Below are 55900 nucleotides of genomic sequence, written 5' to 3'. Positions count from 1 at the left end.
GAAGCTTGGCCCCCGTCAGGGATTGCAACTCGTCCAGCGACAGCGCGGGCAGCTTTTCGCGCAGGACGAAGCGGCCGCCCTCGATGTCGATGACGGCAAGGCTGGAGTAGACGCGGGTCACGCAGGCGACGCCGGTCAGGGGCAGGGTGCAGCGTTGCAGCAGCTTGGGCTTGCCGTCGCGGGTCACATGGTCGGTGATGACCGCGACGCGCTTGGCGCCGTGGACCAGGTCCATCGCCCCGCCGACGGCCGGCACGCCCCTGGGTCCCGTGGACCAGTTGGCCAGATCGCCGGTCTCGGCCACCTCGTAGGCGCCCAGGATCGCCACGTCCAGATGCCCGCCCCGGACCATGGCAAAGCTGTCGGCATGGTGGAAGAAGGCGGTGCCCGGCTTCAGCGTCACCGCCTTCTTGCCGGCGTTGATGAGGTCCCAGTCCTCGGTCCCGGGGGCAGGGGCCTCGCCAAAGCCGAGGATGCCGTTTTCGGTGTGGAAGATCGCCTGCCGCCCGGGGGGCTGGAACCTGGCGACCATCTCGGGGAAGCCGATGCCAAGGTTGACATAGGCGCCGTCGGCGATGTCCTGCGCCGCGCGCCAGGCCATCTGGGTGGGGGTCAGCTTCGGGGTCATGCCGTCACCTCTGGGTAGACCGCGCTGGCGCGGTTCAGGTCCTCTTCCTGGGCGGGGTCGGGCACTTCGACCAGGCCCTGCACGAAGATGCCGGGGGTAATCACCGCCTCGGGGTCGATGCCGCCTGGGGCGACGATGCGGCTGACCTGCACGATGGTGGTGGCCGCGGCCATGCACATCAGCGGGCCGAAGTTGCGCGCGGCCATGCGGTAGGTCAGGTTGCCCAGGATGTCGCCGACATGCGCCTTGACCAGCGCAAAATCCGCCTTCAACCAGCGTTCCCGCACATAGGACCGGCCCTCGAACACCTCGACCGGCTTGCCCTTGGCCAGGTCGGTGCCAAAGCTGGTGGGCGTGTAGAAGGCGGGGATACCCGCGCCCCCCGCCCGGATCCGTTCGGCAAGCGTGCCCTGGGGGACCAGCTCCAGCTCGATCTGGCCGGCGAGATAGCGTTCGGTGAACACCACCGGATCGGCCGATCGCGGGAACGAGCAGATCAGTTTCCGCACCATCCCCGTCTCTATCAGCGCGGCAAGGCCCACATGGCCGTTGCCCGCGTTGTTGTTCACCACCGTGAGATCGCGCGGGTGGCCCGTCGCAAGGAAGCGGTCGATCAGCGCGTGGATCAGCTCGATCGGCGCGCCCGAGCCGCCGAAGCCGCCGATCATCACCGTCATGCCGTCCTGGATCCCTGCCACCGCCGTGGCAAGGTCGGGAAGCGTCTTGTCCATTGCTTCAACCTCCGTCGTCCGGGCGACGTGCCTGCCGCCCGGGTCGGCCTGGGGATAGCGCCGGGCGGGGGCTTTCGTCCATGGCGTTTGTGCGGTATCGTGACGTTGTTCACATAGCGCACAAAGCGGGCCGGGCATGACCATCACCGAACGCGACATCATGGGCGGGCTGGCCAAGGGGCTGGCGGTGATCGAGACCTTCGGCACCGACCGGCCCCGGCAGTCGATCAGCGATGTGGCGGCGGCCTCGGGGCTGGACCGGGCGACGGCGCGGCGCTGTCTGCTGACGCTGGTGCATGAAGGTTATGCCGATTGGGACGGCAAGTTCTTCACCCTGACGCCGCGTGTCCTGCTGCTGGGGACGGCGTGCCTGGCCTCGATGCCGATGCCGGCCATCGTGCAGCCGGCGCTGGACGCTCTGTCGGACCGGATCGGCGAGAGCACCTCGGTGTCGATCCTGGACGGGGCCGAGATCGTCTATGTCGCCCGGGCGGCGCAGCGCAAGGTGATGTCGATCAGCCTGATGCCGGGGTCGCGCCTGCCGGCCTATTGCACCAGCATGGGCCGCGTCCTGCTGGCCGCCCTTCCGGAAAGCGATGCAAGGGCAAGGCTGGCAAAGGCGCCGCTTCCGGCGCGCACGGCTCTGACGCTGACCGATCCGGCTGCAATTCTGGCGGAACTGTCCCGTATCCGTGCGCAGGGCTTTGCCGCCATCGACCAAGAGGTCGAAATTGGGCTGCGGTCGCTGGCCGTGCCGCTTGCGACAGCGCGAGGGCAGGTGATCGCGGCGCTGAACGTCGGACTTCCGGCAGGGCCCGAACCAATAGCGGAGGTCACGGCCCGCCTGTTGCCCGAGCTCCGCCTCGTGGCTGGTCAGCTTCGCGAACTGTTGCGCTGATCAGAGCTGCGTGACAGTCGAGCGACTGTGCGAAATGGATACATACGTGCGAAACGGCGCCACCTGCAGCAACCCTAAGGCAAAAGGTGCTGGGCTGACGTACTTAAGAAAACCCCAGAAAACCTAACAAATTTGCTGCGGCTGATCCCAGTCGACGGGCGTGACCCGCATGTGCCGCTGCCTCTGCGCGAAAATTCTTGTTTACAGGCGAGCGATTCTCTCGCAGTCTTTAGGAAACTTTTGTGCGCAGAACGCACAAAATCGCGGTGACAAGCACCGAAGACGTGCGGCTTCGCGCCATCAACACACACCGGGAGGTTCAGAATTGAAACGTTTAGGCCTTGCCTTGGCCGTCGGGATGTCGCTTGCGGCATCGCTGCCCGCCATCGCCCAGAATGTGCTAACGATCGGTGTCCGATCCGAGGCCGCCACGCTGGACCCGCATTGGACCCAGCTCTCGGCTGACCTGCAGGTGCAGGAACACATTTTCGAGCACCTTGTCGACTTGGACAGCGCCTCGCAGCCGGTCCCGGGACTGGCCTTGTCCTGGGCGCCGATCGACGAGACGACCTGGGAGTTCAAGCTCCGGGACGGCGTGACTTGGCATGACGGCGAGGCCTTCACGGCGGATGACGTGATCTATTCCTTCGACCGGCTGAAAGCCGGGATCGAAGGCGCGACGGCCAGCCCGGCCTTCCAACTGGCCAAGGGCGGAAAGGCCTGGACCAAAGTGGACGACCTGACCGTGCGGATCACGACGGAAGGTCCCTACCCGACCATGGCCGAGGATCTGGCCATGATCCCGATCGTCGCGGAGCATGTGGTTCCGGGCAAGACGCCCTCGGTCGATTTCAACTCGGGCGCTGCGGCCATCGGAACCGGCCCGTTCATCTACAAGGAATTCAGCCCGGGCAACCGGATCGTGGTTGCCAAGAACCCCAACTGGTGGGGCGGCGATCCCGGCTGGGACGAGGTGATCTTCCGCCCGGTCACCGACAACAGCGCGCGTCTGGCGGCGTTGATGAACGGCGATGTCGACATGATCGACTATCCGCCGACCGTCGACCTGCCGCAGCTCGAACAGGACGAACGGTTCAATGTTTCGTCCATCGCGTCCGACCGGCTGATCTACATGATGCCCTCCTATCGGCATATCGAACCCTACATCACCGCGAACGACGGCAGCCCGATGATGAATCCGCTGCGCGACTGGCGCGTGCGCAAGGCCCTGTCCCTTGCAATTGACCGCGATGCCATTCGCGACCGCATCATGGGCGGCGCAAGCGAACCCACGCGCAACATCGTTCCGCCGGGCTTCTTCGGTTATGTCGATGACCTTTCCCCCGAGGCCTACGACCCTGATACGGCCAAGGCGCTGCTGGTTGAGGCCGGTTATCCGGACGGCTTCCGTATCACGATCCACGGGCCGAATGACCGCTACATCAACGACGCCCGCATCGTCGAGGCCGTGGCCCAGTTCTGGACCCGCATCGGCGTGACGACCGAGGTCGACACCATGCCGCGTGCCGTGTTCTTTTCGGATCTGATCCGCGGCGCAGCCGACAGCTTCCCCGGGTTCGACAGCCCCAAATTCTCCATGTCGCTGACCGGCTGGGGCACGGTTGCAGGCGAGGCGACCTACACGGTCTCGGGCATTCTTGAGACCTACAACTCGGCAACCGGCGGCGGGAACGGCAACTTCGGGCGCTATTCCAACACCAGCATCGACGCCAAGTCGGTCCTCGCCAAGCAGACCATCGACCGCGAGGCCCGCCTCGCGCTGCTTCAGGATGCCACGCGTATGGCAATGGAGGATTACGCGATCATCCCGCTGCATTTCCAGGTGAACAAGTGGGCGATGCGAGCCGGGCTGGAGCACTTCCCCCGGACTAACGAACGCACTCTCGCCACCGAAGTGAAGCGCACAGAGTGATGGTGCGCTGACCTGGCGGGTTCGCGCCCGCCAGGCGGCCAGGGAAAGCACGTATGACCGAATTCATCCTCAGACGTCTGCTTCAGACGATCCTTGTCCTGATCGTCATGACAGTCCTCGTCTTTTTCGGGGTGCATGTCATCGGCAACCCGGCCGATCTGTTCGCATCGTCGGAATGTACGCGCGCCTGTCTGGCCGAGATCGAGGCGAACCTCGGTCTCGATCGGCCGGTGTGGCAGCAATACCTGATCTTCCTTGGCAACATCGCCCAGGGCGATCTGGGCCGGTCGTTCCAGTTCGGTGTCCCGGCCATGAGCCTGATCTGGGAACGCTTTCCCGCAACGCTGGAGCTGGCCCTGGCATCGGTGATTCTGGCACTGGCGATCGGCCTGCCGCTTGGCATCTATGCCGGGCTGCGCCCGAAAAGCCTGGCTTCGCGCGCGATCATGGGGTTTTCGATGATCGGCTTTTCGGTGCCGGTCTTCTGGATCGGGCTGATCCTGATCCTGACATTCTCGGTCCGTCTGGGATGGTTCCCTGCCATCGGCCGGGGGGATACGGTCGAACTCTTCGGGGTTCCCTTCAGCTTTCTGACGCTGGACGGGCTGCGCCATCTGGCGATGCCCGCCGTCACGCTGTCGCTTCTGATGATGTCGATGGTGATACGCCTGACACGGGCGGGCCTCCGCGAGGTGATGACGTCCGATTACATCAGATTTGCCCGCGCCAATGGCGTGCCAGAACGCCGGATCATCGGCTGGCATGCGATGAAGAACATCCTCATCCCCATCGTGACCGTCCTGGGAATGGAGCTTGGCGGGGTCATCGCCTTTGCCGTGGTGACCGAATCCATCTTCTCATGGCCGGGAGTGGGCAAGATGCTAATCGATGCGATCACCGTTCTCGACCGGCCGCTGATCGTCGCCTACCTGATCTTTGTCGTCACGATGTTCGTGATCCTGAACCTTGTGATCGACATCCTGTATTCCCTGCTTGATCCCCGGATGCGCCCCGGCGCAGGCAGCGCGTGAGATCCCGATGACCCTGATGACCGAACGCGCCGCGCGACCATCGCGCCTTGGCAGCTTCTTCCGCCATTTCCTCGCCGATCGTGTCGCCGCACTGGCCGCCGTGGTCTTTGCGGCGATGGTGGGGCTGGCGCTGGCGGCCCCATGGATTGCCCCGCAGGACCCCTATGATCTGTCGACCGTCTCGATCCTTGACAGCCTGCTTGCCCCCGGTGAGCAGAGTTTTGACGGAATGACCTACTGGCTTGGCAGCGACGGGCAGGGTCGCGACATGCTCTCGGCCATGCTGTACGGGCTGCGGATCTCGCTTCTGGTGGGGCTGGCCTCGGGGGTGATCGCGCTGGCTGTCGGAACGCTGGTGGGGCTGGTGGCAGCCTTTCGGCGGGGCTGGGTTGACGCCCTGCTGATGCGGGTGGTCGATCTGCAGCTGAGCCTGCCCACCATCCTCGTGGCGCTGATCCTGCTGGTGATCCTGGGGCGCGGCATCGACAAGATCATCATCGCGCTGGTCGTGGTGCAATGGGCCTATTTTGCCCGGACAGTGCGCGGCGTGGCCCTGGTCGAGAACGCCCGCGATTACGTCGAGGCAGCGCGGGGCCTGCGGCTGCCGTCCCTGCGCATCCTGTTCCGTCACATCCTGCCGAATTGCCTGCCCACCCTTCTGGTGGTTGCGACGATCCAGATGGCACAAGCGATTTCGTTGGAAGCGACGCTCAGCTTCCTTGGTATCGGGCTTCCGCCCACGCGTCCGTCGCTTGGCCTGCTGATCGCCAACGGGTTCAACTACCTGCAGTCAGGGCGCTGGTGGATTTCGGTCCTGCCCGGTGTGGTCCTGCTGATGCTGATCGTTTCGGTCAACGTCATCGGTGACCGGCTGCGCGACGTTCTCAACCCGCATCTAAGGGGATGACCATGCGTCCCGTTCTGACCGTCCACGGCCTGACCACGGTGTTCCAGGCGACGCCAGCCCCTCTGAAGGCGCTGGATGGGGTCGACCTGGTTGTCCACGAAGGTGAATTCGTGGCGCTTGTCGGGGAAAGCGGCTCGGGCAAGTCGCTGACGGGGCTGTCGATCACCGGGCTGCTGCCCGCGACCGCGCGCGTCACCGAGGGCGAGATCCGGCTGGGCGATATCGACCTGCGCGCACAGGGCGCGGCCCAGATGCGGGCGCTGCGCGGGCGGAAGGTTGCCATGATCTTCCAGGACCCGATGATGACGCTGAACCCCGTCCTGCGGATCGAAACCCAGATGTACGACGCGTTGCGCGCGCATGAACGGATTTCCCGCCGCGCGGCACGGCCGCGTCTGGTGCAGGCCTTGGCGGAAGTGGGTATTGCCGCCCCGGAAGAGCGTCTGCGCGCCTGGCCACATGAGCTTTCGGGCGGCATGCGGCAGCGGGTGGCCATTGCAACCGCCCTGTTGCACCGTCCCGACCTTGTGATCGCGGACGAGCCGACGACCGCGCTGGATGTGACGATCCAGGGGCAGATCCTGGCCCTTGTGCAAAGACTGTGCCGCGAGCGGGGCACCGCGCTGGTCTGGATCACGCATGACCTTGCCGTCGTCGCAGGCATCGCCGACCGCGTGGCGGTGATGTATGCCGGTCGCGTCGTCGAGGAAGGCCCCGTTGATGCCGTCCTTGACCGGCCCGCGCATCCTTACAGCCGCGGCCTGATCGACAGCGTCGCGGCAAGTCACCCCCGAGGAGCCCGCCTTCCCGTTATCCCCGGGCGGATGCCCGCGCTGACCGAACTGCCGCCGGGCTGCGCCTTTGCGCCGCGCTGCTCCCGGCGCACGGACCTCTGCGAAACCCGTGCCCCGGGCCCCGCGTCGGCTGGGGATGCGCAGACTGTGCGCTGTCACCACCCCCTGACCGATGCGCCCGGAAAGGACCTGGCATGACTTCTCCGCAGGAAACCCCGCCTCTCGAAGCCCGGGCCCTTCGCAAGACGTTTCGCAGCGGTGACGGTATGTTGTCGCGGACGCTGGCACGCCTTGGACTGGCGTCCGGCCCGCGTGAGGTGAAGGCCGTCGACGGCGTCGATTTTCGGCTTGGCCGCGGCGAGGTGCTGGGTGTCGTCGGCGAATCCGGCTGCGGCAAGTCGACGCTGGGCCGCATGGTGGCGGGGTTGTCGACCCCGACCTCGGGCGAGGTCTTGCAAAACGGGACACCGCGCGCCGTGACCCAGGGCCTTGACCGGCAGATGATCTTTCAGGATCCGTTCTCCTCGCTGAACCCGCGCAAGCGGGTGACGGACCTTATCGGCGAGGCCCCGATGGTCCACCGCATCGTCGATCCCGCCGGGCTGGAGAGCTATGTCACGGCGCTGATGGAGCGGTGCGGGATCGACCCGGCCTTCCGCGACCGTTTCGCGCATCAGTTTTCGGGTGGGCAGCGCCAGCGGATCGGCATCGCCCGGGCGCTGGCGGTCAAGCCCGAGGTGCTGGTCTGCGACGAGGCGATCTCGGCGCTGGATGTTTCGATCCAGGCGCAGATCGTGAACCTGTTCATGGACCTGCGCGACGAGCTGAACCTGGCGTACCTGTTCATCAGCCACGACCTTGGCGTCATGCGTCACCTCGCGGATCGGGTACTGGTCATGTATCTTGGCCGCGTGGTCGAGGAAGGGTCGGCCGCCGCCCTGTTCGACACGCCGATCCACCCCTACACCCGCGCCCTGGTCGAGGCCGTGCCCAGGCTCGATCGCCGCCGGACCACGTTCCAGCCGGTTCCGGGAGAGATCCCGTCACCGCTGAACCCTCCCTCTGGCTGTCATTTTCACCCGCGCTGCCCCTTGGCCACTGCCCGGTGCCGCAGCGAGGCCCCCGTGCTGCGCGATGTCGCCCCGGGCCGCCGGGCCGCCTGCCACCTTGTCTGACACCACAATCCAACTCAGGGAGATTTCGCCGATGGCCACCTACAGGGACCGCATGAACCGATTCCGGGCATTGTTGCCCGGAAAAGTTGACCTTGTTTTCATTCCGATGGGCACGGATCTGGATTATCTGACCGGAATTCACCGCGACATTCCGAACTACGGGCGCAATCTGCACCCCGGAATGTGGCTGGAAGGCGCTTGGATCGCCCCCGACCGCGAACCGATCCTCACGATTCCGCGCATGACCGCCGAATTCGGCGCCAAGGGCGGGACCGACGGTCTGGATGTGCGGGTGCTGGGCGACTGGGACGACCCCGTCACGATGGTGCGCGGTATCCTGAAAGAGCTGGGCGTCGGCGCAGGAGCGGTGATCGCGACTTCTGACGATGCCGAAGCGGAAAGCCTGATCGAACTGCAGGCCCTGGTTTCCGGCGCGCGCTTTGCCTCGGCCACGCAAATCCTGCGCAAGCTGCGCGTCATCAAGGACGCCGACGAGATCGCCACGATGCGCGAGGCGGGCCGGATCACCGAAGCGGCCTTTGCCGATGTAGTGGGGATGCTCAAGATCGGGATGACCGAGCTCGACATCGTGGCCGAGGTCGATTTCCAGATGAAGCGGCACGGATCGCTTGGGCCGTCCTTCACGACCTCGCTGTACAACACCGGGCCCAACCATCCGATGCGCTTTGGTCGCCGGCTGGAAACCTGGCCGCGTGTGTTGACCGCGCCGGTGTCGGTACTGTTCGACTTTGGCGCCGTGCATGACGGCATGTGCTACGACTTTGGCCGGACCGTCAGCTTTGGCGCGCCGAGCGAAGAGCAGGTCCGCGTTCATCGTCTGATCATGGAGAGCCAGCGGGCGGGGATTGCCGCGCTCAAGGCAGGTGCCGTGACCTGTGAAGAGGTGGACCGCGTGGCGCGGGCGGTGATCGAGGATGCGGGCTACGGCAACGCCTTCCGCCATCGTCTTGGCCATGCCATCGGCTGGGATGTGCATGAGCCCCCGTTCCTGACCAAGGGCGATACCACGTTGGTCGAAGAGGGCATGATCTTCACCATCGAGCCGTCGATCTTCCAGGATGGCACCTTCTCGGCCCGGGTCGAGGACTGCATTGTCGCGCGCCCCAATGGCGGCGAGGCGCTTACTACAGGCTGGCAAGACCTGGTGGTCGTCGAATGACAGACGGGGGGCCAGTGGCCCCCCGTTTCCACCTTGCGGTGGTTGCCCGGACCCAGCCTGCGGGGGAGCGCCGCTGGCAAAGGTCCGATCACAGCCCGCCGATGCAGGTGTACTTCAGATCCAGATAATCCTCGATTCCCTGGCGGCCGCCCTCACGGCCCATGCCGGACTCCTTCACCCCGCCGAACGGCGCCTCGGGCGTGACGATGGCCACTTCGTTGATCCCCAGAAGGCCATAGTCCATGCGCTCTTGAAGGCGGAACATCCGGCCCATGTCCCGGGTATAGGCATAGGCGGCCAACCCGTACTCGGTTGCGTTGGCCATGGCGATCACCTCGTCCTCGGTCTCGAAGCGGTAGACCGGGGCGACCGGGCCGAAGATTTCCTCGCGGGTCACGCGCATCTCGGCCGTGGCGCCGGAAACCACGGTGGGCTGAAAGAACAGGCCGCCCCGCGCATGCCTCGCGCCGCCGGTTTCCAGGATGCCGCCTTTCGCCAGGGCATCGGCCAAAAGGTCCTCCATCTTGGCAATCGCGGCTTCGTCGATCATCGGTCCCTGTTCCGCGCCCGCCTCATCGCCCGGGGCAACCTTCATCCGGCTGACCTTGTCGGCAAAGGCCGCAATAAAGCGATCATGGATACCGGCCTGAACATACAGCCGGTTGGTGCAGACGCAGGTCTGTCCGGCATTGCGGAACTTGGCGAACAGTGCGCCTTCGACCGCCTTGTCCAGATCGGCGTCGTCAAAGATGATGAAGGGTGCGTTGCCCCCCAATTCCATCGAAAGGCGCTTGACCGTCCCGGCCGCTTGCCGGATCAGGTCTTTCCCGATCTCGGTCGAGCCGGTGAACGTGATCTTGCGAACCTTCGGGTTCGTGGTGATCTCGCCGCCGATCGCGCGGGCGCTTCCGGTGAGCACATTCACAACGCCGGCCGGGAAGCCAGCCTGCTCGGCCAGAAGGCCCCAGACCAGACCAGAGAGCGGCGTGGCCGTCGCGGGCTTCACGACCGTCGTGCAGCCTGCCGCCAGGGCCGGGCCGATCTTGCGCGCCAGCATCGACGAGGGGAAGTTCCACGGCGTGATCGCCGCCACCACCCCGACGGGGTGCTTTGTCGTCATCAACCGACGGCCCGACACAGGTGCAGGAATGATCTCGCCGTAAATGCGCCGCGCCTCTTCGGCGAACCACAGCACATACCCGGCGCTCGATGCGACCTCGGCCCGAGCTTCGACCAGCGGCTTCCCCTGTTCGGCGGTCAGCATGGCGGCAAGTGCCGCATGCTGGTCCATGATCGCCTGATGCAGGCGGCGCAGAAGGGTGACACGGTCGTTCAGGGACAGCGCTGCATAGTCCGGAAAGGCGGCAGCGGCGGCATCGATGGCGCGCCGCGTCTCGACCGCGCCCGAGGCCGGAACCAGAGCGATGCGCGCGCCGGTGGCGGGATTGGTAACGGCGATGGTCTCACCGCTGTCGGCGCCGACCCAGGCCCCGCCGATCAGGTTCGCCTCGCGGATCAAATGGGTGAAATCGGTCATGTCATGTCCTTGTCAGTTCAAGATCCTGCGCGATCCTGCGCGCGATGTCGGCGTGGGTCGCGATCCACACATCGCCCTTTGCCCGCGCGTGGGACAAAAGCGCATCCAGAATCCAGATGCGTGAGCGGTAGCCGATCACGAAGGGATGGAAGGTCAGCTGGCAGACGCCACCCGCCGCATGGGCCGCATCGAATTCGCGGCGGAAGATGTCGAAGACCGCCTCCGGCGGCGTGAACGGTCGCGTGGCGGGCTCTCGGTTGAAGAGCAGATAAACGGCATCGTCGCGCACCCAGTCCACCGGGATTTCGACCAGCCGCGAGGGCCGCCCGGCGACCAGTGGCTCATAGGGGTCGTCATCGGCCATCATCGAAGAATCGTAAAGAAACCCGGCTTCGGCGACTAGTTCGATGGTGTGGGGCGACAGATCCCACTGAGCGGCGCGATGGCCAACGGGCATCTGGCCCGACAGGTGTGCAAGCGTGTCGCGCGCCCGCAGTAGAAGATCGCGCTCCGTCTGGCGGTCGAGACGGGAGGTATTTTCGTGAATCCAGCCATGCACGCCAATCTCGTGCCCGGCGTCGACAATCGGCTGGATGGCGCTGGCGTCGATCAGGGCCGCAACCGCCGGGTGGAAGAAGGTGGCCCGGGCGTCATGCTGGGCCAGCACCTCCAGAATGCGCGGGACGCCGGTCCTTCGCCCGAACTCTCCCCAGGCCAGCCTTCCTATGGCAGACCGTCCGGCGCCGAGTTCGAAGGTCTCGTGATCGCAATCGAACGACAGCGCCAGGGCACTGCGCGCACCCCCTGGCCAGGCAGACGGGACAAGCCGCCGCCCGGCCCGAACGCGCCCGACATCGGCGCGCCATTCCGCCTCGGGCGTTTCCCAGGGGCGGTCTAGGTTCACCCAAGCACCTCGGCCACGGCATCGGCCAGCACCGCGACGCACCGGAACGCCTCGGCCTCGGTCATGCATAGGGGCGGCGCGAAGCCGATGATGTTGCCCTCGGGCAAGGGACGGGCAATCACGCCGCGCGCCTGCATCGCCGCTGCGATCTTCGGGGCAACCGTCATGGGAGCAAACCATTCGCGACGGACAGGGTCGGCCATGAACTCGACCGCCAGCATCAAGCCCTCGCCGCGGATCTCGGCCACATTCTTGTGTTTTCCCAAGGCCTCTTGCAGCGCAGCCTTGAACTTGCCGCCCACAGTTCCGGCATTTGCAACCAGCTCCATCCGGTCGATCAGGTCCAGCGTCGCCACGCCCGCCGCCGCCGAAACCGGGTGGGCGGAATAGGTGAAGCCGTGGGCCAGAACCCCATGTTCCTCCGATCCGGCCAGTAGCACATCCATCACCCTTTTCGAGATGATCGAACCGGACAGTGGCACATAGGCCGAGGTCAGGCCCTTTGCGATGGTGATGAAGTCGGGACGCAGGCCGAAATGGTCGGACCCGAACATCGAGCCGGTCCGCCCGAACCCAGTCACCACCTCATCCGCAATCAGCAGGATCCCATGGCGATCTAGCACCTCTTGCACACGCGCCCAATATCCGGGCGGGGGCGGGATGATTCCTCCGGTCCCCATCACCGGTTCGCCGGCAAAGGCCGCGATCGTCTCCGGGCCCTCGGTCTCGATCAGGCGTTCCAGGTCGGTGATCAGCCGGTCCAGATAGGCCGCCTCGTCCATCGCGTCGTCCGGACGGCGCAGGTAATGTGGTGTTGCCGCGTGAAGGAAACCCGGAAGCGGCAGGCCCATCCGGGTGTGATAGCCGGGCAGGCCGGTCATCGAACCCGAGACGATGCCGGACCCGTGATAGGCACGCCAGCGGCTGATGATCTTGCGCCGCGCCGGTTCACCCCGAAGAATATGATAATGCCAGGCCAGCTTGACGTTCGTCTCGTTGGCATCCGATCCAGACAGGCCGAAGAACACCCGGCTCATATGGGCAGGGGCGCGGTCCATCACCATCATGGCCAGACGGATAGCCGGTTCGTTGGAGTTGCCCGCGAAGCTGTGGAAGAAGGCCAGCTCATGGGCCTGCTTGGCAATGGCGTCAGCCACTTGGGTGCGGCCATAGCCCACGTTCACGCAATAAAGCGCTGCGAACCCGTCAAGGAAGCGGTTGCCGTCGCGGTCCACGACAGTGCAACCTTCGCCCCCGGCCATGATCCGGCCCGAGATGATGCCCTTGGCATGATTGGCGATATGGGTCGTCGGATGCAGCAGGTGCGCGGCGTCCCAGGCGGCCAGATCGTCGTTGATCCGATCTTCAAGGCTCATATCAGGCTCTCCTGTCTGGTATTGGCGATCAGTTCGGGCACGCTCGCTTGGTTGGGCAGGTTCAGAAGGAACGACACCATCTCGGCCACCGTCTCCGGGGTCAGGCGGTCAGCCTTGGGCGTGACGCCTGGCAGGTTAGCGATCAGGTCCGTGTCGATCGCGCCGGGGCAGAGGGCGGTTGCGCGCACTCCGTCGTCCCAGGCGGTGGCACGCACGGCCTGGGTCATGGCCAGAAGCGCGTGCTTCGTCATCGCATAGCCCACGCTGGTGCCCTGGCGAAACCGCTTGGCATCGGTCGAGGCGACGTTGACCACCCGGCCCCGGCCGCTGGCGCGCAGGTGGGGTAGCGCTGCGCGGATCAGGCGGAACGGCGCTTTGACATTCACTGCCCAGAGGTCATCCAGATCTTCCTCGCTGCCTTGCGCGAAATCTACCATCCGCAGGATGCCTGCGTTGTTCACCAGGGCGTCGATCCGGCCAAAGCGGTCCAGCGTCGCCTGCACCCAGGCCGGGGCGAGTGTGGCGTCCGTCGCATCGAAGGGTGCCGCAAGCACTCGGTCCGCCGGGGTGAAGCGGTCGGCCTGAGCCAGGTCGCGCAGACCCAGGGCGACAGACCAGCCATCGGCCAGAAGGCGGTGGGTGATCGCAGCGCCAAGACCGCGCCCCCCGCCCGAGATCATCACCACGCGCTGCATCAGAACAGCCCCTGATAGACGCCGCCGTCATTGACGATGTTCTGCCCGGACATGAAGCCCGCCTGTGCCGAGCAGAGGAAGGCGATCAGGTCGCCACATTCCGACGGATCCGCAAAGCGCCCTGCAGGGCAGCCCTGCAGACGGTTCTGGACGATGGCCTCGTAGGTCGTGTTCCCGCGCTTGGCGTGGCCGTGCAAATTGGTGTGCAGCGCATCGGTATCGAAAAGACCGGGGCAGACGGTGTTGATCGTCACGTTGTGCGGCATCAGCTCGCGCACCATCGCCGCCACCGCCCCCGACAGCGCGACCCGCGCCGCGTGGGAATGGGCAAAGCCCACCTGCGGAAACTTGATGAAGCTGACGCTCATGTTGACGACGCGGCCAAATCGGCGGGCAACCATGCCGGGGGTGACGGCCTGGATCATCTCGATGGACGACAGAAAGTGCACATCCAGCCAATAGCGCCAGTCTTCGGCCGTGATCTGGGCAGAGGGTGTGGGCACCTGCCGGACGCCTGGGTTGTTCACCAGGATGTCGACCTCGCCCGCAGCCGCCAGGATCGCTGCGCGCCCTTCGGTCGTATTGAAGTCGGCGGCCACCGGCACGGCCTGCACCCCAAAATCAGCTCGGATCGCCGCGGCCGCCTCTTCAAGCGGGCCCAGGGTGCGGGCATTCATCACCACGTCCACACCTTCGCGGGCAAGCGAACGGGCCGCCGCGAGCCCAAGCCCGCGGGAGGCCGACGAGACCAGCGCGCGCCGCCCCTTCAGTCCCAGATCCATCACGCCACCTCGCGCTGAGGCGCCAGAAGGCGGTCCATGCCGGCCTGGAGGCCGACCAGGGCCTGACCGTCCAGCGCTCGCAGCGGTGGGCGTGGCAGGCCCCCTCCCGGCAGGTTCAGCATGTTCATCGCGGCCTTGGTCGCAGGGTAGAGTGTGCGGCCGCCCGAGGTGAAGAGATCGGTCATCTCAAGCCCGATGCGCTGCAGTTCCCAGGCTTCCTCCATCCGCCCCGCGCGCGTGGTGTGCCACAGGTCAAGGCAGCCGTCCCAGACGTTCGGGAAGCAGTCGATCAAGCCGTCTGCACCGGCCAGTGTTGCCGCCACGCCAAAGACCGAGGATGGCCCGCAATAGACCCGGATGCGGCCCTTCACGCGCAGCAGCGTTTCGTGGAAATTACGCCAGTTGCCCGAGGATTCCTTGATCGCCACCACGTTGTCGAGGTCGGCAAGGAAATCGGCCAGATCGGGCGTGATCGCATTTCCCGCGTTGCCGGGAATGTTGTAAAGAACTATCGGCAGCACCGCCGCCGCGTTGATGGCCTCGTAATGCGCGATGACCTCGGCCTTGGTGAGATGCGCAAAGTAGGGCGGCAGAACCAGAACGCCATCCGCTCCGGCCTCTTTGGCGGCGTGGATCTGGTCGATCACTTCGCCCTCGCGGATCGCGCCGGTGCCGACGATCGCCGGGCCGCGGCCGCGGCACGCCTGAACCGTCAGACGCGCCAGATGCTGCCGCTCACTCGGGCTAAGCGCCCAGAATTCGCCCGTGCAGCCTGCGGCAACCATGCCGGTGGCGCCAGCCGTGAAGAGACGGTCAATGTTGGCCACAAAACCTTCTTCGTCGATCGAAAGATCGGAGCGGAACGGGGTGGTGATGGCAGGCATGGGGCCCGCCCAGCTGACGGATTCGCGATTCAAGATCTAACTCCTTTCGAGGCCGCGCCTGGGGACGCGACGAAATCCACAATTCTCTCACTGGCCGTCACGGCCGGATCGCTGTTCAGCCGGACACCATGCGGACCGGCGGCAAAGACGTGCAGGCGCGGAGTATCGAGGCGCAGCGGAACCTTGTCGCCGATGCGCAGGGCTGGGGTGCCAGGCACGCGGGCAACAATGCGCAGCCCCGCGGCGAGGGCGAGTGTCACGATGGTCTCATGCCCGGTCGCTTCGGTCAGGGTCACCTCGCCCTGGATCGGGCCCTGGCCCAGGTGGACATCTTCGGGCCGGATGCCCAGGGCCGCCGGTCCTTCGCTGCCCGGCGCGATGACCGGCACAGCCAGATGCAGACCGGCTACGTCGAACCGCCACTCCTGCCCCTGGCGGACCAGCGTGCCATCCAAAAGGCTCATGCCAGGCGTGCCGATGAAGCCCGCGACAAAGCGGTTTGCCGGGCGCGCGTAAACTTCGGCCGGGGCGGCGAACTGCTGCAGATTGCCGCCCTCCATGATCGCGATGCGGTCTGCCATTGTCATGGCTTCCAGCTGGTCGTGGGTCACATAGACCATGGTCCGGCCCAGGCGGCGGTGCAGCTCGATCAGCTCGGCCCGCATGTGGCCGCGCAGCTTGGCGTCCAGGTTGGACAGCGGCTCGTCCAGAAGAAAGACCTTGGGGTCCCGGACCAGCGCCCGCCCCAGGGCCACGCGCTGTTGCTGACCGCCGCTGAGCTGCTTGGGCTTGCGGTCCAGCATCGGGGTCAGGTGCAGCATCTCGGCCGTGCGGGCCACCTTTTCGGCCCGCTCCGCCTTGGCAACGCCGCGCTTCTTCAGCGGGTAGGCGATGTTCTCGGCCACCGTCATGTGCGGGTAAAGCGCGTAGGACTGGAACACCATCGCGATGTCCCTCTCGCCCGGGGCAAGATCGTTGACGCGCCGTCCGTCGATCAGGATGTCGCCGGTCGTCGGAAATTCCAGCCCGGCCAGCATCCGCAGGCTGGTGGTCTTGCCGCAGCCCGACGGACCCAGCAGGGCCACGAACTCACCGGACCGGATCTGAAGGTTCAGCCCCGGCAGCGCGGTGAAGCTGCCGAAGATCTTGGTGACATTTCGAAACTCGACATTGGCCATGGGTCAGCCTTTCACGGCGCCCGCGCCGAAGCCGCGGGTCAGATAGCTTTGCAGGAAGGCGAAAATGATGATCAGGGGCACGCTCATCATCACCGAGGCCGCCATCAGCAGCGACCATTCGATGTTGAATGACGAGATCAGCATGTTCATCACGCCGGTGGTCAGCGGGCGCGCTTCGTCGGAATTCACGAGGACGAGCGCGTAGAGATATTCATTCCAGCTTAGAATGAAGGTGAAGAGCGCGGTCGAGATGATCCCCGGCAGCAACTGAGGCAGCACCACGTCCCGGAACGCCCCCATCCGCGACGCCCCGTCCACCATCGCGGCGGATTCGATGTCCTCGGGTACGCCCGCCATGAAGGACCGCATCAGCCACAGCGCGTAGGGCAGAGCGAAGGTCGTGTAGGCGATCACCAGGCTGAACACGGTGTTCGACAGGCCAAGGCTGACCAGCATCAGATACAGCGGAATGATCAGCACCACCGAGGGCAGCAGGTAGGTGAACAGCACGAGAAAGGCCATCGTCTCCCGCCCCCGGAAGCGGAAGCGGACAAGGCTGTAAGCTCCCAGCGTGGCGACTGCGATCACCAGCAGCGTGGTCGCGGATGACAGGATCACCGAGTTCCCGAAGTAGGTCAGGAAGTTCGTTTCCCACAGAAGCTTGCTGTAATGCTCCAGGGTAAAGGTCTCGGGCAGAAAGCTCGGCGGCCGACGGAACAGTTCCGACTGCGGCTTGACCGAGGTCAGCAGCATCCAGAACAGCGGGAAGGCCACACAGAACACAACCGACCAGGCGACGATGTTCAGCACGATGTTGCCGAGGCGCGACTGGCGCATCACGCGGCCTCCTTCTGGCGGGTCTGGCGGATGTAGACGATCATGAAGACCAGAAGCACCGCCATCATCATCACCGCCCAGGCTGCGGCCATGCCCATCTGGTTCAGCGCAAAAGCCTGGCGATAGACCACGATCGGCAGGGTTTCGGTCGATGACACGGGTCCGCCGCCAGTGAGCAGCCAGATCAGGTCGAATTCCTTGAAGTCCCAGATGGCCCGCAGCATGACGATCACGACCAGAACCTCGCGCAGTTGCGGCAGGGTCACGTCGAAGAACCGCGCGACAGGGCGCGCGCCATCAATACGCGCAGCCTCGTACAGGGCATCGGGGATGGATTGCAGGCGGGCCAGGACGGCGATCACGACGAAGGGAAAGTATTTCCATGCCCCAATCAGGATGACCGTCACCATCGCATTGGGCATGGAGCCGAGGTAGTCCACCGGCATGTCCCTGAGGCCCGAAGCCATTAGCAGGTGGTTCAGGATGCCGTACAGATCGTTGAACACCCATTTCCAGACCAGCACGGCCACAACGGTCGAAATGAAGTAGGGAAACAGGATCAGCGAGCGCGCCAGCGAGCGGAACCAGATGTTCTGGTGCAGCACCAGGGCCATTGCGATCCCGAACAGGATCTGCAGCGCAAGCGTGCCCACCGTCCAGATAAGCGTCTTGCCCAATGACGACCAGAACCCGCCAGAGGCGAGGATGGCGCGGTAGTTCTCCAGTCCGACCCATTCGCCCTGAAGCGTCGGGGTAAAGATCTTGAACAGCGACAGGTAGATGGCCGAAACCAGCGGATAGACGATGACCGCGCAAAAGATCAGCACCGTGGGTGCGATCAGCACAAGGCCAAGCCGCGCGTGGCGGCGTTCCAAAACGGTCAGAGCAGGGGATGACATGGGATTCCTTTGAGCTCCGGGCCGCCCGCAATTGGGCGGCCCAAAGGTAACATCAGGCTTTCATGATGTCTTCGATGGCCTTGGAACAAGTGCCGATCGAGGCATCGACATCCTCACCGTTCAGCACCACGCGTTGAACCAGATCGGCGATCGCGTTCGAGGCAATAACCTCGCCAGCCTTGTCGTTCGACTTGTGTCCCGCGCTTTCGAAGCCCAGGTTGAAGCCACCCGCCGCCGCGTTTGCCATCAGCTCCACTTCGGCCGGGAACTTCTCGATGATGGCATTGGCCTTGTAGGCGGGATTTTCGTTGATCGACTTCAGCACCGGTAGTACGTGGCCCGGGGCCGCATGCAGTTGCTTGATGTAACCCTCGGGATTGAACAGGAAGGCGGCAAATGCCTTGGCTGCATCCTTGTTCTTCGACTGCGCCGGGATGAAGACGCTGGGGAAGTCATTGAAGGTCCAGGGCGTCACATCGGCCGAGATCGTCGGGTAGACCGTGCAGGTCACACTGTCGGCAATCGCGGGGTTCTGCTCGGTGACGTTCGCCAGCACGCGGCCCGCATAGATGCCGGTGGCTGTCGCACCCGACACGAACGCGGTAAGGCTTTCGCCCCAGCTGTAGTTGGTCGCGCCCGGCGGGCACAGCTCGCGCATCGACTTGTAGAATTCCAGCGCGTTGCGGGTGCCCTCGTTGTCGATGGCGACCTGCAGGTCGGGCGTAAAGACCTGACCGCCCGCCTGATGGATGAAGCCGATGAAGATCAGCGACGTCATCGAGTTCTGGCCATAGGGCAGAGGCGCGCCGAAGATGCCGCCGCCCTGCATCGCCTGGCAGGCCGCGCGCAGTTCGTCCCAGGTGCGGGGCGCCTGGGCGACACCGGCTGCTTCCATCAGGTCGCGGCGCAGCCAAAGCATGTTGGCGGCGGTGTTGCCGATCCCCGTGCCGCAGTACTTGCCATCCGCCGTGCGGAACACGTCATTCGCGCCGGGGTAGTAGTCGTCGGCGCCGATGGCTGCGATCACATCGTCGAACGGTTCGACAAGACCATTAGAATAGTAGGTCTGGACCGAGAAGGACGGCAGGTGGGTCACGATGTCGGGCACTTCGCCGCTGGCGAAAGCGGCAGCCAGCTGCGGGGCATAGCCTTCGTCCGACGTCGTTTCGAACAGGACCTTGATCCCGGGGTTCAATGCCTCGAAAGCGGCGATCTGGAACTTGTAGGCCTCAACCTGAGCCGGCGCGCCCTGCGGCGACCACCAGCGCAGCGTCACTTCCTGTGCGGCGGCACGGCGTGGTAGGCCGGTCAGAACCGTCCCTGCCGCAAGTCCGGCCAGCAGCGAGCGCCGGGTCATTCCAGCGGTGAATGTCATGCGTTTTGTCATCCTTGGATACTCCCTGCGGTGCGCGTTGTTCACATAGCGCACTCTTGTTCGACTATTATCCGATTCATGGCCTGTGACAAGTGCCGACATCGCGTTTTTGCCGGTGCATTGGCAGATTGTGCTGTGATAAGCTGTGAACAAATGTGCAAGAGCGTTGCAGATAAAACCGAAAGGACCCAGGGGAAGATGCAGGAGACAGGCGCCAAGGCGGAAGATGTGACCGATGTCCTCCCGCCCCGCAATTCCGCCAAGACCGGCCTAATGACCGCAGCTGCGGACTGGTCCGACGATGAAAACGGCGGTTTGAACCCGCGCGACTATGTCTCCAGTCTTGCCCGCGGGCTTGAGGTCCTGCGCGCCTTCAACCGCACACAGCGCAAGATGACGCTGTCGGAAGTGGCGGCCGAAACCGGAAACACCCGTGCGGGCGCGCGGCGAATCCTGCTGACCCTCGTCCATGAGGGGTATGCCGTGATGGACGGCAAGCTCTTCGACCTGACACCGCAAGTTCTTGAACTGGGCTTTTCGGTGCTGTCGTCGAAGGGCGTCTGGGATATTGCCCGGCCCTTCATCGACCATCTGTCCGAAGAACTGCGTGAATCCGTTTCGGCCGCCGTTCTGGACCGTTCTGACGTCGTCTACGTCTCGGGGGCGCAGTATCATCGGGTCATCAGCGTGGGAATCTCGGTCGGATCGCGCTTCCCGGCACATTGCACGGCTACAGGGCGCGTTCTGCTGGCTGCGCTGCCAGAGGAACAGCTGGACGCCCTCTTGAAATCCATCTCGCTGACCCGGATGACCGACCGCACGGTCACCGATCCGGCAGAGTTCCGCCGCCTTCTGGCAAAGGTTCGCGATCAGGGCTGGGCGTTGGTGGACCAGGAGCTTGAGACCGGACTCATGTCCATCGCCGTGCCGCTGCGCAGCAGCGCGGGCACGATCGTCGGCGCCATCAATGTCGGTGCGCCAACCGTCCGGATGGGTCCGCAATACATGATCGACAGCATCCTGCCGAAGCTGCAGGAAACCGTCGGTCACATCGCCGATGCGCTGAAACGCTGATCCCTGCGGGTCACGCGGCGAAGCGGGCAGGCGAGAGTCGGGCGTCTTCGCCCGCCACATCCCCGCCAGCGGCAACCTGCGCCGCCATCCGCGCGACCAACGGCCCCAGCGTGTACCCGGCGTCCCCCGGAAGGGCCATCACGATGCGCTCCGCCTGTGGCAGGCGGCCGATGACGCTTGCCCCGTCTGCTGTCGTGTTCATGCCCGCCCATGTCCGGATCACCCGAAGACCGCCAATCTGCGGCACCAGACGCGCCGCCAGTGCCACATTGCCCAGAAGCGAGGTCGCAAGAACCGCCGGCGGCTGATCGCGCCCCCGGTCCAGCGCAGGCCATCCACCGCCAATCACGATCTGACCTTGGCCCAGCTGTTTGAGCGTAATCGACCGTTCGGCGTGCTGGATCAGGTGGCCGATCTGCACCTCGGCTGCTTCGGTGATGTTCATGTGCAAGGGTTCGGCCCGCGTGGGAATCCGCACGCCAAGCCCGGCAACGATCTCGCCCGCGCCCCAGGCCGCGGCAACCACCGCCTGATCCGCGCGATAGGTCCGTGTACGGCCCCGTGCGACGACAGCCGCGCCGTCCGTTTCCAGCGCAAGGATGCGGTCTGTCGCGAAGCGCAGCCCACGGTCGCGGGCAACGGCCATCAGGCGGGCGTTGGCGATCAGCGGGTTCAGCTTGCCCTCGTCGTGGCAGAGTTCCGCCCCCACGATCTGCGGGCCCAGCCACGGTGCGATCTGGTCCAGCTCGGCCCGCTCCAGGATCTCGACCGTCAGGCCCTGCGCCGCCTCGCGCCGGGCCTTGGCTTCCAGAAAGCGCAGCTGATCGCTGCCCTCTGCCAGCATCAACCCGCCCTTGCGCACCAGCTCGAACGGGCCGAACTTCGCGTCCAGCCGGACCCACTCTTCCGCCGCCGCCTTGTAAAGCGGCAGCGAGGCTTCGACCGCGGGTACTTGATCGGGGTATAGCCGCATGAACCGGCTTTGCATCTGCACATGCAGGCTGCCCGCATTGGCCCAGGTTCCCGCATTCTCGCCCGCATCCACCACCGTAACCGTCGCGCCTGCGCCAGACAGATGCAGTGCGGCCATCAGTCCGGTGATGCCCGAGCCGATGACCAGAATGTCAGAGCGCATCCCGCACCGCCTCTTCCGCCGCAAGGATGGAAGAAATGGCCACCGGCTTGATCGGTACGCGGGGGGCAAACAGGCTGCGGTCGGCCAGCGGCTGGCCGGTCGCCGCCGCCACAAGACGCGCCCCGACCGGACCGCAGTACCGCCCCTGACAGCGCCCCATGCCCAGACGCGTCGCCCGTTTCAGCGTGCCAAGATGCCCCGGCCCTTCGTCCAGCCCCGCGCGGATCTGACCGGCGGTCAGCTCTTCGCAGCGGCAGATGATCGTGTCGTCGGGCACCTCGGGTAGGCGCGGCGCGATGTCATGCAGCGCCCAAAGCCGCCGCTGGAACCGCCGGTGGCGGCCCAGTTCGCGCAGGTCGGCAAAAATGTCATGCGCCGAACCGAACCCCGCCGCCTCAGCCGCCACACGTCCGGCAATGCGCCCTTCGGCCATTGCAGCAGGCGCGCCGCCCAGTCCGGCACAATCGCCCACCGCGTAAAGCCCCGGCACGCTTGTTTCACAGGTTTCGCTTCTTCGGACGCGCAGATGACCGTAGTCCGCGTCATAATCGGCCTCTGCGCCCAGCAGACGCAGGATCTCGTTCTGCGGCTCGAAGCCCGCGTTCATCAGAACGGCATCGACGACTACCGTCGCCTCCTGCGCGCCGTGACGATAGCGGGCGCGCAAGGCACTGCCATCCAGCTCGATCCCGGTCAGCTTTGCGCCGTACTGCAGAAGAACCCCGCCCCGGCGCAGATCGCGGATCGTGCCCAGCCCCACAGCCGCCAATCGCGGCCCCGACAGCGCGAGGGCCAGTGCGTCGAGCGGTCTGCTCCAGGGGGCAGGGCCGCGTTCGCCCACCACCGCCACGTGCGCCCCGCCCTGCATCAGTTCGCGCGCGACCTGCAGGTTCAGCGGACCCGAGCCGAACAGGGCCACCCGTTTCCCAGGCAGGGTGCGATAGCTGCGCCACAGCGTCTGCGCCGCGCCCGTCGTCATCACGCCCGGCAGCGTCCAGCCGGGAACGATCTCCGGCCGCTCATAGGCTCCCGTAGCCACGATGATCTTGCCGGGCCGGGCCACCAGCGCCGCGCCGTGCCGTTCGCCCAGGATCAGCGGCCCGTCGAAAGCGCCCCAGATCTGGACCTCGCCGATGATTTCGGCACCGCTGGCCTCGGCTTTGGCCAGAAGTTCAGCGCCATGGCGCTGCTGTTCATCCAGCGGAGCAGAGACGGCAGATTGCTTGAAGTACTGGCCGCCACCCACCTTGCGCTCGTCCAGCACGACAACCGAGGCCCCGGCCGCCCGTGCGGCAATCGCGGCGGACAGGCCACCCGCTCCGCCGCCGATCACCAGAACATCCGACGCAATGACACGGGCCGGTGCCGCCGGCGCTGGCAGAGGGACCAAGGAGAGCGAGGGATAGGGCACCTGGCGCTGGACGGTCATCCCAGCCTGGGCCGGGGTCATGCAGGCGCGGATGTTCGGCTGCCCGTTCACGGTAACAAGGCAATCCTGACACACGCCCATGCCGCAGAAAATGCCACGGCTTGCCCCTTTGGCTGTTTCGCGGAACTGGCGATGACCGGCTTCGGTCAGCGCCGCTGCAAGCGATTGGCCCGGACGAAAGGGCAAGGCTTGCCCGTCGAACTGGAAGTGGGTGTCCGGCATGGCGCCGCCTGCCTTGGTCACGGTCTTTCCTCCAGCAGCTGATCGCGGATTGCGACAAGGCGCGCCACCGCACGTGCACGCCAGCCGGCGCGGGCGGGCAGCATGTCGGCCGCGACTGCGGCGCGCCGCTCGGCCTCCACCCTGCTGACCAGATCGTCGTTCCAGTCTGCCGTTTCGCCCCGTTCGGCGCCCATCCGGGCGTAGGCAGGCCCCATCCGCGCGGCATGGGCCCGGATCCCGCCGGGCGTGTTCAGTTCGGCCGTCTCGAACGGCCCGGAAAGCGCCCATCTTGGCCCCAGACCCATACGCATCACCGCCTCCACTCCGGCCACATCGGTAACGCCTTCCGCGACCAGCCGATAGGCCTCGCGCAGGACTGCCCCCTGAAGGCGGTTCAGGACGAAGCCTTCGACCTCGTGGCCCAGACGGACCGCCGCAAATCCGGCGCCCGCAAAGATCGCAGCCGCGCGGTCGACCGTTTCGGCCTGCGTGCCCGGCGCGGGGCAAAGCTCGATCAGGCGCAACACCGCGGGCGGGTTGACCGGATGGGCCACCAGCGCGCGCGCCTGATCCGCCTCGGCGGGAAGAATGCGCGACATCGGTATCGCCGAGGAGGCGGTGGCCAGAACGGTCTGCGGGCCAGACTGTCGCAGCAGATTGGCAAAGATCGCCTGCTTCACCTCCAGCCGTTCGGGGCCGCATTCGATGATAAGCCCGGCGTTGGCCAGATGCAGTGCGGCATCGGCCACCACCGTGATCTCACCCGCCTCGCCGGCCCCGGGGGAGCGGATAAGCCCGGCCAAGGCCATCGCCTCACGCTGCACGGCCAGCCCTTCCGCCACGCTGTCGCGCCGCGCGGCATCCGGTTCGACCAGCGTCACGCCATGCCCGGCCTCGGCCAGAACCGCCGCAAAGGACAGGCCGATGGACCCCGCGCCCAGAACGACCACCGGACAATCGTCGTCGCCTGCCACTTTCAGACCTCTTTTCCGCTTTGCGCTTGCAGTCGTTCACATGACGCACAAAAGTGCGAACGAATATGGTGTAGCTGGAACAGAAGGGGCATGCAACATGGCGATGACTCACGATCTTGAGGGAAGAACCGCCGTCGTGACCGGCGCCGCGCAGGGTCTGGGCCGTGCGATTGCCGACCGACTCGCGCAAGCCGGGGCAAGGATCGTCGCCGTCGACCTGCCCGACCGCCTGACCCTGCTTCCGGACATCTGGGAGGGTGTCGCGGTGGACCTTTCGGCCTCCACAGCGCAAGACGATCTGCACGGTCTTGCCTCCCGACTGGGCCCCGTGTCGATTGTCGTGGCCAACGCCGGTCTGGTTCCGCCGTGGCGAGGGGTGGAAAGCCTTGATGCCGCCGAATGGCAACGGGTGATGACGGTGAATGTCTGGGGCGTGGCCATCACGCTTGGCGCCTTCGCGGCGGGATTGGCCGCCTCGGGGCACGGATCGGCCCTGGTCATGGCGTCGATCAACGGCTACTGCGCCCATCCGAAGCAGGTACTTTACACTGCCTCGAAACATGCGGCCATCGGCGTGATGCGGTCGGCGGCGCAGGACCTTGGTCCGCGCGGTGTACGGGTCAATGCGCTGGCCCCCGGGCCGATTGCGACCGAGGCGCTGACCGACCGCATGGTCATGCGCGCCGCCGCAGGGGGCCTACCCGTTGCCGATGCTCTTGCCGAAATGGCCAGCGGCACGATGCTGGGCAGGATCGCCACGCCGCAGGATGTGGCTAACCTTGCCCATTTCCTCGCCGGGGACGGCGCGGCCGGCCTGACCGGCCACGTCTATCCGGTGGAGGCGGGTCTAGTCTGACCCGCCTTCGACCGCGCCTCAGGCGGGCGCCTTCCAGCCGTGCTGTGCAAGAATGGCATGGCTGGCCCGGATGTCGCCATCGGGATCGGCGCCGGGCACCATCGCATCGGTGATGATCTCCAGCACCGTCGCGCCCGTATAGCCGATATCGCGCAGCGCAGCCGCAGACGGGCCGGGATCGACGATGCCGGTTCCAAGTCGCGCATGCTTGAAATCGCCGTAGCCGGAGTCCGAGATGTGGACGTTCTTCACCAGATCGCCCAGCAACCGGATCGCCGCCGCCGGGTCTTCCTTTATGTAGGCCGAATTGCAGATATCAAAGTTCACGCCCACCTCCGGGCCGATCAGCCGTGCCGTGTCCAGCATGTCCTGAGCGGTCGGCAGGAAGGTGAACGGCACGTTCTCCAGCAGGATCTGCACGCCCGTCCCCTTGGCATGGCGGACAAGCTCTTGCACGCCTTCGACGAACCAGTTCAGCATCCAGTCACGCGGCGGGTTGATCAGGCTGCTGACCGGGCCGGGAATTGCGACCACATAGGGGCAACCCCATTCCGCTGCCAGGTCGATCGCCTCGCGGTACCGATCCAACGTGTAGCTGCGCATCAGCCGGTCCACCCCGTTTGGGTTGTTGTCCAGAAGCGGGTAGCAGAACGAGGTCAGCCGCACGCCCTCGCCGGTCATCCAGGCCAGATACTCCCGCCGCTTGACCACCGACAGCTCGCGCGGCCAGCAATGGGGCGGGAAGATCATCATCTCGAACGCATCATAGCCGAGGCCGCGCAGGTGCTTCAGCGCATCCAGCCCGTCATGCGTGTAAAGAAAGGGAAACGTGCTGGCGGCGACGGTCAGTCCGGTCATGGGCAGGGTCCTTTTCGCTTGTCGGGATTGGCTTGGCGTGTCATCTATCGCACATAAGTTCATATAACGCACGACACACCGGATCAATCCGAATATCAAAGGAAATCTCATGGGCAGCCGATTGTTTGCGCCGCTCGCCTTGCGCGACCTAACCGTTTCGAACCGGATCACGGTCGCGCCGATGTGCATGTATCACGCCACCGATGGTGTGCCGTCGCAGTTTCACCTTGTGCATCTGGGCCAGTTTGCCATCGGTGGTGCGGGCCTCATCATCGCCGAAGCGACCGGCGTCCTGCCCGAAGGGCGGATCACCCCGGGTTGCCCCGGCCTCTGGTCAGAAGCGCAAGAGGCGGCCTGGGCCAACGTGGTCGACTTCGTCCACGCCGAAAGCGCCGCGAAGATCGGTATCCAGCTGGCCCATGCCGGACGCAAGGCCAGCACCCTGCCGCCTTGGGAAGGCTCGGGCCCGGCGCAGGGGGCGGATGCGTGGCAGACCGTGGGGCCGGCCGACGTTCCCTACCTGCCCACTTGGCCCGCCCCCCGGGCAATGACCGAAGCCGACATTGCGCAGGTCGTAGCGGCCTTTGCCCGTGCGGCGCAGCGCGCCGTCCGCGCTGGGTTCGACCTGGTCGAGATCCACGCCGCCCACGGCTATCTGCTGCACCAGTTTCTTTCGCCCCTGACCAACACCCGCCGAGATGGCTATGGTGGCAGCCTCGAGGCCCGGATGCGCTTTCCGCTGGAGGTGTTCCGGGCCGTCCGCGCCACCGTACCGGAGGGAATGCCGGTCATCCTGCGCCTGTCGGCCACCGACTGGGTCGCGGGCGGCTGGGATGTGAACGAGGCCGTCGCCTTTTCCGCCGCTCTGCGCGACCTCGGCTGCGACTTGATCGACGTCAGTTCGGGCGGCTTGTCCAACGAACAGAAGATCGTCACCGGAGCCGGCTATCAGGTCGCGTTCGCTCACCGCATCCGGACCGAGGCGCGGATCTCGACGATGGCCGTTGGCCAGATCACTGACCCGGTTCAGGCCGAGACGATCCTTGCCAGCCAGCAGGCCGACATGATCGCCCTTGCACGCGGCGTGTTGTGGAACCCCCATTGGCCCTGGCACGCGGCACTGGCTTTGGGTGACGAGATCAGCCTGCACGCCTCTTACGCGCGGTCGCATCCCGCGATGCGCGGCAAACCCTTCATCGTGAGGAAATAGGTCATGGGAACGCTGGACGGAAAGCGCGTGGTCGTCACCGGCGCGTCAAAGGGCATCGGTGCGGCCATCGCCACCGCCATGCTGGAGGCCGGGGCGCGGGTGATCGCGCATTACGGGGCCGACCGTGCGGGGGCCGAGGCCGCCACTGCCGTCGCCCCCGACCGCGCGCATCTGATCGCCGCCGATTTCGGCGACATGGCGGCCGTTGACGCCTTCTGGGCCTCTGCGACCGCTGACGGCCTGCCCGATGTGGTGGTGAACAACGCGGCCATCATGCGGCAGGCCGGCGGCATTGCCGATGACGCTGCCCTGTGGGACGAGGTCTGGGATGAAAGCTGGCGCGTGAACGTGCTGGCACCTGCCCGCCTGATCCGGCACGCAGTGCGCGGCTGGACAGCGGCGGGTCGGCCGGGCGCGCTGGTCGGCATCGGGTCCTGGGTGACGACGCGCGGAACCGCGAACCCCGGCGCGATCGCCTATTCCGCAACCAAGGCCGCCATTGCAGCGGCGACCAAGACCGTCGCCCGCAACCATGCAAAGGACGGCATCCTCGCCTATCTGATCTCGCCCGGCGTGGTCGCCACGCAGATGAGCGTCGAAAGCGCGGCCCGGACCGGCGGGGCGGCCGCCATCACGGCCCAACTGCCCATGGGCGAATGGGTGCCCCCGGCGGAAATCGCGGCGCTTGCGGTGTTTCTGGCCGAGGGCCGCGCGCGACACCTGACCGGCGCGACCCTCGATATCAACGGAGCGGCTTACATCCGATGAGGTCACTCAGCGGCTTTGGCGCGCCCCTCGATCGCATCCACCACGGCGTCCAGCTCCGCCATCAGCGGAACCATCGCCGCGACACGGTCGCGTCCTTCCTGTCCCAGGCTGGCAAAGGTGGTGATCGGCGCGCGCACATCGCCCACCGGATACCCTGCCGCCGCCGCCAGCGCCTTGGAATAGCACTGGTGCCCGTACAGCGGGTGGCCCTTCGTGATGATCGCATCGAACTTCTGGATCACGCGCTGCACGGCCCAGACATCGTCCCAGCGGCCCTGTTCCGCCCATTCCACGAACTTGACCGACGCGCGCGGGATATAGTTGCCATAGGGGTTCACATAACCCTTGGCGCCCATCTTGTAGCTTTCCAGTACCTGCTGGCCTGCCCAGACGTTCATCAGCCCGTCCGATTCCACGATGATCGCATGAATGCGCTCGATCCGCTGGCTGGCTTCCTTGATGTAGCGGATCTGCTCGAAGGACTTCGTCAGCCGTCCGACCAGTTTCGCGCTCATGTCCACGTTCGAGGTGAACGGGTTGTTATACAGCATGATCGGAAGGTTGCAGCCTTCGCAGATCGCCTTGTAATAGTTGAAGATCTCGTCGTCCGTGGGGGTGTAGTAGTAGGGCGGGATGATCATCAGGCCATCGGCGCCAAGGTCCTCGGCCTGCTTGGAATAGCGCACGGCATTGGGGGTGTAGGCGTTCATCGTGCCGACCATCACCGGAATGCGGCCGTTGATATGCTTGACGGTCGCCTCGACAAAAGCGCCGCGTTCGTCATCGGTCAGCGTCAGGAATTCGCCCGTAGTGCCCAGGATGATGATCCCCGGCACGCCGGACGCCAGCTGCCAGTCCAGAAACCGCCCCCATGCGGCATAATCGATGGCATTTCCGTCCTCGGTGAAGGGCGTGATCGTGACGGTATAGCTGCCCTTGAACGGGGTCATGTTCGTTTCCTTTCGAATGACCGGCATAGGCCGGAGTGGGGTCGTTGATGAAGAATGTCCTGCGGCACAGCGCCGATGTGCTGGTGATCGGTGGCGGCATCGCCGGGTTGATGACAGCGCTCTACCTGGCCGAAGACGGCGCCGATGTGGTTCTGCTTGAGGCGGGTGAGCTTGGCGCGCAGGCCTCGGGGGCCAATGCCGGGTCGATCCACCTGCAACTGCAATATCCCGAATTCGTAACCTACGGCGAAAGCTGGGCCCGGGCCTACGCGCCCTGCCTGCGCTTTCTCAGCCAGTCGCTCGACCTCTGGCAGGGTCTGTCGGCCAACGTGAACGAACCGCTTGGCGTTAAGTTGGCCGGAGGCCTCGTCGTGGCCCGCACCGAGGCGCAAATGCAGGCCATCGTCGCCAAGGCCCGGATCGAGGCCGAGGCGGGCGTCGAGGTGCAGGTCCTGACCGCGGACGACCTGCGCCAAATCGCGCCCTACCTTGCTCCCGAGGCGATTGGTGGTGGGTTCTGTTCGCGCGAAGGCAAGGCCAATCCCCTGCGCACCACGCCCGCGATTGCCGCAGCCGCCCTCCGCGCCGGAGCGTCGATCCATAGCCACACACCCGTTACGGGGCTTGAGGCCACGCCGCAAGGCTATGTCGCCACCACGCGGGGTGGCCGCATCGCCGCACGCCGGGTGGTCAACGCGGCGGGCGCCTCGGCCGGAAAAATCGCCGCCATGCTGGGCCTGACCCTGAACATCGACGGCTTCCCGCTTCAGGTCACGGTGACGGAACCCGTGGCCGAGCTGATCCCGCATCTGGTCTATTCGGCGGCGGGCAAGCTGTCGCTGAAACAGGTGGCCAACGGCGGTTTGGTCATTGGCGGCGGCTGGCCGGCCCGTGTGCGGCCCGATGGCGATTTGGTGACCGATCCGCGCAGCCTGACCGGCAACATGGCCATGGCGGCGGGCGTCGTGCCCGCTGCCGGACGCGCACGGGCGCTGCGGTCGTGGACGGCATGGGTGAACGGCACACCCGACTGGCGGCCGATTCTGGGCGAGGCGCCCGGTCTGCCCGGCTTTTTTCTCGCGCTGTTTCCGTGGGTCGGGTTCAGCGCCGGCCCGATGACGGCGCGCGTGACTGCCGACCTCGTGCTTGGCCGTCCGCCCGCCCTGTCCCTTCGCGGTGTCTCCGTGCTTGCAGACTAGGGCGGCCATCGCGTCAGGCCGCACCGGCTTCACGCGCCGACGCCTCGGCCTTCTTGCGGAAGGCGCGCCAGGTCATCGCCCATTTCGACGGGTCCTCGAACGCATCCACCAGCACCTGTGCAATTGGCTGGTTGTGTGGGGCACTGCGCACCAGATCGGGCGTCTCCCGCGCCTCGCGGGCAATCTGCGCGATCACGTCGATCCACAGATCGATGTCCTCTTTCGACCACAGCTCCCCAGCCTCGGGCGTAAAAGGCTGTGGCACGATCCAAGGCTCGTGGCTCATCCACCACGGATCAATTCCGTAGTCGGCCATGCGGTTGGCGAACTCGACCGTGCCGATGCCGGTTTCCTCGAACAGCGGTCCAAGGGACCAGCGCGTCATCTCCATGCGCCGCTTGGTTACCTGCGGGTTCGACCGGGCCAGCCCCGGAATCTCGGCCAGCCGCTTATCCATGTAGTTGTTGGCCACGACCGAAATGTCGCTGGCGGTCTGGATACCCTCGGCCCCCATAGCGCGCGCCCAGGCCCAGGCCTTCACCACTTGCGGAACGTTGCCCCAGAACTCGCGGATCTTGCCGCAGGATTTGGGCCGATCCTCGTCGAGCACATAGCGGTCACCCGATTTGGCCACCACGGGCGCGGGCAGGTACGGGGCCAGCTCGGCCGAGCAGCCGAATGCCCCCACCGCAGGCCCGCCCCCGGCCTTGGGTGCGCCAAAGGTCTTGTGCAACATGAACATGCAGGCGTCGAAGCCCAGTTCCCGCGCAGACAGCTTGCCCATCACCCCGTTGAAGTTGGCATGGTCGTAGAAGCAAAGCGCGCCCACCTCCTTGGCCGCCTTGACCCATTCCTTGATCTCGGGGTTGTAGATTCCCATGTCGTCCGGGTTGTTGATCATGATCAACGCGGTACGTTCGCTCAGCGCCGCCTTCAGCGCCTCCAGCGAGGGGTATCCGTTTTCCTCAAGCGGAAGGTTGATGACCGTAAAGCCCGCCGCCGCCGCCGTGGCCGGATTGCAGGGATGCGCCTGAATGCTGGTCACCATCTCAGTCCGCTGTCCCAACTGGCCCCGGTCGGCCCAGTAGGCGCGCGCGACCGCCGCCATCGTATAGGCCGCATCGGCCCCGCCGCCGGCCTGAAACACGAACTGGTCCATCCCCGACAAAGACTGAAGGATGCCGTCGAACTCGTGCAGAATCTCAAGCACGCCCTGAAGCGTGTCCGGATGCTGGTAGGGGTGCACTTCCGCGATCTCGGGCCGCCAGGTGGCAAACTCTGACGTCTTGGAATTGTACTTCATCGTGCAGGTGCCAAACAGGCTGACGCCCATCATGCCCAAGGTCATCTGGCTGAGATGAAGGTAGTGGCGCTGCGCCTCGAACTCGGTGATCTCGGGCAGGGCAGGGCGATCCTTGCGTGCCATTGCGGCGGGAACCAGCGCCTCGCCCACGGCGGCGGTCACCTCGGGCTCGGGCGTGGGGAACAGTTGCCCGCGCCCGCCGGGTCGGCCCAGCTCCATGACCACCGGCTCATCCCATTTTGCGGCCTGAAACTTCGGAAGACGGCTCATTTCAGCACCTCTTTCAGCTGGGAGACGGCATGGCGGATATCCGCGGCAGAGTGGACCTCTGTCACACACCACAAGGCGGCCTGGCCCAGACCAAGGCCCTCGGCCGACAGGTCCTTTCCGCCGAAGATGCCCCGCTCGCGCAGGCCATCGTTGATCTGGGCAACCGTGCGGCCCGTGTCATCGAAGTTGACCACGAATTCCTTGAAGGTCGTGTCCGGCCAGGTGATCCGTACTCCCGGAACCTCGGACAGAAGCCGCGCGGCGTAACGTGCCCGCGCCATGATCAATTGGCCCAGTTCCCGGAACCCCTCCGGCCCCAGAAGGCTCATGTACACCGCCCCGGCGATGGCCCACAGGTAGGTGGAGTTTCCGGTCCAGTCATTGCCGTGTTCGCGCTGGCCGTAGGAATTCTGATGCGGCATGGCCAGGCCAAAGCCGTATTGTCCCGGCTCGGCTGTTTCCGCGATCGACACCAGAAACCCGTTGTACTGATGCACATAGTCCGGCTCATCGCGTGAGGCGATGAAGCCCCCCACACCCCCGCCACAATTCATGTGAACGCCCAGGGGCTGGACTGGGCCGGTAACGATATCGGCCCCGTAATCGCCTGGCGCCATCAGGACGCCCAGGCTCGCCGGATCGACGCCCACGATGGTCTCGGCCCCCGCTGCCCGCGCCAGGCGGCCAATCTCCTGCGCGCCGGTCTCGATGGTCCCCAGATATGCCGGGTTCTCGAAATACACTGCCGCCACATCGGGGCCGAGCTTGGCCTTCAGGTCAACGAGGTCCAGCCTCCCGCTGGTCAGATCGGCGGCGACCAGCACCACCTCGATGGCACAGGCCATCTCTTGCGGGGCGCAGTAGGTCCGGATCACTGACAGACGCTCGGGGTCCGACAGGCGGGGCAGCAGCACTTTGGCGCGACCTGTCTTGCGCGCCGCCATGCGGATCGCGTGGCCGATGGCACATCCCCAGGAATAGACTGGCAGCTGCACCACATCCAGGTTCAACAGCGCGCCAAGCTGCGACGAGAATTCGAACCAGGCCTGATTGCGTCCGTGATCGGACTGAAGGCTGCCCCAGACGTTCGTCGCGAACTCTGTGCGCCCCACGATCTCGTCCACGATTGCCGGCACATGGTGCTGCCAGACGCCCGCGCCGAGGAAACTGATGTTCTCCTCGCAGGTCTGGTTCTTCTTCAGCTTCTGCAGCAGTTCGCGCTTCAGCTCCATCTCCGACGACAGCTGCGGCGGCAGCGAAAGCGGGGTCTTGCGGAAGTGGTCCTGCGGAATCTGCTCGAACACCGCGGCGACCGAGGTTGCGCCGATCTCGGCCAGCATCGACGCGATGGCACCCGGGGCGGAATTGGCCATCCAGGGATGGGCTCTTGTCGGTCCGGTCATCCTGCGTTCCCTCCTGCGAATCTTGATCGGGTCAATATTGCACAAAAGTTCGTATTGCGCACAAGCGGATTTGCCGCTGCTCAGGCAGCGGGTGCAATGCGCATCATCATTTGCCGTCCAGCGCCGGTGTGTACGCGGATGAACCCAGCCAGCGCCGCATCCAGATCGGGATCGCCGCTGTCCACCCAAAGCGCCGGTTGCGCCAAGGCCGTCAGCTTGTCCTCGCTGGCCAGCACGATCAGGCCGCCGCGTCCGGCCTGAGCAATCAGTGGTGCTGCAATCTGCTGGTTTCCCCGGCCGATCAGAAATCCCTGCCGTCCCGTCACCCCAAGCACGATTCGCACGTCGCGGTCCCAAGCCAGCGCCGCCAGGTCCGCCGCGCGGGCATCACGGGCGATGACTGCCCCGTTCAGCATGGCATCCACCCCCAGAAGCGAGGGGCTGTGCCCGGCCGCCTGCATCACCGCGCCGGCGCTGGTTCCCGGCCCGATGATGTAAAGCACCTCCGGCAACATCCCCGCAGCCACCTGCGCTGCCGCCGCGACCAGCGCAGCAGCAGATTCTCCACGTCCGCCGCCCTTTGCGGCCTGCATCCGACTGCGCAGTCGCGGCGCCCGACTCAAGGCATACAGCCGCGGCGACAGGCGGCCCGCGCGCAATTCCGCCTCGTCAATATCGGCCACCTCGGCAGCATCGTCCCAGTCGATCGGGCGATGTGCGTCCAGCATATCAGCAAGTGCGGCGCCAGCCGCCTCGGGCGACACCGCGAACACACCCGAGTGCATCTTCACACCGCACGGGATGCCCAGCATCCCCTGACCCGGGGCAAGGCTTGCCGCCACGTCCCGAGCCGTACCATCCCCGCCAGCAAAGACGACAAGGTCGCAATCGGCAAAAGCGGCCACAGCAGCGCGCGTGTCCCTTGCCGTTCCGGTTTCCGCGGCCACCGGACGCAGGTCGACCGTCAGATTCAGTCCCGCCGTCCACTGCGCGCCCATCGCGCCGGGCGCGACGGCCAGCGCCGCTCCGGGCCGACGCGCGGCCAGCCGCGCCAGGGCCCGCGCCGCCCGATGCCCGGCCTCGGGGCTGGCCCCCCGGCGCAGTGCCTCGGCCACGGTATCGGGGCCATCGGTCCCCTTCAGTCCGACCGACCCACCCAGACCCGCGACCGGGTTCACCACCAATCCTACCCGCATCTCCGTTCCGCCCCGGACTATTTGCCCGTTCATATTGCGCACATCTGTACGAAAAAACAGGGCCAAGCGGTGTCTTTCACCGCCCCGACCACCGCCAGCCGCATCAAGGGGCTGACATCGACGTGAATTCCTGATTGAAGTCGGGGCGCCGGGCATCACAGCCATAGCCGGGGGAGGGTCCGATGACTGACGTACGCCGGATAGAACGCGTCGCCGCGCCCTTGCGCAAGCAGGTGGTGCGCGCCCTTCGGGAAGACATCCTGAATGGCCAGCTTGCGCCCGGCCAGCGTCTGATCGAGGCCTCGCTCTGCGCCACCTACGGCGTGTCGCGCACCGTGATCCGCGAAGCCCTGCGCCAGCTTGAAAGCGAAAGCCTGATCCGCGTGATTCCGGCGCAGGGCCCGGCGGTGGCCGTCCTGACGGAAGCCGAGATCAGGGCGCTCTACGTCGTGCGCGCGACGCTTGAGGGTCTTGCCGGTCGCCTTTTCGTCGAAAGCGCCGACGACGCGGCCGTGGCCCGAATGATCTCGCTCTTGCACGAACTTGACGAACGCTACCTGCACGGCACGCTTGCCACGCGAGAGGATTTCAAGGCCCGGTTCTACGCCACGCTTCTGGAGGGGGCCGGGAATATGGTGCTGACCGACGCTTTGTCCCGCGTCCACGCCCGCGTCACGATCTTCCAGAGGATCGCCTTCGTCGATGAAGGTCGCGTGCGCCTGTCCAGCGAAGAGTTGCGCAAGATCATCGACTCCTGCGCCGTGCGCCGGGACGCCGCCGCTGCCCAGGCGGCCTGTGAAAACCACATCCGCGTCGCGGCCGAACTTGCGCTCCTGGAATACGAACGGCGCGCCCCTGGCTTCCGTCTGGCACAGCAAAAGCCAATCGCAGCCGCCCGCTCCACACTCCCCTGACACGGGCCAGCCATCAGGTCTGACGGCTAAAGTTCAGGCACTTCCGCTCGGACGGCACATTTGCGCACAAAAGTACGCGGACTGCCATCGAAACACTATTGCAACATCGTAAGTCCGTAATACAGTCATCCGGTAAGCCGACGCCGATCGGCCCCGCCCTTCGACAGTGGAGAGATATCGATGTCCTTCGATCAACGCCTGCAGGCGCTCGCATCCAGAAATCCCCTGCGTCAGAACCTTCAGCATTCGGCCACCCGCCGGCAGTTCATCACGGGTCTTGCGGCGGGGATCGCGGCGGCGGGGACCATGCCCATGGCGGCACGCGCGCAATCCTCGCGTCCGGTCGCGCTGCTGACCTGGGATGCCTACACCGACCCGCGCCTTGTCGCGCTGTGGAAGGAACAGACCGGCGGCGATCTGAAATACGAAATCCACATCTCGGACCCGACCTCGATCAACCGGCTGCGGGCAGGCGAAACGGCGGTCTGGGATTTCATCAACGTGAACAACCCCTGGGCGCGGGATGTGATGTGGCCCGCAGGGCTGATCCGCGATCTGCCGCGTGATCGGTTCGAGCCGCTCTATGCCCAGATGAAGCCCAAGTTCGCGCCCCCATACAAATGGGCCACCAGCCAAGACGGCAACCACCTTCTGGGTGTCGTGCAGCGGTACGAAACCTTCGACTTCGTCGTGAACTCCGACGTCATCTCGCCCCAGCTGGCCAAAGATGAAGGCTGGAACCTGTTCTCGAACCCCGACTTTGCCGGTCGCTACGGCATCCTCGCCTATGAAGACTGGAACGTGATGAACATCTGCATGGGCGCCGGGATCCACCCGTTCAAGCCCAAGTCCGACGCCGACGTCGAAAAGTTCACCGCGACCTGCAAGCAGTGGATCCAGAACGCCGCGCTGGTGACCACGGACTTCGTGCAGCTGAACCTTGCCATCATCAACGGCGAGATCGACATGTACTTCACCGGCGGCACCTACACGACGGCCGCCGCGCGTCTGGACGGGGTGCAGAACCTCTACGCCATCACGCCGAGCAGCGGCCCGGCTGACGGAAAAGGCGGGATCAACTGGATCGAGGTGAACTCCGCCGTGAACAACCCGGATGCCTTGCCAGAGGCGCTGGACTGGCTGGAGTTCATCACCACGACCGACGCCGCCGAGATCATCGCCCGCGGCAACGGCAACCTTCAGCCGGTCAGCCAGATGCAGCAGCCGGAACTGATGGCGCGCTTCTCGAAGGAAGACCTGAACGCGCTGCAATGGGACGAATTCGATGAACGCATCGCCAATGCGGTCGAGTTCGACATCGTGCCGGATTACGACCGCCTTTACGACATCTACTCGGCCGAGATGCGGGCGCGGGGCTGACTGTGACCGCACCTGGAATACCCCGGTCCGACAAGGCCGTCGCCTTGTCGCTGACCGGCCTGACAAAGGCCTTCGGCAGCATGGCGGCGGTCGACGCGATCGACCTGGATATTGCCGAGGGCGAGTTTCTGACGATCGTCGGCCCGTCCGGAAGCGGCAAGTCCACGCTTGTCCGGCTTCTGGCCGGTCTCGACGCGCCCACGGCGGGCAGCATCCGCCTGCGCGGTGCGGACATCACCCGTGTTCCCGCCAACCGGCGGCCCACCGCCCTGGTGTTCCAGTCGCTGGCGCTGTTCGACCACAAGACCGTCGGTCAGAACATTGAATTCGCCATGAAGATGAAGGGAATCGCGCCTGACCCGCGCCGCGTCCGGGCAATGGAGCTTTTGGCGCTCGTCCGCCTTCCCGCACACTATTACAGCCGCGCCGTGACCTCGTGTTCCGGGGGCGAGCGGCAGCGCGTGGCACTGGCCCGCGCCTTCGCGTCCGACCCTGAGATCCTCTTCTTCGACGAACCCCTCTCCGCGCTCGACTACCGGCTACGCAAGACGTTGGAGGTCGAACTGAAGGACCTGCACCAGCGAACGGGCAAGACCTTTGTCTACATCACCCACAGTCTGGAAGAGGCGATGGTGATGTCGGACCGCATCGCCATCATGCGCGCCGGGCGCTTTGTGCAGGTCGGCGATCCTGCGTCGATCTACTCGGCGCCGGCCAACCGCTTCGTCGCCAGCTTCATGGGCGAAGTGAACATCCTGACGGTCGTGCCCGGCCCCGACGGCACGCCCCGCTTTGCCGAACTGGACGTCCCCGCCCCCGGCGCGCGCGGGGCCTATGCCGTCCTCCGCCCCGAGGCGCTGCAAACCGACACTGGCGATGTCCGCATATCCTGCCGCGTGCGACAGGTGGCGCTGCTGGGGTCGCGGACGCAGGTCATGCTCGACGCCGGCGCTGCCCAGCTGATTGCCGAAGTTCCGGGCGCGCCCGCTAGTCTCGTACCGGGGGCCGAACTGTCCTTTGGCTTTGCGCTGTCCGATGTGACCTGGGTCGACGAATGACCGGCGCGCGCAGCCCAGGGGCCTGGTATGCCCTGCCGCTGATCCTGTTCTTTGGCACGTTCTTTGCTGCGCCCATCGTCGTCGTGACTTGGTACAGCCTGATGCCACCGCGCAGCTTTGGCCTGACCACCGCCTTCACGCTGGAAAACTACCGCACCATCCTGACCGACGGCTACGGCCGCCCGCTCATGTGGTCCCTGATTGGCGCACTTCTCACGACGCTGGTCTGTGCGCTGCTGGCTTGGCCCACCGCCAAGGCCCTGGCCCGGCATCTGGGCCGGTGGGCCACCGTTGTGACGGTCCTGATCGCCCTGCCGATCTTCATTTCCGAAAGCGTCCGGCTGTTTGGACTGTCTGTCTTCCTCATGCCCAAGGGCGGCATTCTGGCTGGAACGCTGAACGCCTGCTGCGGGATAGAGATCGGCTCGATCCTGAACACTCGGATCGCCGCCCTTCTGGGGATGATCTACATCCATTTCCCCTTCATGCTGTTCCCGCTCCTTTTGGGGATCGAGATGATCCCGCGCGACCGGGTCGAGGCCGCGCAGGACCTGGGCGCCAACGGCTGGGTCGTGTTCCGCGAGGTCGAGCTGCCTCTTGCGATGCCCGGGCTGCTGATCGGAGTCCTATTGACCTTCGTCCTGGCGCTGGGGGCCAATGCCGAGGCCGCAATCCTCGGCGGTCGCGCCGTCACCGTCATCACCGCGGCCATCGACCAACGCTTCAATTACGCGCAGGACTGGCCCTCCGGCTCGGCGCTGACGGTCATCGTCATCGCGGCTACGGTGGCTTTTGTCCTGCCGATCCTCTCTCGCATCAACCTTGCGCAGCTGACACGGCGATGAACAGCCCCTGGATCCGACCCCTGGCCGCGCTCTGGACTGTCACGGTCGTGGCGCTCCTTTACATGCCGATCCTGTCGGTCGTCCTCGCCTCGCTGGCGAACACGCGGTACATGCGCTTTCCGCACCGGGACTGGACGACCTCCGCCTATGCCGAGGCACTGGCCTCGCCCACGACCTACGACATCCACCTCATCTCGCTCAAGATCGCCGTGGTTGTCGTGGCGATTGCGGTGGTGCTGGGCACGCTGGGGGCGATGGCCTATGCCCGCTACGACTGGCGCGGGCGCGGGCTGTTCCAGCGCCTGCTTGTACTGCCCATCTTCTTTCCGCAGCCGGTCCTGGGGCTGGCGCTCCTGCTGTCCTTCACCGCCGCCGGTCTGACCCCCTCCTGGCAGACTGCAGTGATCGCGCATCTGGTCTGGATCGTGCCCATAGTCACCCTTGTCATCTCGATCCGGTTGTTTGGTTATGATGTGACGCAGGAAGAGGCGGCGCTCGACCTTGGTGCCTCACGCTGGCAGGTCATGCGGGAGGTGACGCTGCCGCAACTGTGGCCGGGAATCTTCTCCGGCGGACTCTTCGCCTTCCTGCTCAGCTGGTCGAACCTGCCGCTGTCGATCTATACCACCGGCATCGACAACACCCTGCCGTCCTGGCTGTTCTCGCGCACCGCCACCAACTATTCTCCCATCGTGCCTTCCGTCGCCGTGATCGGCACGGTCGTCTCAGCCGTCATCGTTGTGGCGCTTGTGCTGCTGCGACTGCTGGCCCGGCGACTGGCACGCCCCTGACCGCCCGGCTCTGCCGAAAGGAGACCCATGTCCGATCTCATATCCATCGAATACGGCGGCCAGACCATCCGGCGTGACAGCGCTTATGCGCGTGGCGCCTGCACCTTGCTTCTGGTCGACATGCAGCGCATCTGGGCCGAGCCGATGATGGACCCCGTCCATCCCCAGCCCGCCGACAGCTATTTCATGCAGCGTGTCCAGTCGCAGGTGATCCCGAACCAGGAACGCCTGCTCGCGGCCTTCCGGCGCGAGGGCGAGAACGTCTGCCACACAATCATCGAAAGCCTCACAGCCGATGGCCGCGACCGGTCTCTCGACCACAAACTGTCGGGAATGCATGTTCCCAAAGGTGCACCCGAGGGCGCGATCATTGCGCCGCTTGCCCCCCTGCCGAACGAGCCTGTCCTGCCCAAGACCTCCTCGGGCCTGTTCAACTCCACCAATGCCGATTATGTGCTGCGCAACCTGAACACGCGGTTTCTGGTCATCGCGGGCATCGTGACCGACCAATGCGTCGACATGGCGGTGCGCGATGCCTCGGACCGGGGCTATCTGGTCACGCTGGTCGAGGATGCCTGCGCCACCTACACGCCCGAACGTCACAAGGCGGCCCTGCAGGCCTATGGCGGATACTGCTGGATCACCGACACGGCCACGGTTCTGTCACGCCTGTCTGCCCTGGCGGGCTGAGGATGTCGATGACCGCTCACGACGACCTTGTCGCCTTCGTCACCACCGATCTTGTCGCGCTGACGCGGGGCCGGGCGGTGGCACAATCGGCCCTGCCCGCAGCGCTGCAACGGGGGGTGGGCTGGGTTCCGGCCAACCTCGCACTCACACCCTTCGACGAAATCGCGCATCCGAACCCGTTCGGATCGTCTGGCGACCTGCGGCTGATGCCCGACCCCGACGCCGGAGTGCGCGTGGCCGGGCCGGGCCCGCGTGGTCCGCTGCAGTTCTACCATTCCGACATCGTCAACCTCGACTGGACCCCGTGGGAGGGCTGTGTCCGGTCGCTGCTGAAATCCGCGGTCAAGGCGCTGGCCGCGCAGGGCCTGCGTGTCATCGCGGCGTTCGAACAGGAGTTCCAGCTGCTCGACCTTCCCGGCCGCGCCGCGCCGTCCTTCGCCTTGTCGGCCCTGCGCCGCGTCGATCCCTTCGGTCCGGTTCTGATGGCTGCGCTGGACGAGGCGGGCTGTGCGCCCGAATGCTTTCTGCCCGAGTACGGCCGCAACCAGTTCGAGATCGTCTGTGCGCCCGCATCTGCGCTGGCGGCGGCAGACCGTGCCGTGACGATCCGTGAGGTCACGCGTGACATCGCCGCCCGGCTGGGGCATAGAGCCAGTTTTTGCCCCAAGACTGATCCCGCCGATGTCGGCAACGGCGTCCATATCCACCTCTCCCTCACCGATCTTGAGGGTCGCCCGGTCTCGTTCGATCCCACCCGTCCGGGCCGCCTTTCCACCCAGGCCGGGGCCTTTGCTGCGGGAATTGTCCGCCACATGCCCGCGCTGACTGCGCTGGCTGCACCATCGGCCGTGTCCTACCAACGGCTGAAGCCGCACACATGGTCGGCGGCCTGGACCACGCTTGGCGAACGCGACCGTGAGGCGACGCTGCGGATCTGCCCGACCTCAGAGCGACCGGGGCACGACCCCTCCGCCTCTTTCAACATGGAATTCCGCGCCGCAGACGCGACGGGCAGCCCCCACCTCGCGCTGGCCATGCTGATCCGCGCAGGTGTTGCGGGCCTGACCGAGGGACTGGAAACGCCGCCCATCACCCGCGGTGACCCCGAAGAGATGACGCCCGACCAGCGCGCCAGCCTCGGCATCCGCCGCCTGCCGTCCTCGCTGCTAGAGGCGCTGAGCGCCCTGCAGGACGATGCCACAGTCTGCAGCTGGCTGTCCCCCCGCCTGCTCGACTGCTGGATCGGCCTCCGCCGGAAAGAGCTTGAGCTTGTCGATGGCCTCGACGACGCCGCCCTCTGCCGCCGGTACGCCGAGATCTACTGATGCTGCCCGGTCCGCTACTTGCCCTGGATGAACCGCCGCCCTACGGCATCATCAACCCCGACGGTTCGTCCAACATCCTGCTGGTCTGCGAACATGCCCGGCCTGTCATCCCGCGCCATCTGGGCGACCTTGGCCTTTCGCACGACGAGCGGATGCGCCATATCGGCTGGGACATCGGGGCACTTGCTCTGGCCCAGGCGCTGTCTGAGCAACTGGATGCCCCGCTCTTTCATACGCATTACTCACGGCTTGTGGTCGACTGCAACCGGCCGCTCGGCAACCCTTCCCTGATGCCAGAAATCAGCGAGACAACCGTTATTCCGGGCAATGTCGGACTGACGGCGGCCGAACGGGACTGGCGGCTCGACACTCTCTTTCATCCGTTCCACGCCGCCATCCGCCGTCGGCTTGACCTTCGGTCGGCCCGGAACCAGCCGACCGTCGTGATCGGAATTCACAGCTATACGCCGGTGTTCAAAGGGGTGGCACGCCCGTGGCACGCGGGCATCCTCTATTCGGGGGCCACCGATCTTGCAGGTCGCCTCCTCCAGTTGCTTGCCAACGACCCTGACCTTGTGATCGGCGACAACGAACCGTACCGGATCGACCATGACGACTACACTGTCCCGGTCCACGGCGATGCCCGGGGCCTTCCCGCCGTGCTGGTCGAGGTCCGGCAGGACCTGATCTCCGCACCGGCGGGCGTGCAGGAATGGTCCGTCCGTCTGGCCCAGTGCCTTGGCCAGGCCACCGGGCCGCGAACCTAAGCCCCGGACGCCGACCCTTGCCCCGGCCCAACGGCAGGCCCTTGCACGAAAGCTCATAATGCGCACAAATGTCCGAAATTCGATTGGAGATCCCTTGGACCAGCCGCCATTCACCCGCCTTGGCCGCACCTTCCGCCCGCGCCGTCTTGTCACCGGCCTCTGGCAGATGGCCGATCAGGAACGCGACAGTCGCCCCTTCGATCTGGATGCCGCCGCCGAGGCGCTCCTTGGCTACGCGCGCGCGGGTTTTGACACCTTCGACATGGCCGACCACTACGGCAGCGCCGAGATCGTGGCAGGCATGGTCCACCGAACCATGCGCGAGGCGGGCGAGACGCCGCCGCTGATCCTGACGAAATGGTGTCCACCGCCGGGTCCGATGGACACAGGCACGGTTCGGAAGGGGGTTGAGACTGCCCTGCAGCGCCTTGGCACCGACCGGGTGGACGTGATGCAGTTCCATTGGTGGCGGTACGAGGATCAGCAGTACCTCGACGCGCTGACCCATCTGGCCGCCCTGCGGGACGAGGGGCTGATCGGTGAGATCGGCCTGACCAATTTCGACGCTGCGCACCTGGAAATGTTGCTCGACCACGGCCTGCCGATTGCCTCCAACCAGGTGTGCTTTTCGCTTCTCGACCGGCGTGCCCGCAACGACATGGCCCGTGTCGCGGCAAAGCATGGCGTCGCGGTGCTGGCCTTCGGCACGTTGGCGGGCGGGTTCCTGTCCGAACGCGCGCTGAACCAACCCGAACCGCAGGACATCCAGGACTGGAGCCGGATGAAGTACAAGCGCTTCATCGACCAGGCCGGGGGGTGGGCGGTGTTCCAGTCCTTGCTGCGCGTGCTGGACAGAGTGGCACAGCGGCACGGCGTCTCGATCTCGAACGTCGCCACCGCCTGGACCCTGGCCCAGCCCGGCATCGCCGCCTGCATCGTGGGCACCAGGCTGACCGAACGGGAACACCGGGCCGACAACCTGCGCGCCCTGTCATTGCGTCTGACAGCCGACGATCTGGCCGAGATCGAGGCTACCCTCAACGCATTGACCGGCATCCCCGGCGATTGCGGCGACGAATACCGCAAACCGCCCTTCCTCACGGCCTCGGGCGACCTGTCACACCATCTGGACGAACTGCCTGCGCCGATGACCGTAACCGAAGGTCCGGGGCGAAGCTGGGCCCTCTCGGGCAGCATCTGGGAGGAGAAGGCCGGCTTCGCCCGCGCCGTGCGCAGCGGGCGGCGCATCCTCGTCAGCGGCACGACTGCCACCGCGCCCAACGGCCAGCCAGTCTGCCCGAACGATGCCGGCGGGCAGGCGGTCTATGCACTGGACAAGGTTCGCGCGGCGATCTTGTCGCTGGGCGGGCGGCCCGAAGACGTGATCCGCACCCGCATCTATCTGCGCCATGCCTCCGACTGGGAAAGCGTCTCGGCTGCACATGCCCGCGCTTTCGGGTCTGCGCGCCCGGCAAACACCCTGATCGGCGGCGTTGATCTGATCGGCCCCTATCTGGTCGAGGTGGAAGTCGAGGCCGAACTGCCCGAATGACCCCGGGGCCGTTGAAAGGAGTCCCCCGGCTGCCGGGCTGGGGGCATCAGTGCGCCATGACCTTGCCAAAGAAATCCCGGGCGCGGTCGGTCCGGGGGTTCTGGAAGATGTCCTTCGGCGAGCCGTCCTCAACGATGGTGCCGCCGTCCAGGAAGATCACGCGATCAGCGACCTCGCGCACAAAATTCATCTCATGGCTCACCAGCATCATCGTCATGCCGCTGTGCGCCATCTGGCGGATCGTATCCAGCACCTCGGACACCAATTCCGGGTCCAGGGCCGAGGTCACCTCGTCCAGCAGCAGGATTTCCGGCTTCAGGGCCAGGGCACGCGCAATCGCCACGCGCTGTTGCTGGCCCCCGGACAGCTGGTCGGGATAGGACCCCGCCTTATGCAGAAGGCCGACCTTGTCCAGCAACTGACGGGCGGTTTCCATCACCTGGTCCCGCGCCCGGCGCTGCACCTTCAGCGGCGCAAAGGTGACGTTTTCCAGCACCGTCATGTTCTGGAACAGGTTATACTGCTGGAACACGATGGCCATCTTGTCGCGCAGCGCCCGCACTTCGCCGGGGCGCTTCATGTCGATGACCTGGCCGCCGACCTCGACCGCGCCGCCGCTGGTCACATGCAGGCCGATCAGGCTGCGCAGGATGGTCGACTTGCCCGAGCCGGACGGCCCGACCAGCGCAAGGACATCGCCCTTTTCGACAGAGAATGTCACATCCTTGACGACCTCAAGGCTGCCAAGGTGCACGCGAAGATTTTTGACTGCGAGGTGCGGCAAGCCGTTTCTCCAGATACTGGCCCAGCAAGCTGAGCGGGAAGGACAGCAGGAAGTACGCCAGGGCCACGGTCCCGAAGACCAGAGCGGCGGAATATCCCTGATTGTTCAGCTCTTTCGCCCGGAACGTCAGCTCGAACACGCCGATCTGACTGACAAGGGCCGTGTCCTTGATGAAAGAGACGGAAAAGGCGATCGCCGGGGGCAGGATCACCGGCCAGGCCTGCGGCAGGATCACGCGCATTGTGGTCTGCCAGCGGCTCAGGTTCATGGTTCGCGCGGCCTCGATCTGCTGGGTCGGAACGCTCATCAGCCCGCCGCGGATGATTTCGGCGGTGTAGGCGGTGGCATAGATGCAGATGGCGATGACGGCGATGGTGAAGAGCGATGCATCCGGCGTAATCGCCTGGATTAGAAACACCACCAGATAGATGATGACCAGAAACGGGATGCGCCGGAACACTTCGACATACAGCGTGCAGACCGCGCGCAAGGGCAGCATCCAGCGCGATTCCGCCTGCCGGACATAGACCAGGAAGAAGGCGAGGAAGAACCCGGCGATGCAGCCGATGAAGGTCATCGACAGGGTCAGGCCCGCTGATTGCGCCAGTAGCCACATGTTGTTCAGACTGAAAAAGCGCGGCGCCTGCTCGATGATCTGGTCCATCAGAAGATCCTCATGCGCAGCCGGAACACGCGCTTGCCGATCAACGCCAGCGCGACGCTCGCCACCAGCGTCAGCGCCACATAGATTGCGGCCACGGCGGTGAAGTACTCCAGCCAGCGGTAGTTCACGGTCGACAGGTTGATCGCCTGACCAGTCAGCTCGTCCACGCCCACCACGGCCCCGACCGACGTGCCCATCACCAGAACGACGACGAAGAAGTTCGCTATGGCCGGATAGACCGCCCGCGCGATGTGGGGGACGATGACATAGCGGATCTGCTGCACGACGCTGAGCCCCAGAGTCTGCGCGGCCTCGATCTCGGACTTGCGCACCGAAAGGAACCCCGCCCGCAGGATCAGCGACAGATAGGCCCCGCAATTTAGCACGAGCCCCGCCAGAACGCAGGTTTCAGCCGACAGCCGGATGCCGAATTCCGGCAGGCCGAAGTACAGGAAATAGATCTGGATCAGGGCAGGGGTGTTGGTGAAGAACACCACATAGATGTCCGACAGTAGTCCGGCCGCCCGGCCACCATAGGTCTTGACCGAGGCCGCAAGCAGCCCGATCAGCAGCCCTCCCGCAAAGGCCGCAGACCCAAGAAGAAGCGTCAGCCAGGCGCCTTGCAGCAGCTGGTCAAGGTTGTCCCAGACGACACCGAACTGAAATCTGTAATTCATGCCTGCCGTCCCGACAGCGGCGGCCAGTCAGGCCGCCGCAACCGGACGCTCCCGTCAGAAGTAGGGGTTCGGTTCGATCTTCACCAGCATGGGTGCGCCATAGTTGGCCTCCCACAGCTCGTTGATCTTGCCCGAGGAGTGCAGGTTGTACAGGATCACGTTCAGCACTTCGGTCAGGTTGTCGTTGCCCTGTGCCACGCCGATCCCGCAATATGCCACGTCGATCGGCTCCGAGATCACGCGCCAGTTCACGTCCGGATAGTTCTTCGTGAAGCCCATGAAGAAGTCGACGTTCTCGACGATCGCATCGGCGCGGCCCTGCGCGACAAGCCGCACAGTGTCGGCGATATTGTCGGCCAGCTCAAGCTCGACGTTCGGCATGTTCTCGGCGATCCAGTCCACCGTCCAGTTGCCGCGCATGTTGGCAAGGGTCACGCCTTCGACGTTGAACTCCTGCCAGCTGTCGCCCTTGATCTTGTCCGTCGTCAGGACAGCCAGCACTTCGGTGTGCAGCGGGACGGTATAGTCGATCAGCTTCGCCCGTTCGGCGTTGCGGGTCAGCGCGCCCAGCGAGATGTCGATCCGATCGGACACCAGGAACGGCACGCGCTGCGCGGTCTCGGTCGGAACCCATTCCACCTGAACGCCCAGGGCCTCGGCAATCGCATTGCCGACCTCGATGTCGAACCCCGCCCATTCGCCCGCGTCGTTTCGCGTACTCATGTTCGGAAAGTTCGGGTTGATGCCGATGCGGATCGTGCCGTCCGACAGAATGTCTTCCAGCGATTTTGCCTGCGCAGACAGGCTGAAGCCAAGGCTTGCAATCAGTGCGCCGGCCGCGAGAAGGTTGCGTCTTTTCATTAGCTACTCCCTGTTTTCTTTTCTTTGTGGCTGTCCATCAGTTTCTTGTGCGCATTATGAACTTCTGTGCGCTTTCCTGACCCTGCCTCTATTCAACAGGTCTGTCAACTGACCATTGCGGCAAGCCACCGATACGCATCGTAGCTGTCACGACACCCGAACGCTCGGCACTTACGCGCGAACTAGGGTCAGGACTCGTTCTTGCTTCATAGCTAGAACATTGCGGCACCGGCGAGGGCGACGGCGGAGAGGAATGTCGTGGCGCATCTGCAGTAACGTGCGGCGATGCGACGCCAATCCTTCAGTTTTCCGAACATGATCTCCATCCGGTTGCGGCGCTTCTAGCGCCGCTTGTCGTAGCGGACGGCCTTGCCGCGCGACTTCCGGCCGGGGAGGCAGGGGTGTATCCCCTTTGCTTTCAAAGCATCTCGGAACCAGTCGGCATCATAACCCCGATCCGCGGTCATCCATTCGGCCGCAGGCAGACTGCCCAGCAGGGCGGCGGCTCCGGTATCGTCACTCACTTGGTCTGCGGTCATGAAGAACTTCAGGGGCCGTCCCTTGGCGTCGGTGACGGCATGCAGTTTGGTGTTCAACCCACCCTTCGTGCGCTCGATCAGACGCCCTCGCAGATCGTTGGACCCCCCTTTTCGCCCGCAGGCTCGAAGTCGTGCGGTGTGCCTTCAGGTCGGTCGCATCGATCATGATAGTCTTCTGCTCGGTGCCCTCGGAGGCCAGTCCCTCCATCATTATTGCGAAGACCCCCATGTCACCCCACCGCTTCCAGCGATTGTAGAGGCTTTTCGGCGGGCCACACACACGCGGGGCATTGCACCACCGCAAGCCATTGCGATTGATGAAGATTATGCCACTCAACACGTGCCGATCATCTACGCGGCGCTTGACATGGCTCTTCGGGAAGAACGGCGTCAACCGCTCCATCTGCTCGTCGGTCAGCCAGGAAAGGTTGCTCATCATCACCCCCGTCAGTTCGGGAGTTTGATGGCTTGGATGCCCCCTCCCACCCGGATGCCGACATGCGAGTGTTGGCCACCACAGGAGCCAAGAGAGGAGAACTTCCATGTCTGACGTTGTCATCATCGGCCTTGATCTGGCCAAGCGGGTGGTCCAGCTGCATGGAACAAAGGCCGACGGGTCGGTTGCGTTCCGTCTCAAGTTGCCAAGAGCTCGCGTTCTGGATTTCCTCGCATCCCAGCAGCGCTGCGTAATCGCGATGGAGGCTTGCGCCAGCGCCCATAGCTGGGGACGAGAGATCGCCAAGCTTGGTCATTCAGTTCGTCTGATCCCGCCAATCTACGTGAAGCCGTTCGTGAGCGACAAAAGAACGATGCTGCCGATGCGGAGGCAATTGCAGAAGCGGCATCGCGGCCGACAATGCGCTTTGTCGCCGTGAAGTCTCAGGAGCAGCAAGCGCGTGCCATGCTGTTCCGCACCCGCGACTTGCTCGTGCGCCAGCGAACCCAGCTGATCAATGCGCTGCGCGGCCATCTCGCCGAACATGGTGTCGTTGCGCCAACGGGGGCGGCGTATCTCAATCGCCTGGCCGCAGCGGCCAGCGATGACAACGCCACCCTGCCGGAACCTGTTCGTGAACTTGGCACCCTCTACCTTGAACAGATCGAGACGTTGAGCGCCCGTGTGGCTGGCCTTGATCGGCAGATGCGAAAGGCTGCCGCCGAAGCTAACAGCATTCGCAGGCTACAGACCATGCCAGGGGTCGGGCCGATCACGGCGATGGCGATCGAGACCTTCGCGCCGCCCATGACCGTCTTCTGCAGGTCCCGCGACTTTGTCGCCTGGCTCGGTCTCGTGCCGCGGCAGCACTCTGCAGGCGGCAAGCAGCGGCTCGGCGCGACATCAAAGATGGGCCAGCGCGACATCCGTCGACTGCTCATCACCGGAGCGATGGCCGTCGTGCAACATGCAAGCCGCAAGGTAGGGTTGGACGGCAGCTGGCTCGGCCGAATGCTTGCCAAGAAGCCGCGTATGGTGGCCATTGCTATTGTCAACAAGATGGCCCGCGGCCTGTGGGCCATGATCCCGACGAACAGGGACTTCAAGAATCCGGCGATGGCAGCAGCCTGAGCGCAGGCCGTGTCGGACACGCGGGGGTGTGAGGAGGTCGACGAACTGTAAGGGCTCGATCGGCAAGGTCGGGAGCAGACAAAGCAGGGTGATTCAATGGGCCCAGAAGCCCGAGAGTTTGATGTGCCTCTGCTCCGCGCATAGCCATACCGGCCAGCGGCCATGATCAGCGCCGCATGAAAGCAACCGACCGCATGCTCGAGCCGTCCGAAAATGCCTTGCACTAACGGGAGCATCCACACCTGAATCACTCAGGCAGGGAGGTCACAAGCAGAACAATAGGTACTAACCCTTGGGGAGCCGGTCTTGAAGCGCGGCGGTCATAGCCTCGTCTGCCGCGGAGAACCATTAGCCGGCGGTCCCGAAGACCCGCAGGGTGATCTGCGCGATGTGCGCTCCGCTCTTCGCAGCGCGCCCGCGCTCCGCGCCCTCCATTTCGCCGAGTGCGTCTTCGCCGACGGTGGCTACGCCGAGCGACTGGTCGGCTGAGCGCAGGACAAGGCCCGTAACGCCCCGGAGCAGCATCTCGGTTGTCGTCCCCATAGCAATCGTTCGTCGATCCTAATGCGAACGACCACTTCCCGCCTATATCTGCCGCTTGTGATATCCGCGGCGGGCCTTTGGCGCGGCAGTCTTGATGGTCCTGCCTTGACGATTCGTTCGGCTCCGCATAGCTAGCAAGTCAACGCGGGCGTTGTGTAATGGTAAGACCCCTGCCTTCCAAGCAAGTGTGTTGAGTTGCGTAGAGTAGCGTATAACTACTAAGGGTTTCATTTAGTTCAGTTTTGTCTTGCATCTTGTCGCGTGGAGTTGCGCCCTGTAGCGTAGCGTTACCTACAAAAGGCCGACAAAATGCCAAAGCTCACCGAGACGTTTGTCAGCAAGCTTCCACTCGCAAAAGAGGGCACCGCGAAGCACTGGGACCCGGAGATCCGGGGCCTAGTTCTGTTCGTCGGGAAGGCCTCGAAGACCTGGTACTTCCAGAAGGACGTGGGTGGTCAAACCCGACGCGTGATGATCGGGCGCCACCCGGCAATCTCTGCCTCTGCAGCCCGGGAGACTGCGTTGGAGTTCATGCTGGAGTGGGGCAGGGGGGCTGGCAAGTCGATCCAGATCGGGGCTCCGACGCTGGGCAAAGCGCTGGAATCCTATCTGGCACGGCCGAAGCTCAGATCAGAAGTTCACAAGAACCTTCTGCGACAGCAGTTCGGTTTGCACCTGAAGGACTGGATGAAGCTGCCACTGACGGAGATCACGAAGGCGATGGTGGTGGAGCGTCACCGCTCGCTTGCTGCGACGCCGTCAGGGGCCAACCATCTTCTCAAATATGTCCGGACCGTCTGGAACCATGCGCGGCGCACGCATGACCTGCCGGAAAGCCCGACGATGGCGATCGAGTGGTTCGAGGAGCAACCGAACGGGGAGGTGATCGAGGACCTCAAGGCCTGGCGCAGGACCATCGACGCCCTGCCCAATCCGATCCACCAGGTCTTCTATGAGTTCATCCTGGCCACTGGCCTTCGCAAGACGGAAGCCTTCACGTTGGAGTGGAAGAACGTTCACGACGACCACATCCACCTGCCGATGACCAAGAACGGGCGGGCGTTCGATCTGCCCATCGTTCCCAGGCATATCGAGATCCTTGAGCCTGTCCGAGGCCTCAACAAACAGTATGTCTTCCCCTCCACCAAGTCAGAGAAGGGATACATCGGGCGACCTGTCCGACTGCGCTGGAGCCCGCATGCGCATCGTAGGACCTTCGCAACGGTGGCTATGGAGACGGGAGTCCTCGAGGAGGTCGTCGGGCGTCTGTTGAACCACACACCCAAGTCCATCACCGGGCAGCGCTACACGAAGCCGTCTCTCGACGCGCTGCGACCCGCGATGCAAGCTGTGGTCGATGAACTCATCAGTCGAGGGGCTTTGTGCCAGCTTGGTCGTGACGAGCTCACAAAAGACCGGAGTTTTACATCGCTATGACAGAACGCGATTTTGTCACGATCGAACGCATCACCCAGAGCGGTGCAGGAAGCACCTCATCCACGATGACCGAAGTGACCTCTGCAAAAGAGGCGCTCGAATGTATCCTTGCTGGAAGCGCGATCTTGGCGAAGAGGCAGGCTGAAGCGCCGCTCGGCCTTCTTACCTTAGCTTTAGACTTGATCGGTCGCGTCGACACTCTCGGCCCACCTGCCTCAACTGCTTTTACACAAATAAATCATCTTGAGAAATTAACACGTCATGGTGCGCGTCAAGACTATATTGATGGCCACGAAGTTCAGTGGCGCGAAGGTTCAGGCGGGCTCAGAAAGCTTGCATGGAACTGTTGGATTAACGGCGAAGACAGACTTCCAAGTGTTCTGGAACAGCTCCGTGCCGTCTTGGATGCGCACCTAAACACGGTAAGAGTTTTGAACCTTATAGAAGCTCCATCGGCAGAGGAGATGCAGCGCGACTGTCTAGTGCATGAGCGCAGCTTCGGCGTTATCTTCCTGAACGGTACGTTCGGGATGCAGCAGCTCACACCTCCATGGTTTGAATTCTACCATAGATTGGAGAATGCCGACCTCAAGATTCAAGAAGCCGTGAATCAGGGGCTCTCGGACAGCAGGATACTTGCATTCGAAGAGCGAGGAGCCGCCGTGGTGCGGCTCGCGCCGAGGCGCGGCTTCGACACCCATCCGGACGAAAAATGCTGGTACGTTCTCACGCGCGATCTTCCGAATGCCTGGTTCCAACCAAGCATTGATTTGAAGGCATCCCGATCAAGGGCGCTGAAATGGCTCCGTGGGGCGGGCAAGCTAGCGGTCAAGAACGGGAAGCGGATCGCTCGCGTGGATGCAATTGACGTCATGAATAGGAAGTTTGGACTGTCGAAGCATGCCGCGACGCAAGTTTGGGACGAAAATGAACATCCCAGCAAAGGCGGGCAGGGACAGATACCCAGGGGTAAGAAGATGCTACTTGACGATCTGATGGAATTTACTGTTTGATTACAGTACCTTGAAATACAATGGGCCGTAGTTTCGCGTCCCCAGCATTATTCAGCGGGAAAAAATTGCGCGAACTTACTGACAGTGAATGACTGTCGGAGAAGCGCGATGAAAGACCACGACAACGACCGTTTGTTAACCCGGCAAGAGGTCGAAGACCGCTTTGGTGTGACGAAACGCTACCTCGAACTTGCGACGATGCGGGGCGAGGGACCCCGCGTCATACGCGTCGGCCGCTTGGTGCGCTACAGGATCAAGGACATCCACACCTGGATTGAGGACTGCGCCGAGAAGGGTACTCGGTGATGTTGAAACACAAAATGGATGTGCTCGATCTGGTTGTTAGGGAGCAGAAGGTCAACGCAGGTGCCATTGTGGTTTTCACACGGCTCCTCCACCACTACAACATCACCAGCGGAAAGTGCTATCCGAGCATAGAGACGATTGCTCGCGCTACGGGCTTTACAGTCCGGACGGTCAGCACACACGTGCGGGCATTGGAGGAAGCGGAATACATCGTTGTCCACCGGCATGGTCGCAAAGGAAGTAATCGCTACGAACTGACTGCACTGGGCGGAAAAATGGTGTGCAGTCCGTCGGAAACTTTGCGTAAAAAACAGCTACCGAAAACTTCCGGCAAACCCTTAAAGAACCCTAAAGATAACCCTTCGCGGGCCGAGGCTAAGCGTGTCCTTGCATCGGTCGGCAAGCCAACCGATCACCGTCAAGATGCCAAGAAGGAAGCCAATGTCGAAGCTGCGCTGGTTCAAGCTTTCGGGGGCGGCGAAGAAGGTTTGGCGAAACTGTGCAGCATACCGACGTGGATCGTGGAAGAAGCCAAGCGCTGCCACTTGGTTGACGATGTTCCCTGCGCCGATGCTGTCAAAGCAGCAATGAAGACGATCAGGGCGTTGGAGGAGGGCCAGGGAGAGCGGCCAGCAGCGAAGTGACCCTTAGCTTCACGCTGCTTCCCCGCAGAATTCCCGAGGAGGGGGGGGCGAAAGTCTGGAAAGCCCTTTCGCCTGCACCCGCTGAGCACCCATCCAGAGATTTTTTTTCATCGGGCGAGGTTTTTCAGACGGCGGACCCGGCCTAAGTGCGGCCCGCTTGGGTTGAACTGCCTGAAAGCGCCAATCTGTCAGAAAATATCATTATCCGTCAATGGCTTATACAGTAGTGATCTGCGCCGCTTGCAGCCTTCATCTATATGGGCAAAGGAAGCAGTAGAAAAAGGAGTATTTGTTTTCGCTAGCTTGTCCTCTGTCAGCACCCTTGGGCATTTGACTTGATTTCGCAGCGGAGGGTTTCAGGCTCATCGTAACCACCAAGGAGTGGAGATGAGACAGGAATCTGGAACAGCAAAGCCGACGGCGGAGTCAACTGTGAAGGACATCGGCCGGCGCATGCGGAAGCACCATTCGGCCGCGGAGAAGATCAGGATCGTGCGTGAACGGCTGCGCTGCAAGGACAGCATGGCTGAGCTCTGCCGGCGCGAGGGGATCGCGACGAGCCTTTTTTACAGTTGGTCGAAGGAGTTCCTGGAGGCCGGCAAGAAGCGGCTTGCGAGCGAAACTGTGCGGAAGGAGACGAGTCCCGAGGTCAAGGATCTGCGGCAGGAGGCAGCATCGCTGAATGAGGCTTTGGTCGATCTCACCCTCTCTTTGAGGTACTACCATATGGAGGTCGGCCTAAGCCCGTCGGCGCCATTCCCCTCTACTTCCGCAAGAGCAATTTGCTTCCAGTCAGCCCTCAGTCGTCCACCGGATACACAGTCTCCGGCACGGAGAAGGTTCACAATGTCTTGGCCCGAAAACAACCGCACCGGGTAACGATCGGCCTCGATCTCCCTTTGCGTCTGCTCAGAGTACCATGAGGTGGTGAAGTACAGACCAAACTGCCCGCGCCCAAGCCGCGCGACCAGGCGAGACACCTGATCCGGCGTGATGGCCGTCTTGTAGCGCTTGGCCTCGCCCAGGAACTCGATCTCGTAATCGATCGGATAGGGCATCTTGAACATGCCAAAGAAGTCGATCCCGTGATCGCCTGTCCGCCTTGTCCGCGTGACGCGATGTTCGAGGCCAGGCACAATATCCGGCAGCTTGTTGATCAGGGCCACAGTAAAGGCCTCGAACTCGGCGGGCGTCAGCGCAGCAACTTCATCGAGGATCTTCTCGTCGTCAGATCCGGCAACGGGAACCTGCTGCTGCTTGCTACGCACCCTTGAGGACCAGACCTGCCGTCTCTCGATCTTCCCCTTAATGACCTTGCGCCAGACCTCGGGGGCATAGTCCCTGTCGGCCTCGCGGACATCGCCGGCGGTCACGCGCCGCCGCAGCCATTCTACGGGAACAGTTTCGGTGTCGAGGATGGACAACAGGATCCGCAGGTTTTTGATCGGTTTTCCTTCGTCCTCAAACCAGGCATGCCGGACATCTGACAGCGCGCAGAGACCATTGAACCTCAGAAAGCCCGCTTTCGGCCTTGAGAAATGAAGGATCGGTGGCATCTCATCGAGTCGACCCGAGAGCCGCAGATTGTTTGTCGCTTCAATGCGGGCGTTGCCCAGGAACTGATTGAACAGCTTCGCGCGCGCCGAGAACTTCGCGTCGCCCCAGTAGTAAATATTGCCGCTGACCTCGTCGACGACGTCGTCCCACGGATTGTGATGCTGGCCCGACATGTCCCGGGTCGTCAAAACGAAGAAAGCCGGCACGGCCCGGCCGGTTTCCGGATCCACGGGTCCTCCCGAGGCCGGATCCTTGAACCGGATGCCACCTGAGTTCGAGATTGAGCCGGCTGAGGTGTTCAGCCAGCGCAGGAGTTCGTCGTCCTCGAACTTCACTCCCGCCCGATCACGATACAGGTAACCTACGCGCCAGAACTCCCCACCCATACCAATCCCCTATATCAGCAGCCGCTGACGCCCTTTCAGGTCGCCAACAACCCTGAGAAAATCACCAACCCCCAATAACCACTCTCGCTGGTCCGCGTGATAGGTGTTGTGCAGTGTCGTGGGCAGAACAAGCTGCAGGCCCTGCCCTTGCATCTCCGCCGTCTGGATCCTTGATATCGCGGGCTCCAGTGTGAGCAGATGCTTGGTCCGGATCCGGTCCGCTTCCGCCAGAACCTGCCGCCAGCGATCCTTGCAGCTGGTCTTCACGGCAAGCATGGCGAGCTGGTCGTCGGGATAGCTGCGATCGGCATACTCGTCTTCGCCGGGGAACAGGAAGTCAGCCGCGTTTCGTTTCTCCGTCGTGGCTTCGCGCGTGTAGCTGATCTCGTGGGCCTGCAGGATGGCTTCGACGTGATGACCGAAGGCAAGGCCTGCCCGAGACTTGCGGCGGTTCTGTACGCTCAGCGAGAAGCTCAGAAATCCGTCAACATCGGCCGTTCCAGCCTCAGTGAACCCCTCCGCAAGACGGTCAGAAACGATCTTCCTCTCCAGATGCCGGAACAACGCCTCTTCATGCTCCATCCAGGCGATGAGCGTCCCATCGGGGTCCGCCTGAGGGTCCACGCCGGCGAGGGTTTCCCGGGTGAAGGCCGACAACTGCACTGTCTCCGGTAACCGTCGCCCGAACCTGTCGATGAGCCGGGCGAAGGTATCCGGCTCGGGTTCTTCAACCTCGATGCCCAGATCCGACAAGACGCTCCGCGCCGCGAGGCCGAGTTCCATCGCATCATCGCGCTCGAGCCGGCGGGCCACGGACTTCCCCTCGAAGAGATCCAGGCCAAACAGCCAGAGGAGCTGCTGGGCGATGGTCGAGCCCACAGGACTGAGAAGAACCATCAGGCTGTCATCTTTTTCCTTCGCGATCACAACCTGGTCGCCTGCCCGCGCCCGATGTGACCTGCCACGGGATTTTTCCTCCATCTGCGATTAGAGTCTGGCCCTTGGAGAG

52 protein-coding genes and 3 pseudogenes (1 of these 55 cut by a window edge) are annotated in these 55900 nt (G+C 64.4%); 27 read left to right on the top strand and 28 right to left on the bottom strand.

Annotated elements, in window-relative coordinates; translation table 11 throughout:
- Positions 1 to 628, bottom strand: partial view of a 3-oxoacid CoA-transferase subunit B gene (locus tag ACE3Q6_RS14205; RefSeq protein WP_374433534.1) — the 5' portion only. 44 nt of this gene lie to the left of the window's left edge; only the first 628 of its 672 coding nucleotides appear in the window; it begins with the start codon at positions 626 to 628; its stop codon lies off the left edge, out of view.
- Complete coding sequence (locus ACE3Q6_RS14200; protein ID WP_374433532.1) at positions 625 to 1359, bottom strand: 3-oxoacid CoA-transferase subunit A; 735 nt, start codon at positions 1357 to 1359, stop codon at positions 625 to 627. The genes ACE3Q6_RS14205 and ACE3Q6_RS14200 overlap by 4 nt, the downstream gene beginning before the upstream one ends.
- Positions 1360 to 1495: 136 nt before the next feature.
- Here ACE3Q6_RS14200 and ACE3Q6_RS14195 point away from each other — a divergent pair, with 136 nt between their 5' ends.
- The 7 genes from ACE3Q6_RS14195 (at position 1496) to ACE3Q6_RS14165 (ending at position 9277) form a co-directional block, all read left to right on the top strand.
- The gene (locus tag ACE3Q6_RS14195; protein ID WP_374433530.1) at positions 1496 to 2257 is read left to right on the top strand and encodes an IclR family transcriptional regulator C-terminal domain-containing protein; all 762 of its coding nucleotides are present in this window, start codon (positions 1496 to 1498) and stop codon (positions 2255 to 2257) included.
- Between the two features lie 325 nt (positions 2258 to 2582).
- Complete coding sequence (locus ACE3Q6_RS14190) at positions 2583 to 4190, top strand: ABC transporter substrate-binding protein (RefSeq protein ID WP_374433528.1); 1608 nt, start codon at positions 2583 to 2585, stop codon at positions 4188 to 4190.
- A gap of 53 nt (positions 4191 to 4243) precedes the next feature.
- A complete protein-coding gene (locus ACE3Q6_RS14185; RefSeq protein ID WP_374433526.1) occupies positions 4244 to 5221 on the top strand; it encodes an ABC transporter permease in 978 nt (325 codons plus the stop codon).
- A gap of 7 nt (positions 5222 to 5228) precedes the next feature.
- Complete coding sequence (locus ACE3Q6_RS14180) at positions 5229 to 6128, top strand: ABC transporter permease (protein WP_374433523.1); 900 nt, start codon at positions 5229 to 5231, stop codon at positions 6126 to 6128.
- Between the two features lie 2 nt (positions 6129 to 6130).
- Positions 6131 to 7120, top strand: a complete 990-nt coding sequence (locus tag ACE3Q6_RS14175; protein WP_374433521.1) for an ABC transporter ATP-binding protein — start codon at positions 6131 to 6133, stop codon at positions 7118 to 7120.
- A gap of 68 nt (positions 7121 to 7188) precedes the next feature.
- Positions 7189 to 8097: an ABC transporter ATP-binding protein gene (locus tag ACE3Q6_RS14170; RefSeq protein ID WP_374433519.1), complete on the top strand. Its 909-nt coding sequence runs from the start codon at positions 7189 to 7191 to the stop codon at positions 8095 to 8097.
- 106 nt (positions 8098 to 8203) lie between these two features.
- Positions 8204 to 9277 (top strand): M24 family metallopeptidase, encoded by a 1074-nt coding sequence (locus tag ACE3Q6_RS14165; RefSeq protein WP_374433516.1) that lies wholly within the window; start codon positions 8204 to 8206, stop codon positions 9275 to 9277.
- Positions 9278 to 9365: 88 nt separating this feature from the next.
- Here ACE3Q6_RS14165 and ACE3Q6_RS14160 read toward each other — a convergent pair whose 3' ends face one another.
- The 10 genes from ACE3Q6_RS14160 to ACE3Q6_RS14115 are packed head-to-tail and all read right to left on the bottom strand — an operon-like array spanning position 9366 to position 19744.
- Positions 9366 to 10814, bottom strand: coding sequence for an NAD-dependent succinate-semialdehyde dehydrogenase (locus tag ACE3Q6_RS14160; RefSeq protein ID WP_374433514.1), 1449 nt, complete (start codon positions 10812 to 10814; stop codon positions 9366 to 9368).
- A 1-nt stretch (position 10815) separates the two neighbouring features.
- A complete protein-coding gene (locus tag ACE3Q6_RS14155; RefSeq protein WP_374433512.1) occupies positions 10816 to 11718 on the bottom strand; it encodes a polysaccharide deacetylase in 903 nt (300 codons plus the stop codon).
- Complete coding sequence (locus tag ACE3Q6_RS14150) at positions 11715 to 13094, bottom strand: aminotransferase class III-fold pyridoxal phosphate-dependent enzyme (RefSeq protein WP_374433508.1); 1380 nt, start codon at positions 13092 to 13094, stop codon at positions 11715 to 11717. Before ACE3Q6_RS14150 ends, ACE3Q6_RS14155 begins: the two co-directional genes overlap by 4 nt.
- On the bottom strand, positions 13091 to 13789 hold the full coding sequence (locus ACE3Q6_RS14145) for an SDR family NAD(P)-dependent oxidoreductase (RefSeq protein ID WP_374433506.1): 699 nt from the start codon (positions 13787 to 13789) through the stop codon (positions 13091 to 13093). The genes ACE3Q6_RS14150 and ACE3Q6_RS14145 overlap by 4 nt, the downstream gene beginning before the upstream one ends.
- Complete coding sequence (locus tag ACE3Q6_RS14140) at positions 13789 to 14571, bottom strand: SDR family oxidoreductase (protein ID WP_374433504.1); 783 nt, start codon at positions 14569 to 14571, stop codon at positions 13789 to 13791. Before ACE3Q6_RS14140 ends, ACE3Q6_RS14145 begins: the two co-directional genes overlap by 1 nt.
- A complete protein-coding gene (locus tag ACE3Q6_RS14135) occupies positions 14571 to 15455 on the bottom strand; it encodes a dihydrodipicolinate synthase family protein (protein ID WP_374433502.1) in 885 nt (294 codons plus the stop codon). Before ACE3Q6_RS14135 ends, ACE3Q6_RS14140 begins: the two co-directional genes overlap by 1 nt.
- A 29-nt stretch (positions 15456 to 15484) precedes the next feature.
- Entirely contained in the window at positions 15485 to 16633 is a 1149-nt protein-coding gene (locus ACE3Q6_RS14130; protein WP_374433500.1) for an ABC transporter ATP-binding protein, read from the bottom strand.
- Positions 16634 to 16636: 3 nt separating this feature from the next.
- Positions 16637 to 17470, bottom strand: coding sequence for a carbohydrate ABC transporter permease (locus ACE3Q6_RS14125; RefSeq protein ID WP_374433498.1), 834 nt, complete (start codon positions 17468 to 17470; stop codon positions 16637 to 16639).
- Positions 17470 to 18369 (bottom strand): carbohydrate ABC transporter permease, encoded by a 900-nt coding sequence (locus ACE3Q6_RS14120; protein WP_374433496.1) that lies wholly within the window; start codon positions 18367 to 18369, stop codon positions 17470 to 17472. Before ACE3Q6_RS14120 ends, ACE3Q6_RS14125 begins: the two co-directional genes overlap by 1 nt.
- Positions 18370 to 18421: 52 nt before the next feature.
- Positions 18422 to 19744, bottom strand: a complete 1323-nt coding sequence (locus ACE3Q6_RS14115) for an ABC transporter substrate-binding protein (RefSeq protein WP_374433494.1) — start codon at positions 19742 to 19744, stop codon at positions 18422 to 18424.
- 198 nt (positions 19745 to 19942) lie between these two features.
- Here ACE3Q6_RS14115 and ACE3Q6_RS14110 point away from each other — a divergent pair, with 198 nt between their 5' ends.
- A complete protein-coding gene (locus tag ACE3Q6_RS14110) occupies positions 19943 to 20818 on the top strand; it encodes an IclR family transcriptional regulator C-terminal domain-containing protein (RefSeq protein WP_374433491.1) in 876 nt (291 codons plus the stop codon).
- A 10-nt stretch (positions 20819 to 20828) separates the two neighbouring features.
- On the opposite strand, the gene ACE3Q6_RS14105 is transcribed toward ACE3Q6_RS14110, so the two are convergent.
- From ACE3Q6_RS14105 to ACE3Q6_RS14095, 3 genes are read right to left on the bottom strand one after another with little or no spacing between them, the layout of a single operon-like run.
- Positions 20829 to 21953 (bottom strand): NAD(P)/FAD-dependent oxidoreductase, encoded by a 1125-nt coding sequence (locus ACE3Q6_RS14105; protein WP_374433489.1) that lies wholly within the window; start codon positions 21951 to 21953, stop codon positions 20829 to 20831.
- Positions 21943 to 23625, bottom strand: coding sequence for a 2Fe-2S iron-sulfur cluster-binding protein (locus ACE3Q6_RS14100; RefSeq protein WP_374433487.1), 1683 nt, complete (start codon positions 23623 to 23625; stop codon positions 21943 to 21945). Before ACE3Q6_RS14100 ends, ACE3Q6_RS14105 begins: the two co-directional genes overlap by 11 nt.
- Positions 23622 to 24578 carry a 3-hydroxyacyl-CoA dehydrogenase NAD-binding domain-containing protein gene (locus ACE3Q6_RS14095; protein ID WP_374433485.1) on the bottom strand — a complete coding sequence of 319 codons (957 nt, stop codon included), beginning with the start codon at positions 24576 to 24578 and terminating at the stop codon, positions 23622 to 23624. Before ACE3Q6_RS14095 ends, ACE3Q6_RS14100 begins: the two co-directional genes overlap by 4 nt.
- Before the next feature lie 97 nt (positions 24579 to 24675).
- Here ACE3Q6_RS14095 and ACE3Q6_RS14090 point away from each other — a divergent pair, with 97 nt between their 5' ends.
- Positions 24676 to 25434, top strand: a complete 759-nt coding sequence (locus ACE3Q6_RS14090) for an SDR family NAD(P)-dependent oxidoreductase (RefSeq protein WP_374433483.1) — start codon at positions 24676 to 24678, stop codon at positions 25432 to 25434.
- A gap of 18 nt (positions 25435 to 25452) precedes the next feature.
- Here ACE3Q6_RS14090 and ACE3Q6_RS14085 read toward each other — a convergent pair whose 3' ends face one another.
- Positions 25453 to 26292, bottom strand: coding sequence for a sugar phosphate isomerase/epimerase family protein (locus ACE3Q6_RS14085; RefSeq protein ID WP_374433481.1), 840 nt, complete (start codon positions 26290 to 26292; stop codon positions 25453 to 25455).
- A gap of 109 nt (positions 26293 to 26401) precedes the next feature.
- On the opposite strand from ACE3Q6_RS14085, the gene ACE3Q6_RS14080 reads away from it, so the two are divergent.
- Positions 26402 to 27502, top strand: coding sequence for an NADH:flavin oxidoreductase/NADH oxidase (locus ACE3Q6_RS14080; RefSeq protein ID WP_374433479.1), 1101 nt, complete (start codon positions 26402 to 26404; stop codon positions 27500 to 27502).
- Between the two features lie 3 nt (positions 27503 to 27505).
- Positions 27506 to 28270 carry an SDR family NAD(P)-dependent oxidoreductase gene (locus tag ACE3Q6_RS14075; protein ID WP_374433477.1) on the top strand — a complete coding sequence of 255 codons (765 nt, stop codon included), beginning with the start codon at positions 27506 to 27508 and terminating at the stop codon, positions 28268 to 28270.
- A 2-nt stretch (positions 28271 to 28272) separates the two neighbouring features.
- On the opposite strand, the gene ACE3Q6_RS14070 is transcribed toward ACE3Q6_RS14075, so the two are convergent.
- Positions 28273 to 29220, bottom strand: a complete 948-nt coding sequence (locus tag ACE3Q6_RS14070) for a dihydrodipicolinate synthase family protein (RefSeq protein WP_374433473.1) — start codon at positions 29218 to 29220, stop codon at positions 28273 to 28275.
- 47 nt (positions 29221 to 29267) lie between these two features.
- On the opposite strand from ACE3Q6_RS14070, the gene ACE3Q6_RS14065 reads away from it, so the two are divergent.
- The gene (locus ACE3Q6_RS14065; RefSeq protein ID WP_374433471.1) at positions 29268 to 30419 is read left to right on the top strand and encodes an NAD(P)/FAD-dependent oxidoreductase; all 1152 of its coding nucleotides are present in this window, start codon (positions 29268 to 29270) and stop codon (positions 30417 to 30419) included.
- 13 nt (positions 30420 to 30432) lie between these two features.
- Here ACE3Q6_RS14065 and gcvPB read toward each other — a convergent pair whose 3' ends face one another.
- The 3 genes from gcvPB to ACE3Q6_RS14050 all read right to left on the bottom strand — a co-directional run bounded on the left by gcvPB (position 30433) and on the right by ACE3Q6_RS14050 (position 34591).
- The gene (gene gcvPB / locus ACE3Q6_RS14060) at positions 30433 to 31992 is read right to left on the bottom strand and encodes an aminomethyl-transferring glycine dehydrogenase subunit GcvPB (RefSeq protein ID WP_374433469.1); all 1560 of its coding nucleotides are present in this window, start codon (positions 31990 to 31992) and stop codon (positions 30433 to 30435) included.
- The gene (gcvPA, locus tag ACE3Q6_RS14055; RefSeq protein ID WP_374433467.1) at positions 31989 to 33395 is read right to left on the bottom strand and encodes an aminomethyl-transferring glycine dehydrogenase subunit GcvPA; all 1407 of its coding nucleotides are present in this window, start codon (positions 33393 to 33395) and stop codon (positions 31989 to 31991) included. The genes gcvPB and gcvPA overlap by 4 nt, the downstream gene beginning before the upstream one ends.
- A gap of 80 nt (positions 33396 to 33475) precedes the next feature.
- The gene (locus ACE3Q6_RS14050; protein ID WP_374433464.1) at positions 33476 to 34591 is read right to left on the bottom strand and encodes an ATP-NAD kinase family protein; all 1116 of its coding nucleotides are present in this window, start codon (positions 34589 to 34591) and stop codon (positions 33476 to 33478) included.
- A gap of 182 nt (positions 34592 to 34773) precedes the next feature.
- Between ACE3Q6_RS14050 and ACE3Q6_RS14045 the strand changes: the two genes are divergently transcribed.
- The 9 genes from ACE3Q6_RS14045 to ACE3Q6_RS14005 all read left to right on the top strand — a co-directional run bounded on the left by ACE3Q6_RS14045 (position 34774) and on the right by ACE3Q6_RS14005 (position 43913).
- A complete protein-coding gene (locus ACE3Q6_RS14045) occupies positions 34774 to 35505 on the top strand; it encodes a GntR family transcriptional regulator (protein ID WP_374433462.1) in 732 nt (243 codons plus the stop codon).
- Between the two features lie 180 nt (positions 35506 to 35685).
- Positions 35686 to 36885: a spermidine/putrescine ABC transporter substrate-binding protein gene (locus ACE3Q6_RS14040; protein WP_374433460.1), complete on the top strand. Its 1200-nt coding sequence runs from the start codon at positions 35686 to 35688 to the stop codon at positions 36883 to 36885.
- 2 nt (positions 36886 to 36887) lie between these two features.
- Complete coding sequence (locus ACE3Q6_RS14035; RefSeq protein WP_374433458.1) at positions 36888 to 37943, top strand: ABC transporter ATP-binding protein; 1056 nt, start codon at positions 36888 to 36890, stop codon at positions 37941 to 37943.
- Positions 37940 to 38788 (top strand): ABC transporter permease, encoded by an 849-nt coding sequence (locus ACE3Q6_RS14030; protein ID WP_374433455.1) that lies wholly within the window; start codon positions 37940 to 37942, stop codon positions 38786 to 38788. The genes ACE3Q6_RS14035 and ACE3Q6_RS14030 overlap by 4 nt, the downstream gene beginning before the upstream one ends.
- Entirely contained in the window at positions 38785 to 39579 is a 795-nt protein-coding gene (locus ACE3Q6_RS14025; RefSeq protein ID WP_374433453.1) for an ABC transporter permease, read from the top strand. Before ACE3Q6_RS14030 ends, ACE3Q6_RS14025 begins: the two co-directional genes overlap by 4 nt.
- Positions 39580 to 39606: 27 nt before the next feature.
- Positions 39607 to 40269 carry a cysteine hydrolase family protein gene (locus ACE3Q6_RS14020; RefSeq protein ID WP_374433452.1) on the top strand — a complete coding sequence of 221 codons (663 nt, stop codon included), beginning with the start codon at positions 39607 to 39609 and terminating at the stop codon, positions 40267 to 40269.
- Between the two features lie 8 nt (positions 40270 to 40277).
- Positions 40278 to 41594: a glutamine synthetase gene (locus ACE3Q6_RS14015; protein WP_374433449.1), complete on the top strand. Its 1317-nt coding sequence runs from the start codon at positions 40278 to 40280 to the stop codon at positions 41592 to 41594.
- Positions 41594 to 42361: an N-formylglutamate amidohydrolase gene (locus ACE3Q6_RS14010; protein ID WP_374433447.1), complete on the top strand. Its 768-nt coding sequence runs from the start codon at positions 41594 to 41596 to the stop codon at positions 42359 to 42361. The genes ACE3Q6_RS14015 and ACE3Q6_RS14010 overlap by 1 nt, the downstream gene beginning before the upstream one ends.
- Positions 42362 to 42455: 94 nt before the next feature.
- Positions 42456 to 43913 carry an aldo/keto reductase gene (locus ACE3Q6_RS14005; RefSeq protein WP_374433445.1) on the top strand — a complete coding sequence of 486 codons (1458 nt, stop codon included), beginning with the start codon at positions 42456 to 42458 and terminating at the stop codon, positions 43911 to 43913.
- A gap of 46 nt (positions 43914 to 43959) precedes the next feature.
- Here the strand turns inward: ACE3Q6_RS14005 and ACE3Q6_RS14000 are convergent, their stop codons facing one another.
- From ACE3Q6_RS14000 to ACE3Q6_RS13980, 5 genes and pseudogenes are all read right to left on the bottom strand, one after another.
- Complete coding sequence (locus tag ACE3Q6_RS14000) at positions 43960 to 44667, bottom strand: amino acid ABC transporter ATP-binding protein (protein WP_374433441.1); 708 nt, start codon at positions 44665 to 44667, stop codon at positions 43960 to 43962.
- Positions 44648 to 45361 carry an amino acid ABC transporter permease gene (locus tag ACE3Q6_RS13995; protein ID WP_374433438.1) on the bottom strand — a complete coding sequence of 238 codons (714 nt, stop codon included), beginning with the start codon at positions 45359 to 45361 and terminating at the stop codon, positions 44648 to 44650. The genes ACE3Q6_RS14000 and ACE3Q6_RS13995 overlap by 20 nt, the downstream gene beginning before the upstream one ends.
- Positions 45361 to 46038: an amino acid ABC transporter permease gene (locus ACE3Q6_RS13990; RefSeq protein ID WP_374433436.1), complete on the bottom strand. Its 678-nt coding sequence runs from the start codon at positions 46036 to 46038 to the stop codon at positions 45361 to 45363. Before ACE3Q6_RS13990 ends, ACE3Q6_RS13995 begins: the two co-directional genes overlap by 1 nt.
- 54 nt (positions 46039 to 46092) lie before the next feature.
- Positions 46093 to 46899 carry a transporter substrate-binding domain-containing protein gene (locus ACE3Q6_RS13985; RefSeq protein ID WP_374433433.1) on the bottom strand — a complete coding sequence of 269 codons (807 nt, stop codon included), beginning with the start codon at positions 46897 to 46899 and terminating at the stop codon, positions 46093 to 46095.
- 212 nt (positions 46900 to 47111) lie between these two features.
- Positions 47112 to 47874 (bottom strand): annotated as a pseudogene (locus ACE3Q6_RS13980) (IS5 family transposase).
- A 106-nt stretch (positions 47875 to 47980) separates the two neighbouring features.
- Here ACE3Q6_RS13980 and ACE3Q6_RS13975 point away from each other — a divergent pair.
- Positions 47981 to 49005 (top strand): annotated as a pseudogene (locus ACE3Q6_RS13975) (IS110 family transposase).
- Between the two features lie 348 nt (positions 49006 to 49353).
- On the opposite strand, the gene ACE3Q6_RS13970 reads toward ACE3Q6_RS13975, so the two are convergent.
- Positions 49354 to 49548: a hypothetical protein gene (locus tag ACE3Q6_RS13970; protein WP_374433432.1), complete on the bottom strand. Its 195-nt coding sequence runs from the start codon at positions 49546 to 49548 to the stop codon at positions 49354 to 49356.
- A gap of 309 nt (positions 49549 to 49857) precedes the next feature.
- Here ACE3Q6_RS13970 and ACE3Q6_RS13965 point away from each other — a divergent pair, with 309 nt between their 5' ends.
- The 5 genes and pseudogenes from ACE3Q6_RS13965 to ACE3Q6_RS13945 form a co-directional block, all read left to right on the top strand.
- Positions 49858 to 50985 carry a tyrosine-type recombinase/integrase gene (locus ACE3Q6_RS13965; protein WP_374433430.1) on the top strand — a complete coding sequence of 376 codons (1128 nt, stop codon included), beginning with the start codon at positions 49858 to 49860 and terminating at the stop codon, positions 50983 to 50985.
- Positions 50982 to 51998 (top strand): hypothetical protein, encoded by a 1017-nt coding sequence (locus ACE3Q6_RS13960; RefSeq protein WP_374433427.1) that lies wholly within the window; start codon positions 50982 to 50984, stop codon positions 51996 to 51998. Before ACE3Q6_RS13965 ends, ACE3Q6_RS13960 begins: the two co-directional genes overlap by 4 nt.
- Before the next feature lie 108 nt (positions 51999 to 52106).
- Positions 52107 to 52304: a helix-turn-helix transcriptional regulator gene (locus ACE3Q6_RS13955; RefSeq protein WP_374433425.1), complete on the top strand. Its 198-nt coding sequence runs from the start codon at positions 52107 to 52109 to the stop codon at positions 52302 to 52304.
- Positions 52304 to 52948: a helix-turn-helix domain-containing protein gene (locus ACE3Q6_RS13950; protein WP_374433423.1), complete on the top strand. Its 645-nt coding sequence runs from the start codon at positions 52304 to 52306 to the stop codon at positions 52946 to 52948. Before ACE3Q6_RS13955 ends, ACE3Q6_RS13950 begins: the two co-directional genes overlap by 1 nt.
- Positions 52949 to 53335: 387 nt before the next feature.
- Positions 53336 to 53665: pseudogene (locus tag ACE3Q6_RS13945) on the top strand (transposase); the annotation flags it as partial.
- A 2-nt stretch (positions 53666 to 53667) separates the two neighbouring features.
- Here the strand turns inward: ACE3Q6_RS13945 and ACE3Q6_RS13940 are convergent.
- Together ACE3Q6_RS13940 and ACE3Q6_RS13935 are read right to left on the bottom strand one after the other, a co-directional pair.
- Entirely contained in the window at positions 53668 to 54840 is a 1173-nt protein-coding gene (locus ACE3Q6_RS13940; RefSeq protein ID WP_374433419.1) for a restriction endonuclease, read from the bottom strand.
- 60 nt (positions 54841 to 54900) lie between these two features.
- Positions 54901 to 55818 carry a type II restriction endonuclease gene (locus ACE3Q6_RS13935; protein WP_374433417.1) on the bottom strand — a complete coding sequence of 306 codons (918 nt, stop codon included), beginning with the start codon at positions 55816 to 55818 and terminating at the stop codon, positions 54901 to 54903.
- Positions 55819 to 55900 lie beyond the last annotated feature (82 nt).

Source organism: Tabrizicola sp., assembly GCF_041913445.1.
Taxonomy (GTDB): Bacteria; Pseudomonadota; Alphaproteobacteria; order Rhodobacterales; family Rhodobacteraceae; genus Tabrizicola.
This window is presented reverse-complemented; position numbering and strand designations above follow the sequence as displayed.

Bases quoted from the DNA above. Each gene is read 5' to 3' on its own strand.
- ACE3Q6_RS13965 (WP_374433430.1), top strand. From the start codon at position 49,858: ATGCCAAAGCTCACCGAGACGTTTGTCAGCAAGCTTCCACTCGCAAAA.
- ACE3Q6_RS13955 (WP_374433425.1), top strand. From the start codon at position 52,107: ATGAAAGACCACGACAACGACCGTTTGTTAACCCGGCAAGAGGTCGAA.
- ACE3Q6_RS14050 (WP_374433464.1), bottom strand. From the start codon at position 34,591: ATGCGGGTAGGATTGGTGGTGAACCCGGTCGCGGGTCTGGGTGGGTCG.
- ACE3Q6_RS14045 (WP_374433462.1), top strand. From the start codon at position 34,774: ATGACTGACGTACGCCGGATAGAACGCGTCGCCGCGCCCTTGCGCAAG.
- ACE3Q6_RS14200 (WP_374433532.1), bottom strand. From the start codon at position 1,359: ATGGACAAGACGCTTCCCGACCTTGCCACGGCGGTGGCAGGGATCCAG.
- ACE3Q6_RS14185 (WP_374433526.1), top strand. From the start codon at position 4,244: ATGACCGAATTCATCCTCAGACGTCTGCTTCAGACGATCCTTGTCCTG.
- ACE3Q6_RS14180 (WP_374433523.1), top strand. From the start codon at position 5,229: ATGACCCTGATGACCGAACGCGCCGCGCGACCATCGCGCCTTGGCAGC.
- gcvPB (WP_374433469.1), bottom strand. From the start codon at position 31,992: ATGAGCCGTCTTCCGAAGTTTCAGGCCGCAAAATGGGATGAGCCGGTG.
- ACE3Q6_RS14085 (WP_374433481.1), bottom strand. From the start codon at position 26,292: ATGACCGGACTGACCGTCGCCGCCAGCACGTTTCCCTTTCTTTACACG.
- ACE3Q6_RS13990 (WP_374433436.1), bottom strand. From the start codon at position 46,038: ATGAATTACAGATTTCAGTTCGGTGTCGTCTGGGACAACCTTGACCAG.
- gcvPA (WP_374433467.1), bottom strand. From the start codon at position 33,395: ATGACCGGACCGACAAGAGCCCATCCCTGGATGGCCAATTCCGCCCCG.
- ACE3Q6_RS13970 (WP_374433432.1), bottom strand. From the start codon at position 49,548: ATGGGGACGACAACCGAGATGCTGCTCCGGGGCGTTACGGGCCTTGTC.
- ACE3Q6_RS14020 (WP_374433452.1), top strand. From the start codon at position 39,607: ATGTCCGATCTCATATCCATCGAATACGGCGGCCAGACCATCCGGCGT.
- ACE3Q6_RS14160 (WP_374433514.1), bottom strand. From the start codon at position 10,814: ATGACCGATTTCACCCATTTGATCCGCGAGGCGAACCTGATCGGCGGG.
- ACE3Q6_RS14125 (WP_374433498.1), bottom strand. From the start codon at position 17,470: ATGCGCCAGTCGCGCCTCGGCAACATCGTGCTGAACATCGTCGCCTGG.
- ACE3Q6_RS14195 (WP_374433530.1), top strand. From the start codon at position 1,496: ATGACCATCACCGAACGCGACATCATGGGCGGGCTGGCCAAGGGGCTG.
- ACE3Q6_RS14075 (WP_374433477.1), top strand. From the start codon at position 27,506: ATGGGAACGCTGGACGGAAAGCGCGTGGTCGTCACCGGCGCGTCAAAG.
- ACE3Q6_RS14145 (WP_374433506.1), bottom strand. From the start codon at position 13,789: ATGCAGCGCGTGGTGATGATCTCGGGCGGGGGGCGCGGTCTTGGCGCT.
- ACE3Q6_RS14025 (WP_374433453.1), top strand. From the start codon at position 38,785: ATGAACAGCCCCTGGATCCGACCCCTGGCCGCGCTCTGGACTGTCACG.
- ACE3Q6_RS13950 (WP_374433423.1), top strand. From the start codon at position 52,304: ATGTTGAAACACAAAATGGATGTGCTCGATCTGGTTGTTAGGGAGCAG.
- ACE3Q6_RS13985 (WP_374433433.1), bottom strand. From the start codon at position 46,899: ATGAAAAGACGCAACCTTCTCGCGGCCGGCGCACTGATTGCAAGCCTT.
- ACE3Q6_RS14165 (WP_374433516.1), top strand. From the start codon at position 8,204: ATGGGCACGGATCTGGATTATCTGACCGGAATTCACCGCGACATTCCG.
- ACE3Q6_RS14170 (WP_374433519.1), top strand. From the start codon at position 7,189: ATGTTGTCGCGGACGCTGGCACGCCTTGGACTGGCGTCCGGCCCGCGT.
- ACE3Q6_RS14110 (WP_374433491.1), top strand. From the start codon at position 19,943: ATGCAGGAGACAGGCGCCAAGGCGGAAGATGTGACCGATGTCCTCCCG.
- ACE3Q6_RS14030 (WP_374433455.1), top strand. From the start codon at position 37,940: ATGACCGGCGCGCGCAGCCCAGGGGCCTGGTATGCCCTGCCGCTGATC.
- ACE3Q6_RS14080 (WP_374433479.1), top strand. From the start codon at position 26,402: ATGGGCAGCCGATTGTTTGCGCCGCTCGCCTTGCGCGACCTAACCGTT.
- ACE3Q6_RS14135 (WP_374433502.1), bottom strand. From the start codon at position 15,455: ATGCCTGCCATCACCACCCCGTTCCGCTCCGATCTTTCGATCGACGAA.
- ACE3Q6_RS14070 (WP_374433473.1), bottom strand. From the start codon at position 29,220: ATGACCCCGTTCAAGGGCAGCTATACCGTCACGATCACGCCCTTCACC.
- ACE3Q6_RS14150 (WP_374433508.1), bottom strand. From the start codon at position 13,094: ATGAGCCTTGAAGATCGGATCAACGACGATCTGGCCGCCTGGGACGCC.
- ACE3Q6_RS14105 (WP_374433489.1), bottom strand. From the start codon at position 21,953: ATGCGCTCTGACATTCTGGTCATCGGCTCGGGCATCACCGGACTGATG.
- ACE3Q6_RS14090 (WP_374433483.1), top strand. From the start codon at position 24,676: ATGGCGATGACTCACGATCTTGAGGGAAGAACCGCCGTCGTGACCGGC.
- ACE3Q6_RS14115 (WP_374433494.1), bottom strand. From the start codon at position 19,744: ATGACATTCACCGCTGGAATGACCCGGCGCTCGCTGCTGGCCGGACTT.
- ACE3Q6_RS14040 (WP_374433460.1), top strand. From the start codon at position 35,686: ATGTCCTTCGATCAACGCCTGCAGGCGCTCGCATCCAGAAATCCCCTG.
- ACE3Q6_RS14175 (WP_374433521.1), top strand. From the start codon at position 6,131: ATGCGTCCCGTTCTGACCGTCCACGGCCTGACCACGGTGTTCCAGGCG.
- ACE3Q6_RS14120 (WP_374433496.1), bottom strand. From the start codon at position 18,369: ATGTCATCCCCTGCTCTGACCGTTTTGGAACGCCGCCACGCGCGGCTT.
- ACE3Q6_RS13960 (WP_374433427.1), top strand. From the start codon at position 50,982: ATGACAGAACGCGATTTTGTCACGATCGAACGCATCACCCAGAGCGGT.
- ACE3Q6_RS14130 (WP_374433500.1), bottom strand. From the start codon at position 16,633: ATGGCCAATGTCGAGTTTCGAAATGTCACCAAGATCTTCGGCAGCTTC.
- ACE3Q6_RS13995 (WP_374433438.1), bottom strand. From the start codon at position 45,361: ATGGACCAGATCATCGAGCAGGCGCCGCGCTTTTTCAGTCTGAACAAC.
- ACE3Q6_RS14015 (WP_374433449.1), top strand. From the start codon at position 40,278: ATGACCGCTCACGACGACCTTGTCGCCTTCGTCACCACCGATCTTGTC.
- ACE3Q6_RS14010 (WP_374433447.1), top strand. From the start codon at position 41,594: ATGCTGCCCGGTCCGCTACTTGCCCTGGATGAACCGCCGCCCTACGGC.
- ACE3Q6_RS14140 (WP_374433504.1), bottom strand. From the start codon at position 14,571: ATGGATCTGGGACTGAAGGGGCGGCGCGCGCTGGTCTCGTCGGCCTCC.
- ACE3Q6_RS14065 (WP_374433471.1), top strand. From the start codon at position 29,268: ATGAAGAATGTCCTGCGGCACAGCGCCGATGTGCTGGTGATCGGTGGC.